Source organism: Bradyrhizobium sp. LjRoot220 (genome assembly GCF_964252915.1).
In the GTDB taxonomy this organism is placed as follows: domain Bacteria; phylum Pseudomonadota; class Alphaproteobacteria; order Rhizobiales; family Xanthobacteraceae; genus Bradyrhizobium.
In genome coordinates, this window is the sequence record NZ_CAXUPS020000004.1 from 110,782 (window position 1) to 168,150 (window position 57,369).

General features: G+C 63.3%; 52 protein-coding genes (2 of these 52 cut by a window edge). 21 read left to right on the forward strand and 31 right to left on the reverse strand.

The window, feature by feature from the left end:
- The 3 genes in view from ACSQ84_RS18905 to ACSQ84_RS18915 are tightly spaced (at most 17 nt apart) and all read right to left on the reverse strand, a layout consistent with a single transcriptional unit that may run on beyond the window.
- Positions 1-839, reverse strand: partial view of an amidohydrolase family protein gene (locus ACSQ84_RS18905; protein WP_436213228.1) — the 5' portion only. 1 nt of this gene lie to the left of the window's left edge; 839 of the gene's 840 nt are visible here — the first part of the coding sequence; it begins with the start codon at positions 837-839; its stop codon straddles the left edge of the window (only 2 of its three bases are visible, at positions 1-2).
- 17 nt (positions 840-856) lie between these two features.
- Positions 857-3,985, reverse strand: coding sequence for an efflux RND transporter permease subunit (locus tag ACSQ84_RS18910; protein ID WP_436213229.1), 3,129 nt, complete (start codon positions 3,983-3,985; stop codon positions 857-859).
- Between the two features lie 3 nt (positions 3,986-3,988).
- Positions 3,989-5,119 carry an efflux RND transporter periplasmic adaptor subunit gene (locus ACSQ84_RS18915; protein ID WP_436213230.1) on the reverse strand — a complete coding sequence of 377 codons (1,131 nt, stop codon included), beginning with the start codon at positions 5,117-5,119 and terminating at the stop codon, positions 3,989-3,991.
- Between the two features lie 156 nt (positions 5,120-5,275).
- On the opposite strand from ACSQ84_RS18915, the gene xth reads away from it, so the two are divergent.
- On the forward strand, positions 5,276-6,067 hold the full coding sequence (xth, locus tag ACSQ84_RS18920) for an exodeoxyribonuclease III (protein ID WP_436213231.1): 792 nt from the start codon (positions 5,276-5,278) through the stop codon (positions 6,065-6,067).
- A gap of 98 nt (positions 6,068-6,165) precedes the next feature.
- On the opposite strand, the gene ACSQ84_RS18925 is transcribed toward xth, so the two are convergent.
- From ACSQ84_RS18925 to ACSQ84_RS18960, 8 genes are all read right to left on the reverse strand, one after another.
- The gene (locus ACSQ84_RS18925; protein WP_436213232.1) at positions 6,166-7,032 is read right to left on the reverse strand and encodes a tetratricopeptide repeat protein; all 867 of its coding nucleotides are present in this window, start codon (positions 7,030-7,032) and stop codon (positions 6,166-6,168) included.
- Complete coding sequence (locus ACSQ84_RS18930; protein ID WP_436213233.1) at positions 7,019-7,744, reverse strand: dihydroxy-acid dehydratase domain-containing protein; 726 nt, start codon at positions 7,742-7,744, stop codon at positions 7,019-7,021. Before ACSQ84_RS18930 ends, ACSQ84_RS18925 begins: the two co-directional genes overlap by 14 nt.
- Positions 7,745-7,963: 219 nt before the next feature.
- A complete protein-coding gene (locus tag ACSQ84_RS18935; protein ID WP_436213234.1) occupies positions 7,964-9,202 on the reverse strand; it encodes a cytochrome P450 in 1,239 nt (412 codons plus the stop codon).
- A 1,100-nt stretch (positions 9,203-10,302) separates the two neighbouring features.
- Positions 10,303-10,488, reverse strand: coding sequence for a hypothetical protein (locus ACSQ84_RS18940; RefSeq protein WP_436213235.1), 186 nt, complete (start codon positions 10,486-10,488; stop codon positions 10,303-10,305).
- Positions 10,489-10,701: 213 nt separating this feature from the next.
- Positions 10,702-10,875: a hypothetical protein gene (locus ACSQ84_RS18945; protein ID WP_436213236.1), complete on the reverse strand. Its 174-nt coding sequence runs from the start codon at positions 10,873-10,875 to the stop codon at positions 10,702-10,704.
- A 282-nt stretch (positions 10,876-11,157) separates the two neighbouring features.
- Positions 11,158-11,352, reverse strand: coding sequence for a hypothetical protein (locus ACSQ84_RS18950; RefSeq protein ID WP_436213237.1), 195 nt, complete (start codon positions 11,350-11,352; stop codon positions 11,158-11,160).
- Positions 11,353-11,418: 66 nt separating this feature from the next.
- Positions 11,419-11,607 (reverse strand): hypothetical protein, encoded by a 189-nt coding sequence (locus ACSQ84_RS18955; RefSeq protein WP_436213238.1) that lies wholly within the window; start codon positions 11,605-11,607, stop codon positions 11,419-11,421.
- A 243-nt stretch (positions 11,608-11,850) separates the two neighbouring features.
- Entirely contained in the window at positions 11,851-11,985 is a 135-nt protein-coding gene (locus ACSQ84_RS18960) for a hypothetical protein (RefSeq protein ID WP_436213239.1), read from the reverse strand.
- Between the two features lie 36 nt (positions 11,986-12,021).
- Here ACSQ84_RS18960 and ACSQ84_RS18965 point away from each other — a divergent pair, with 36 nt between their 5' ends.
- Both ACSQ84_RS18965 and ACSQ84_RS18970 read left to right on the forward strand, forming a co-directional pair.
- Complete coding sequence (locus ACSQ84_RS18965) at positions 12,022-12,264, forward strand: DUF6894 family protein (RefSeq protein WP_436213240.1); 243 nt, start codon at positions 12,022-12,024, stop codon at positions 12,262-12,264.
- A gap of 798 nt (positions 12,265-13,062) precedes the next feature.
- A complete protein-coding gene (locus tag ACSQ84_RS18970) occupies positions 13,063-15,267 on the forward strand; it encodes a lytic transglycosylase domain-containing protein (RefSeq protein WP_436213241.1) in 2,205 nt (734 codons plus the stop codon).
- Between the two features lie 187 nt (positions 15,268-15,454).
- Here the strand turns inward: ACSQ84_RS18970 and ACSQ84_RS18975 are convergent, their stop codons facing one another.
- The 9 genes from ACSQ84_RS18975 to ACSQ84_RS19015 form a co-directional block, all read right to left on the reverse strand.
- The gene (locus tag ACSQ84_RS18975) at positions 15,455-16,426 is read right to left on the reverse strand and encodes a tripartite tricarboxylate transporter substrate binding protein BugD (protein WP_436213242.1); all 972 of its coding nucleotides are present in this window, start codon (positions 16,424-16,426) and stop codon (positions 15,455-15,457) included.
- Between the two features lie 165 nt (positions 16,427-16,591).
- Positions 16,592-17,833, reverse strand: a complete 1,242-nt coding sequence (locus ACSQ84_RS18980; protein ID WP_436213243.1) for a threonine synthase — start codon at positions 17,831-17,833, stop codon at positions 16,592-16,594.
- A gap of 201 nt (positions 17,834-18,034) precedes the next feature.
- Positions 18,035-19,456, reverse strand: a complete 1,422-nt coding sequence (gene lpdA, locus ACSQ84_RS18985; RefSeq protein WP_436213244.1) for a dihydrolipoyl dehydrogenase — start codon at positions 19,454-19,456, stop codon at positions 18,035-18,037.
- A 121-nt stretch (positions 19,457-19,577) separates the two neighbouring features.
- Positions 19,578-20,933 carry a pyruvate dehydrogenase complex dihydrolipoamide acetyltransferase gene (locus tag ACSQ84_RS18990; RefSeq protein ID WP_436213245.1) on the reverse strand — a complete coding sequence of 452 codons (1,356 nt, stop codon included), beginning with the start codon at positions 20,931-20,933 and terminating at the stop codon, positions 19,578-19,580.
- A 2-nt stretch (positions 20,934-20,935) separates the two neighbouring features.
- Positions 20,936-21,241, reverse strand: a complete 306-nt coding sequence (locus ACSQ84_RS18995; RefSeq protein ID WP_436213246.1) for a DUF5076 domain-containing protein — start codon at positions 21,239-21,241, stop codon at positions 20,936-20,938.
- 6 nt (positions 21,242-21,247) lie between these two features.
- Entirely contained in the window at positions 21,248-22,639 is a 1,392-nt protein-coding gene (locus ACSQ84_RS19000; protein ID WP_436213247.1) for a pyruvate dehydrogenase complex E1 component subunit beta, read from the reverse strand.
- 55 nt (positions 22,640-22,694) lie between these two features.
- Positions 22,695-23,753 carry a pyruvate dehydrogenase (acetyl-transferring) E1 component subunit alpha gene (gene pdhA / locus ACSQ84_RS19005; protein WP_436213248.1) on the reverse strand — a complete coding sequence of 353 codons (1,059 nt, stop codon included), beginning with the start codon at positions 23,751-23,753 and terminating at the stop codon, positions 22,695-22,697.
- Positions 23,754-24,084: 331 nt separating this feature from the next.
- Positions 24,085-24,402, reverse strand: a complete 318-nt coding sequence (locus ACSQ84_RS19010) for an FtsB family cell division protein (RefSeq protein ID WP_436213249.1) — start codon at positions 24,400-24,402, stop codon at positions 24,085-24,087.
- Positions 24,403-24,605: 203 nt separating this feature from the next.
- A complete protein-coding gene (locus tag ACSQ84_RS19015; RefSeq protein WP_436213250.1) occupies positions 24,606-25,157 on the reverse strand; it encodes an NADPH-dependent FMN reductase in 552 nt (183 codons plus the stop codon).
- 366 nt (positions 25,158-25,523) lie between these two features.
- Here ACSQ84_RS19015 and ACSQ84_RS19020 point away from each other — a divergent pair, with 366 nt between their 5' ends.
- Positions 25,524-26,624 carry a S1C family serine protease gene (locus tag ACSQ84_RS19020; RefSeq protein WP_436213251.1) on the forward strand — a complete coding sequence of 367 codons (1,101 nt, stop codon included), beginning with the start codon at positions 25,524-25,526 and terminating at the stop codon, positions 26,622-26,624.
- 146 nt (positions 26,625-26,770) lie between these two features.
- Here the strand turns inward: ACSQ84_RS19020 and ACSQ84_RS19025 are convergent, their stop codons facing one another.
- The gene (locus ACSQ84_RS19025; protein WP_436213252.1) at positions 26,771-27,907 is read right to left on the reverse strand and encodes a zinc-binding dehydrogenase; all 1,137 of its coding nucleotides are present in this window, start codon (positions 27,905-27,907) and stop codon (positions 26,771-26,773) included.
- Between the two features lie 326 nt (positions 27,908-28,233).
- On the opposite strand from ACSQ84_RS19025, the gene ACSQ84_RS19030 reads away from it, so the two are divergent.
- Positions 28,234-29,649, forward strand: a complete 1,416-nt coding sequence (locus ACSQ84_RS19030; protein ID WP_436213253.1) for a hypothetical protein — start codon at positions 28,234-28,236, stop codon at positions 29,647-29,649.
- Between the two features lie 194 nt (positions 29,650-29,843).
- Here ACSQ84_RS19030 and eno read toward each other — a convergent pair whose 3' ends face one another.
- Positions 29,844-31,127, reverse strand: a complete 1,284-nt coding sequence (gene eno, locus ACSQ84_RS19035) for a phosphopyruvate hydratase (protein ID WP_436213254.1) — start codon at positions 31,125-31,127, stop codon at positions 29,844-29,846.
- 177 nt (positions 31,128-31,304) lie between these two features.
- On the opposite strand from eno, the gene ACSQ84_RS19040 reads away from it, so the two are divergent.
- The 4 genes from ACSQ84_RS19040 to ACSQ84_RS19055 are packed head-to-tail and all read left to right on the forward strand — an operon-like array spanning position 31,305 to position 34,177.
- Complete coding sequence (locus tag ACSQ84_RS19040; protein WP_436213255.1) at positions 31,305-32,297, forward strand: Vgb family protein; 993 nt, start codon at positions 31,305-31,307, stop codon at positions 32,295-32,297.
- An 11-nt stretch (positions 32,298-32,308) separates the two neighbouring features.
- Positions 32,309-32,668, forward strand: a complete 360-nt coding sequence (locus ACSQ84_RS19045) for a c-type cytochrome (RefSeq protein WP_436213256.1) — start codon at positions 32,309-32,311, stop codon at positions 32,666-32,668.
- A 56-nt stretch (positions 32,669-32,724) separates the two neighbouring features.
- Positions 32,725-33,177 carry a preQ(1) synthase gene (queF, locus tag ACSQ84_RS19050; RefSeq protein WP_436213257.1) on the forward strand — a complete coding sequence of 151 codons (453 nt, stop codon included), beginning with the start codon at positions 32,725-32,727 and terminating at the stop codon, positions 33,175-33,177.
- A gap of 31 nt (positions 33,178-33,208) precedes the next feature.
- Positions 33,209-34,177, forward strand: a complete 969-nt coding sequence (locus ACSQ84_RS19055) for a hypothetical protein (protein WP_436213258.1) — start codon at positions 33,209-33,211, stop codon at positions 34,175-34,177.
- Between the two features lie 11 nt (positions 34,178-34,188).
- On the opposite strand, the gene glsA is transcribed toward ACSQ84_RS19055, so the two are convergent.
- The 7 genes from glsA to secG form a co-directional block, all read right to left on the reverse strand.
- Positions 34,189-36,063, reverse strand: a complete 1,875-nt coding sequence (gene glsA / locus ACSQ84_RS19060; RefSeq protein WP_436213259.1) for a glutaminase A — start codon at positions 36,061-36,063, stop codon at positions 34,189-34,191.
- 146 nt (positions 36,064-36,209) lie between these two features.
- Positions 36,210-37,403: an MFS transporter gene (locus tag ACSQ84_RS19065; protein WP_436213260.1), complete on the reverse strand. Its 1,194-nt coding sequence runs from the start codon at positions 37,401-37,403 to the stop codon at positions 36,210-36,212.
- 13 nt (positions 37,404-37,416) lie between these two features.
- Complete coding sequence (kdsA, locus tag ACSQ84_RS19070) at positions 37,417-38,271, reverse strand: 3-deoxy-8-phosphooctulonate synthase (RefSeq protein ID WP_436213261.1); 855 nt, start codon at positions 38,269-38,271, stop codon at positions 37,417-37,419.
- Between the two features lie 90 nt (positions 38,272-38,361).
- Positions 38,362-38,688 (reverse strand): NIPSNAP family protein, encoded by a 327-nt coding sequence (locus tag ACSQ84_RS19075; RefSeq protein ID WP_212269645.1) that lies wholly within the window; start codon positions 38,686-38,688, stop codon positions 38,362-38,364.
- Between the two features lie 108 nt (positions 38,689-38,796).
- On the reverse strand, positions 38,797-39,111 hold the full coding sequence (locus ACSQ84_RS19080; protein ID WP_436213262.1) for an NIPSNAP family protein: 315 nt from the start codon (positions 39,109-39,111) through the stop codon (positions 38,797-38,799).
- Between the two features lie 65 nt (positions 39,112-39,176).
- Positions 39,177-40,808, reverse strand: coding sequence for a CTP synthase (locus ACSQ84_RS19085; protein WP_436213263.1), 1,632 nt, complete (start codon positions 40,806-40,808; stop codon positions 39,177-39,179).
- Positions 40,809-40,975: 167 nt separating this feature from the next.
- A complete protein-coding gene (gene secG / locus ACSQ84_RS19090; protein WP_436213264.1) occupies positions 40,976-41,362 on the reverse strand; it encodes a preprotein translocase subunit SecG in 387 nt (128 codons plus the stop codon).
- 224 nt (positions 41,363-41,586) lie between these two features.
- Between secG and ACSQ84_RS19095 the strand changes: the two genes are divergently transcribed.
- The 4 genes from ACSQ84_RS19095 (at position 41,587) to ACSQ84_RS19110 (ending at position 44,651) form a co-directional block, all read left to right on the forward strand.
- Entirely contained in the window at positions 41,587-42,153 is a 567-nt protein-coding gene (locus ACSQ84_RS19095) for a helix-turn-helix domain-containing protein (protein WP_436213265.1), read from the forward strand.
- Between the two features lie 5 nt (positions 42,154-42,158).
- Positions 42,159-42,503, forward strand: a complete 345-nt coding sequence (locus ACSQ84_RS19100) for a hypothetical protein (protein ID WP_436213266.1) — start codon at positions 42,159-42,161, stop codon at positions 42,501-42,503.
- Positions 42,504-42,508: 5 nt separating this feature from the next.
- Positions 42,509-43,048 carry an N-acetyltransferase family protein gene (locus ACSQ84_RS19105; RefSeq protein ID WP_436213267.1) on the forward strand — a complete coding sequence of 180 codons (540 nt, stop codon included), beginning with the start codon at positions 42,509-42,511 and terminating at the stop codon, positions 43,046-43,048.
- Between the two features lie 211 nt (positions 43,049-43,259).
- On the forward strand, positions 43,260-44,651 hold the full coding sequence (locus ACSQ84_RS19110; protein WP_436213268.1) for an MFS transporter: 1,392 nt from the start codon (positions 43,260-43,262) through the stop codon (positions 44,649-44,651).
- A 34-nt stretch (positions 44,652-44,685) separates the two neighbouring features.
- Here ACSQ84_RS19110 and tpiA read toward each other — a convergent pair whose 3' ends face one another.
- Positions 44,686-45,438, reverse strand: coding sequence for a triose-phosphate isomerase (gene tpiA, locus ACSQ84_RS19115; RefSeq protein WP_436213269.1), 753 nt, complete (start codon positions 45,436-45,438; stop codon positions 44,686-44,688).
- 323 nt (positions 45,439-45,761) lie between these two features.
- On the opposite strand from tpiA, the gene ACSQ84_RS19120 reads away from it, so the two are divergent.
- Genes ACSQ84_RS19120 through moaC form a run of 4 tightly spaced genes read left to right on the forward strand, consistent with a single transcriptional unit; the run spans position 45,762 to position 50,036 of the window.
- Positions 45,762-47,657: a peptidyl-prolyl cis-trans isomerase gene (locus tag ACSQ84_RS19120; RefSeq protein WP_436213270.1), complete on the forward strand. Its 1,896-nt coding sequence runs from the start codon at positions 45,762-45,764 to the stop codon at positions 47,655-47,657.
- A 21-nt stretch (positions 47,658-47,678) separates the two neighbouring features.
- Complete coding sequence (gene trpD / locus ACSQ84_RS19125; protein ID WP_436213271.1) at positions 47,679-48,692, forward strand: anthranilate phosphoribosyltransferase; 1,014 nt, start codon at positions 47,679-47,681, stop codon at positions 48,690-48,692.
- Positions 48,693-48,710: 18 nt separating this feature from the next.
- Positions 48,711-49,532: an indole-3-glycerol phosphate synthase TrpC gene (gene trpC, locus ACSQ84_RS19130; RefSeq protein WP_436213272.1), complete on the forward strand. Its 822-nt coding sequence runs from the start codon at positions 48,711-48,713 to the stop codon at positions 49,530-49,532.
- Between the two features lie 3 nt (positions 49,533-49,535).
- Complete coding sequence (moaC, locus tag ACSQ84_RS19135) at positions 49,536-50,036, forward strand: cyclic pyranopterin monophosphate synthase MoaC (RefSeq protein ID WP_436213273.1); 501 nt, start codon at positions 49,536-49,538, stop codon at positions 50,034-50,036.
- 61 nt (positions 50,037-50,097) lie between these two features.
- On the opposite strand, the gene ACSQ84_RS19140 is transcribed toward moaC, so the two are convergent.
- On the reverse strand, positions 50,098-50,691 hold the full coding sequence (locus ACSQ84_RS19140; RefSeq protein ID WP_436213649.1) for a CGNR zinc finger domain-containing protein: 594 nt from the start codon (positions 50,689-50,691) through the stop codon (positions 50,098-50,100).
- Between the two features lie 117 nt (positions 50,692-50,808).
- Here ACSQ84_RS19140 and ACSQ84_RS19145 point away from each other — a divergent pair, with 117 nt between their 5' ends.
- The 4 genes from ACSQ84_RS19145 to ACSQ84_RS19160 form a co-directional block, all read left to right on the forward strand.
- Positions 50,809-52,233 (forward strand): amidase, encoded by a 1,425-nt coding sequence (locus ACSQ84_RS19145; RefSeq protein ID WP_436213274.1) that lies wholly within the window; start codon positions 50,809-50,811, stop codon positions 52,231-52,233.
- Entirely contained in the window at positions 52,230-53,474 is a 1,245-nt protein-coding gene (locus ACSQ84_RS19150) for an MFS transporter (protein ID WP_436213275.1), read from the forward strand. The genes ACSQ84_RS19145 and ACSQ84_RS19150 overlap by 4 nt, the downstream gene beginning before the upstream one ends.
- Before the next feature lie 164 nt (positions 53,475-53,638).
- Positions 53,639-56,371: a bifunctional diguanylate cyclase/phosphodiesterase gene (locus ACSQ84_RS19155; protein WP_436213276.1), complete on the forward strand. Its 2,733-nt coding sequence runs from the start codon at positions 53,639-53,641 to the stop codon at positions 56,369-56,371.
- Positions 56,372-56,703: 332 nt separating this feature from the next.
- Positions 56,704-57,369 carry the 5' portion of a hypothetical protein gene (locus tag ACSQ84_RS19160; RefSeq protein ID WP_436213277.1) on the forward strand. It continues 261 nt past the right edge of the window, so 666 of the gene's 927 nt are visible here — the first part of the coding sequence; the start codon lies at positions 56,704-56,706; the stop codon falls past the right edge of the window.

Consider the following 57,369-nt stretch of genomic DNA (forward strand, 5'->3'; position numbering starts at 1 on the left):
CACGGCGCCAGGGCGAACAGCGCCTTCGCATTGCCGTTGGCGATCTGGGCTGCGATCTTTGGTGATAGCTGCGCCAGCCAGGCGCGATAGCCGGCCATGATCTCACCATAGCTGGCCCAGCGCTCCGGCACCCAGGTGTCCGAACCGATCAGGAAGCGATCGGGATAGCGCTCGAACAGCGTTCGCCACTCAGGCGTCAGCTTGCCAGCGCCGTCGGTGATGCCGCTGCGGTACGACAACTCTCCCCAGAGCTTTGGATATTTCGACAGCATCGCCGTGACCCGATCGGTCGAGAGGCCAAAGCCGGTATGTGCCCAGATGATCCGGGCTTTCGGATTATGCCGCATCAGGATCTCGACTGCCTCGTCATCGGCATGGGCGTGCAGATAGAGGTCGTTGGCGACGGCAAAATCGACGGTCTTCTTTACCCACTCGTTTTCCGCCGACTTGCCCGACAGATGGAATTCGCCGATGCCGCGGTAATAGCCGCGCTTGAATTCGTCCTGCACGAGATCGAAGATCACGGGATCGCCGAACCAGCTCTGGATATCGGAGCGGACGCGATAGGGCCGGATGAAGGGCACGACCTGCAGGCCATCGGCCTTCGCATCCACCAGCGCATGCGTTCCGCTGTTCGGGCGGCTGGTCGCGAGGATGCCGGTGACGCGATGCTTTTTGAACAGCGCGAGCACCTCGTCGAGCTGGTAATATGGCTTCGGTTCCCAATTGTAGTGCAGGTGCGCGTCGAAGATTTCGATCGGCTCGGCCGCAACGGCCCTGGTCCCGGCCGTCCACGCAAGTGCGATCAGGATGACGATGCATCGCAAGGCAGTCCGCATGACGCACTCCAGGATCATCATTCAGCCGCGACCACGCGCGGCCGCTCGCCCTCGGCGGTCTCTTCGAGCTGCGGCTCGAGCCGGCGCTTCAGGCGGCGGTCGAGACGGTCGAGATAGATGTAGATCACCGGCGTGATGTACAGCGTCAGCAGTTGCGACAGGCACAGGCCGCCGACCACGGCGACGCCAAGCGGCTGGCGCAGTTCGGCGCCGGCGCCGGCGCCGAGCGCGATCGGCAGCGTGCCGAAGATCGCGGCGAACGTCGTCATCATGATGGGGCGGAAACGCAGCAGCGCGGCTTCCCGGATCGCATGCTCGGCGCTGAGGCCGACGCTGCGCCGCTCCAGTGCGAAGTCGACCATCATGATGGCGTTCTTCTTGACGATGCCGACCAGCATCACGATGCCGATCATCGCGATCACGGACATCTCCATCCCGAACAGCATCAGGGTCAGGATCGCGCCGATGCCGGCCGATGGCAGGCCGGAGATGATGGTGATCGGGTGGATGAAGCTCTCGTAGAGAATGCCGAGGATGACGAACGCCGCGAACACGGCCGCGAGGATCAGCACGCCCTGCCCGCGCAGCGAATCCTGGAACACCTGCGCCGTGCCGGAGAAGCCGGTGGCAATGGTCGCCGGCAGGTTGGAGCTCTGCTCGAGCGTCGTGATCTGGTCGACCGCATAGCCCAGCGAATGGCCGGGCGCGAGGTTGAACGAGATTGTCACCGCCGGTTGCTGCGCCTGATGGTTGATTTGCAGCGGCCCCACCGTCGGAACCAGCTTCGCCACCGCCGACAGCGGAATGGTCTGGTTGTTCTGGGTCTTCATGTAGAGCCTGGACAGATCGGACGGATCGACCCGGAACTGCGGCTGCACTTCCAGGATGATCTGGTAGTCGTTCGACGGCATGTATATGGTGCCGACCTGGCGCGAGCCGTAGGCATTGTAGAGCTGGTTGCGAACCTGGTCGACGGTGACGCCGTAGACGGCGGCCTTCTCGCGGTCGATATCGACCGTCATCTGCGGGTTCTTGATGTAGAGATCGGTGGTGACGTCGAGCAGGCCCGGCACCTTCTCGATCTTGTCGCGCATCTCGGGCGCCAGCCGGTACAGCGAGTCGGTGTCGCCGCTCTGCATCACATACTGGTATTGGCTCTTGGAAATCCGACCGCCGATATTGAGGTTCTGGATCGGCTGGAAGAACGCCTGCATGCCCGGAACCTGGCGTGCGCTGGTCCGGAGCCGCGCGATAATCGCAGTGAGGTTGTCGCGTTCCTTCTTCGGCCTCAGCGCGATGAACAGCCGCCCGTAGTTCGCCGTCGCGTTCGGTCCGCCGGCGCCGACGGTGGAGTTGATGTATTCGATCGCAGGATCCGCTCTCAGCACCGCGACCAGCGCCTGTTGCCGCTCCTTCATCGCATCAAAGGACGTGTCGGTGGCAGCCTCGGTGACGCCAATCAGGAAGCCGGTGTCCTCCTGCGGAAAAAAGCCCTTCGGCACGATCATGTAGAGATAGACGGTGCCTGCGAGCGTTGCCAGCGTCACGGCCAGCATGAAGGCCTTGCGCGCCAGCACCCAATCAAGCGTCCATTCATAGGCACGCAGCCAGGATTCGAACATCGCCTCGAAAACGCGAAGCACGGCATTCGGCTTCTTGTTCGGGTCATGCGCCCGCAGCACGCGCGCGCACAGCATCGGCGTCAGGGTCAGCGAGACGAATCCCGACACGATGATCGCGACCGATACCGTCACCGCGAACTCACGGAACACGCGGCCGACGATGCCGCCCATCAGCAGCACCGGAATGAAGACGGCGATCAGCGAGAACGTGATCGAGATGATCGTGAAGCCGATCTCGCGCGCGCCTTTCAGCGCGGCCTCAAACGGCCGCATCCCGCGCTCGATGTGGCGGACGATATTTTCCAGCATGACGATGGCGTCGTCGACCACGAAGCCGACCGAAAGCGTCAGCGCCAGCAGCGTCATGTTGTTGATCGAATAGTCCAGCGCGTACATCACCGCGCAGGTGCCGAACAGCGAGATCGGAACCGCCAGCGCCGGAATGAAGGTCGCGGACGCCGAGCGCAGGAACAGGAAGATGACGAGGATGACGAGCCCGATCGCGATCAGCAGCGTCTCCTCGACGTCAGCCACCGCCTGACGAATGGATACCGAGCGATCCATCAGCACGTTGATCGACACCGATGGCGGGATCTGCGCCCGCAACACCGGCAATTTGGCCAGAATGCCGTCGACCACCGCCACCGTGTTGGCGTCCGGCTGCTTCTGGATGCCGAGCACGATCGAGCGGTCGTCGTTCAGCCAGCTTGCGATCCGCTCGTTCTCGACGCTGTCATAGATCTTTGCGACTTCATCGAGCTTGACCGGCGAACCGTTGCGCCACGCCACCACGATCTTGCTGTAGTCAGCCGCCTTGTCCATCTGGCCGGAGGCCTGCAGCGCCACGTCCTGTTTCGGTCCGTTAAGCGTGCCGACTGGGGTCGACGAGTTGGCGGCCGACACCGCGGCGCGAATGTCTTCGAGCGACAATCCGCGCGCCGCGGCGGCTTCCGGATCGGCCTGGACGCGAACGGCGAACTTCTGCGCGCCGTAGACGCTAACCTGCGCGACGCCCGGTATCTGGGACAGGGTCTGGCCGATGGTGATTTCGCCATATTCGTTGACCGCCGACAACGGCAGCGTGGACGAACCCAGCACCACGAACAGGATGGCAAAATCGGCCGGGTTCACTTTCCGGAAACTCGGCGGAATTCGCATCTCGATCGGCAACCGGCGTTGCGCGATCGTCAGCGCCGTCTGCACGTCGAGCGCAGCGGAATCGATATTGCGGTTGAGATCGAACTGGATCGTGATCTGGCTGGTGCCCTGCGAGGAATTCGACGACATCGAGGAGATGCCGGCGATGGTCGAGAGCTGGCGCTCGATGACGCCGGCCACCGAGGCGGCCATGGTATCCGCGCTCGCGCCCGGCAAAGTCGCGGTCACGGCGATGGTCGGGAAATCGACCCGCGGCAGCGCCGAGACCGGCAACAGGCGGAAGCCGAAAATGCCGAAGGCGATGATCGACGCCGTGATCAGCGTCGTCATCACCGGCCGGCGGATGCAGAGCTCCGAGAGCGTCATCGGCTACGCCCCCGCCTTCTTTGCCCGCGGCTCGACCCGCGTTCCGTCCGACAGCAGCAATTGTCCGTCGACCACCACGCTCTCGCCGCCGGCGAGCCCTTCCGAAATCACTGAGATGCCCTGCGAGGTGCGATCGACCGTCACCGGTTGGACCTTGGCTACGCCGTCCTTGACGACGAAGACGAAATTGCCGCTCTGGCTGCGCTGCACGGCAACCGTCGGCACCACGATCGCATCTTCGCTGCGGATCGTGAGTTTGGTTGTGACCAGGGTCCCGGGCCACAATGTCTCGTTCTCGTTGTTCATGATGCCGCGCACCGTGACCATGCCGGTGGTGGCGTCGACGGTGTTTTCGACCATCGCGACCCTGCCGGTCTCGGAACGCTGATGCCCCGGGATGGTCGCGGTAACGCCGGAGACCCCTTTTGCCATCGACTCCCGCAGGTCCACCAGCACGCGCTGGGGAACCGCGAACGTCACGTAGACCGGCGCCATCTGGTTGATGACCGCGAGCGGCGCCAGATCGGCCGGGCGCACGAAATTTCCGGCCTTCACATTGGCCACGCTGATCCGGCCCGAAAACGGCGCGCGGATCATGGTGTAGCTTTTCTGGACCTTCAGATTGTCCAGCGACGCCTGGTCGGACTTGATGGTTCCGGCCAGGATATCCGCCGCCGTCTTGGCGTTGTCGAGATTGACCTGCGTGGTCGCGCCCTTGCCGATCAGCTCGCTGTAGCGCCGGACATCGCGCAGCGCACCTTCGAGCTGGGCGCGATCCCTCGCCAGCACCCCCTCGGCCTGTTCGATCTGGGCGTCGATCTGACGCGCATCCAGGGTGAACAGCAAGTCGCCCGCATTGACCTTGGCGCCGTCCTCGAAATGGACGGAGAGGATGGTGGTCTCCACCCGCGACTTCAGCGCGACACTGGAGATCGGCGTGACCGTTCCGTTGGCGTCGACATCGACGGGCACGGACTTGCGCTCCGCCTTCGCCAGTTCGACCGAGACCATGCGCGGGCGCTGCGGCCCCTGTGCGCTGGCGTTGCTGCCCATCCACGACGAGCGGGTTGTGTAGGCGGCGACGGCCGCGATGCCGATAATGCCGGCAAAAAGTATCCAGTTACGCTTTTTCATAATTTTTCAGGTCCGTCGGTCCGCAAAGGGCGGGACAGCTGCTCCCGGACCCTTGACGGCGACTTTTACGCCTTATTTCTAGATAGTTACCACAGGCTAGCTGCACATGGTATGCCACTGCCGTGAAATTGTGTGGTTTCAATCCGGACTTTTGCAATGCGTATCGCGACGTGGAACGTCAATTCGGTCCGGCAGCGGATCGACCATCTCCTGACCTGGCTGAAGGACTGTGCGCCCGATGTCGTCTGCCTGCAGGAAATCAAATGCATCGACGAAGCCTTTCCGCGGCTTGAGATCGAGGCGCTCGGCTACAACGTCGTCACGCATGGCCAGAAGACCTTCAACGGCGTCGCGCTGTTGTCGAAACTGCCGTTTGAGGAAACCAAATCGGGCCTCGCCGGCGACGACGAGGACGCCCATGCCCGGTTTCTCGAAGGCGTGATCCCCCTGAAAACGGGCGTGCTGCGCATCGCCTGCCTCTATCTGCCCAATGGAAATCCTGCGGATTCAGATAAATATCCCTACAAACTCAAATGGATGTCGCGGCTTCTTGAGTACTCCAGGGAGCGACTTAAAGCGGAGGAACCGCTGATCCTGGCGGGCGATTTCAACGTCATCCCGGCAGCGGCGGATGTCTACAATCCCGCCGCCTGGGCCAATGACGCGCTGTTCCGCCCGGCCACCCGCGAATCCTTTCAATCGCTGCTCGGGCTTGGACTGACGGATGCGCTGCGCGCCGTGAACGACGCGCCGGGCCAGTACACTTTCTGGGACTATCAGGCCGGGGCCTGGCAGAAGAACTGGGGCCTGCGGATCGACCATTTGCTGCTGTCGCCGCACGCCAGCGACCGGTTGACCAATATCGGCGTCGATAGCTACGTGCGCGCCTGGGAGAAGCCGTCCGACCATGTCCCGGTCTGGGCCGATCTCGATTTCGAAGCCGCGTGAGAGAATCGGCGCGCCGCCCAAGCGGGCTGGCTACAAGGCAGGCTGGCTACAAGGCAGGCTGGCTACAAGGCAGGCTGGCTACAGGACGGCGGCGGGAATCAGTCCCGGCGGCCCTGCACCCAGTGCTCGAGCATCTGCAGCGCCATGGCGCGGTCGTCGCCGGAGGCTTTCGCCATCGCCCGGCTGTAGCTTTCCTTGATCCAGACCTCTTCCGGCAATGCGCTCTCGCTGGCCAGGGTCAGCCACATCAGCCCCCGCGCGCGTTGCGGCGGCAGCCGGTCGCCATTGAACAGCATCTGGCCGAGCAGCGCCTGCGCCTGATGCTGGCCCTTCTGGGCGGCCAGACCGAGCCAGCGGGCGCCATAGCGGAAATCTTCCCGCGAGGCGTCAGGGGTCTTCAAATAGAGGCGCGCCAGATCGTACTGGGCGTCGGCATTGCCGAAATAGGACGCGGCATAGGAGAACATTTCCCGCGCCCGTTCCCGGTCGACCTTGATCTTCGAATTGGGAATGCCGTTGAGGTAATACCGCCCCAGCGCCACGAACGCGTTGGCGACGATCGCCGCCTGCGGCGCCGACGGCGAGTCCTCGGCATGCTGGTTGGCAATGCGGCTGAAATATTCGAAAGCCCGCAGATCGTCCTGGGCGACACCATCGCCGTTGGCATACATCCGGCCCAGTTTCCACTGCGCCACGGGATGACCACCTTCAGCGGCGTATTGCAGCGAGGTCAGCGACGGCGCGGTGCCTGCGGCAGCGGCGGCCGCGGTTGTCGGCGGAGCGGCCTTTTTCAGGCCCGGGACGCCCAACGCCTGGGCATTCAGCGCCTGGGCGGCGGGCTGGGAGGCCATCGGCAGCGCGGCATCCTTGGGATTTACCGGCGCACCATCAAACGCGAATCCGGGGCCCGCCACCGGCGCGGCCCCTAACAGAAACGCGAAAATGATACGCCTAGATACCCGCATAACACTGTTTCTCGTGCGCACCACCAGGATGGGGAACAGCGCCATCCGTCGCCGGCCCAACCTGTTGGGCATCATTCCACAGCGCACCCAGCGTGTGGTTAGTCGCGCGGGGGTGCCATTTGGTCTCATGTTGGGGGGCGTCGGCGCCGGTCAACTTTACGTTAGGACCGCCGAGGGCGTTCTCTTCGGGACCGAAGCGGTGGGCAGAACCGGATAATTTCAGCTTCGACATGCCCGCGACCTTCACGACCGCACCTTCCGGCGCAACATTACCCTTCGGGCCGACAACACCGTCCGAGGCGGCATTCGGCCTTACGCTCTTGAGGTTTTCGGCGATCGTCCGGCCCTTGGCGGTAATGCAATCTCCGCGCAGGTGGCCATTGTCGAGCAGCGTATTCATCAGAAGCGATATGCCGCTAATTTCGTGTATGTCTTTGGCAACATAACGGCCGCCCGGCTTCAAACCAGCGGCACACGGAGTCTTTTTGAAGATTTTCTTGAAGATTTTCGCAGCGAAGATTTCCGTATCGTCGATCAAATCGAACTGGGCGCTGCACGGGTTGGTGATCACCGGCAGGTGCGGTGCAGCATTGCTCGCGTCGGCGGAGACCTTGGCGACAGCGGAGGCCGTGGCGACAGCGGCATGGGACGCGCACGTGCGCCCCTCCGTCACGTGACGGCTCCTGTCCTTGATGTTGGTCACGGCGTCCATCGCGAACCTGTTTTCCCAGCCGCCTCGACTCGCGAGCACTGTGGCCATCAGCCTATGAAGACATGATTTCATGCAGGGGTGTGGCTAAAAAGCGGCGCCAGCAACAACCGGCTGCTTTGAGGGTTAAATCTTCAGGAACTGTTGCGGTATCGCAACAATCGTGGCACGGAGGCAACGATTGACGGCACAACTCGCACAGGATGTGGAACTAAGTGCGCGCTACCCTTGCACTGCAGCACCCGGGTCGCGTGTTTCCCGCGCCACAACCGGCAGCCGGTCGATCGCGCGCAGCCCGGGCCGTTTTCGCCACTTGATTTCGGATGGATCGACCGCCAGCGCCAGATCGGGCCAGCGCCGCAACAGGGATTTCAGGGCGCACCGGCCTTCGATCCGCGCCAGCTGGTGGCCGAGGCAAAAATGGATCCCGGTGCCGAACGCGATGTGGCGGTTGGGCTTGCGCTGCAGGTCGAGTTGCTCCGGATGCGGATTGGCTTGCGGGTCCATGTTGGCAGCCGCGAGCATCGCCATGATCCTGTCGCCCTTCCTCACACGGACGCCGCCGAGGTCGACATCCCGGCGCACATAGCGCGGTTTGGTGAACTGCACCGGCGTGACGAAGCGCAGAAACTCCTCGACCGCCAGATCAAGCCGGTTCGAATCCTCGGCCAGCCAGTCGCGCAGTTCTCGGTTCTTCAGGAGCTCGAACGCCGATCCGCTGATCAGATGCGTGGTGGTCTCATGTCCGGCAAACAGCAACAGGAACACCATCGACACGATCTCGTCGCGGCTGATCTTCCCGCCGTCCTGTTCGACGCGCACGATCTCGGCGATCAATCCCTGCCCGCCTTGCCGACGAACGGTTTCGAGATGCTGCGCGACGTAGCGCCGCATCGCAAAAATCTTCGGCATCATGCTGAGGAAGCCGAGCGCGCCGGTGAAGCGGGTGAAGCCGCTGGCCCAGGTGGTGAACTTGGCGCGATCGGCCAGCGGCAGCCCGAGCAGTTCGCAAATCACCGACAGCGGCAGCTTGCGCGCGAAACGCTCGACGAGATCGGCTGGACTGCCTTCGGCGAACAATTCATCTGCGAGCCCGTCGCCGATCGCCTGGATGTGCGGCTCCATATCGAGCACGGCACGGCGGCGGAACGCTTCATCGACGATGTCGCGCAGCCTTTTGTGATCGGGCTCGTCCATCGACAGCATGCTGTTGGCGAGCGTGCGCACGATGCCCGGCATCCACCATTGCAGCCCCGCGACGTTGCCGTCGTCGCGGCGGATCGTAAAGGTGTCGGTATCCTTCAACACCTGATCGGCGAGCGCTTGCGTGGTCGTGGCCCAGACCTTGCCGATGATCGGAAACCGCACTTCCACAACCGGACCCATGCGGCGCAGATTATCGATCGCGGCGGCCGGGTTGCGAAAGTAGTCCTGGCTGACGAAGTCTGTCTGCAAACTCATGCGCTGTCCTTCGACGACGTCGGGGAGCCCTATATGCGAGTTCGCGGCTGGAATTCCAGACCCTGCGGGCGACCATCATTGCGAGCCAACGGGTCGGCGCGAAGCGCCGCCCGATGACAGGCTCCGCGAAGCAATCCATAGGGCTGCCGCTCCAAACACAACTGTCATCCCCGCGCAGGCGGGGATCCAGTACGCCGCGGCCTGTCGGTTCTATCACTGCCGCCTCTGGGATACTGGATCACCCGTCGGAGCCTGTCATCGGGCGGCCATTCGGCCGACCCGGTGGCGGGTGACGACAGCTGAATATGTGTTCGCATTCTCGCGGCGCATTGCGCCCGAGCTTTGCCAGAAATCTCCTTGCCCTCGATATAGAGGGCGCAGGGAAGACCGGGTGCGCGCTGCACCCGCGGTCCCGTGTGCAATTGTGCATAAGAATGCGCACACGAGCATACAGGTCCAGCGGAGAACACCCGGCCTTCCCTGCGCAATGGCTTTACGGCTTATAACGAGCTCTCCCCGGAGAACGGCTCTTTTGCCTCCGTTGCGCCCTGAGAAGCAGTTGCCTCCAGGTGCATTGACGCCAGCACCGCGGCGTCAGGACCACACGTCTTCGCCGTACGCTTTTGTCACGATCGTCAACCGCAACATCAGCGTCCACCGCAACCCGTCCAACGTCCGTGACGACGGCCGACGCCCTCTGAGTGGGACGGGATGGCCAATATGTACCCCTGATTTGGCCTTCGATAAAAGCGAAATATTTTTTATTTTGGGGCTTGACATGACTTCCGAAAACCAGAACTGACTTGCCCGTCGGGTGCTGTTTGTCGCACGTTGCCGGGGCCAGCATCCTTCCCTGCGTCAGTTCTATTGTGTCAATTTACAACGTCCACGAGAAGACCCCAATGCGGCTGCAAAACGTAAGGGCGCCGGACGATAACTGCCCCTTCGCAGCGCAGCGTCCCTGAGCTTTCGGCTCCGTCCGTCACCGACCCGAAAAACGGCCTCAGCTCGGGGCTGGCTGAGGCTGAGGCCGCTGTCTCCGGAGAACGTGCCGGGGCAACCCGGCACGGCACATCAACCTCGACGCACCGGAAAGGTTCCTATTCGGGCTTATGGTCGTGGCTGAAGGTCGCGATCTTGCGATCGCGCTGCCACAGCTCGACGTCATGCCCGTCGACCAGGCCCTGGGCGCGCTCGGCGGCGTCTTCTTCGTGTTCGAAGGCGAGATCAACGCGATTGATCACATGCCCGTCGGCGTCGATGATGTAAGCGTAATATCCGTCCATCGTCTGGCTTGCTCCCAACCAACAAATCCGCCGGCGCGAAAGCTGTCACGAGCCGGTGCCGCCACAAGCCGGCGACGGGCAATCACGAGCACAGGGCCTTATCGAAAGTTCAACAAAGGCCACGGCCTTGCTACGCAACAAAACACCGGCCTGTTCATGACAGCATGAATTCCCTAAACGCCAAATGCCCGAAAAACTGCGTTGCGACGTACGCTACCCAGTCAGGATACTACGGTATGTTCTCAGATCCTTCGCCAGTTGCTGGTACTGCGATGCGAGCCTCTCATTTTCCCGGCGGGCTCGCTGATCGGTCGCCAGATCGCCAATCAACGCGCACTCCGATGCGCAACGTTCCAGCAGCTCGATCTCCCGGTTGAGATCCAACATGGCCTTCTCCCATGCCCGGCGGCCGCGCTTCAGCAGCCGGCGTTAAATGTCGCAGAACAATCTGCGAGATCGAAGGCTATAATCGGTCCCGATCAGCGTCTGTCCGGCACACGACTTTCGATTCACAAATTGTGAGGCTCGGTCTCGCCAGAGCAAGGGCTTCGAGAACACGCGCACAGACCGTTGAGGGCCTCTGGTTTCTGAGAGACCGTCCTGCAAGGTTGCGCCGTTGCGCGAATTGGAATTCAGGACGGCGTCGAGTAACTCGTGCGATAGCGCTCGTTAATCGCCTGTCAAATCGTCGCGCTTTAGTTCGACCGCCCTGATCGCCACGTTGGTAAGGCGCATTCGACTCCGCTCTCCGGCGCGCCAGGCCTCCGCGATGGCGTTTGCGGCCAGCGTCTGCGCCTCCCGGAATTTGACGGCCTGGTTCGTACGAATGAGGTAGTCCATCGCGATATTGAGCGCGTCGTCCATCACATTGTCGAATTCGCCAAACCGCCAAGGGTACATGGGGGACCAACCTGAACCAGGATGTCTGCATCATCTTTGAAGGCCGCCACGCGTCGTGCCGGACACCGGGCCGTCGGCCTTCTCCAGCCTCTCGGCGTCGGCGTCGTACTGCTGGGACAAGTCCTTCAGTTTCACGGAGGCCTCGAGGTCGCTGATCGTCAGCGAGAGGCGCTCTGCCCGCCGGGCCTGGTCTCTGAGATGCTCGCTTTGCTTGCTCATCTGAATTTACCCGTAAGTCGGGTAACCGACTTAAGTGTTTTTCGTTCCGGCCGGCAACGACAGTTTCTTTCGGTGGAGGCGTCTTTTGGTGGAAGCGCGACGTTCTGTCAGAGGCGGTTCGATCAGAATCTGGAAGTCGCCCAGAACGAAGGAACCGCTGCGACGATATTCCTCCATGGAACACAACGGTATCCCGTACAGTGTGGTCCAGACGGCCAGCCCCACCGGATGGAAGTGGACCATCTATATGCCCGGCAAGCGGCCGAAGTCCGGGACGGCAATCAATCGCGCGATCGCTATTTGCGTCGCCAAGGCCGCGATCGATAAGGCGATCAAGGTGAAGCTCACTGCCGCTTCAAAGCAGAAGGAACGTTCCATGGCAGTTCCCGTTGCGTCCTCAAACGGAGCACGAGGATGCCACGGTTTTTCATCAACTATCGAAGCGGCGACCTGGTCGCCAAAGACGATGAGGGCCAGGATTACCCGAGCCTGGAACAGGCTCGCTCGGCGGCGCTGCTATCCGCGCGTGAGATATTGGCTGACAATATCCGGTCGGCCACGCCCAACGCCCTGGATGCCGTCATCATCACAAATGAAAGCGGAGCGGAAGTGATGATGATTAGCGCAAAGGACGTTATGCCGAAGTCTTGGAAATAGAAGTCTTGGAAATAGCCGCCTCGAAACTGGCTCGCCAAAGAAACGGCCCCAGCGGGAGGTGCCGTGGCTGGGGCCGCCATTCCGCATCGGACGCAATCAGCGGTAATCATCCGATGGACTAGACAAAGTTCCCCTGGAAGGGTTGGTTCCAATCGGTCTCATCACAGCGACTTCACGGCGGCTTGTCTTGGCTCTAGGAACCCGTCCCGCTCCCCTCCGGTTTATCTGTTCATGGGGCAGCAAGTCTGGTGCTGTCATGTGGACTTCGTTATTGGCACTCTCTGCCGCAGCCGTCGTCCTCCCGGCAATCGTGGTTGTTGGCCTCTTCCGCCTTGCGGCCTTGAAGCGGCCCGACGACCTGAAGGCCCCGCCCCAGGCTGACGAATGGGCTTCTTCTCACGAGCTGCAGACGCCAAAATAGGCCAGCCTGTGAACGAACCAACCGGCCCTGGCGTTTTGCCGGGATGGCCAATTTCTATCTCGCGCTGATTGCATCGGGCGTCGCCCTGTTGCTCGTATCGCTTGGCCTTGCAGGCTTGATGCTGCTGTAAGGACCACTATTATGGCCCGCTCCTGAGCACGCATTTTCGGTGCGCCGTCCACACGCGGTTCCATCGACTTTGGTTCCCCTCGACTTTGATTCCCCTCGACTTTGGTTCCATACACCTCGCAGTTTTCTCGCCCGCTGTTGCGTCTGGGCGACAATTGATTAATCGATCTCATGCTAGCTCTGAGACCGCTCGGACCGCACGCAGGTGCGCGATTTCTTGGTTTGTGACTCGTGGGGAGCACCATGGAATGAACCGTTGCTTGCGTTCGCTGTCCTGTCTTCTTGCCGCAACCGCGCTGGTCCTGTTCGCGCCCGGGGCAACCGCGCGGACCAATCCCAAACAGCCTCCGTCGAAAAAAACGCACGAAGCGAAGAAGCCGCAGGGTGCGAGGAAGGAGGCTCGGCCCCATCGCGACGCTGCAGCCGAAAAGCGTCGGCACACCAGGCATGCCGACGCGAAGAAGAAGTCAAAGCGGGCGCAGGATGCGCCCGTCGCCGAAGAGGCCACACCAAAGCTGACAGGCGATCTTGCACTGGTGAAGGAAGCGATTGGTCTCGCGCGCAAGGCGAAGACCGAGGAAGCGACCGCCGTGCGAGACAGGATCGCGGACCCGGCGGCGCAGAAACTCGTCGAATGGTTCATCCTGCGCCACCCCGAGACCACGGCGAATTTCAACCGCTACGCAGCCTTCATCGCCGCCAACCCGGAATGGCCCAGCGCGGCGCAGCTGCGCCGACGGGCGGAAGCGCGGCTGTGGCAGGAGCGCGGCGATGCCGCCAAGGTTCGCGGCTTCACCGGTGAGGCGCCGGTCAGTGCCAGGGGCAAGTTGGCGCTCGCGCGCGTCAAGCTCGGCGAAGGCGATCGCGACGGTGCGGCTCGGCTGGTGCGCGACGCCTGGCGGTCGGACGAATTGTCTGACCGCGTCGAGGCCGACGTGCTGGAAGCCTTCCGCGATCTCCTCAGCCGCGACGATCACCGCGCGCGGATGGGCAAGCGCATCGGCGCCAAGGACCTCGCGGGCGCAAAGCGGGCTGCAAAACATCTCGGCGACGACGCCCTTGCGATCGTGAAGGCCTGTGCCGCGGTCCGGGGCAAATCGGACAACGCCAAGGACGCGCTCGACGACGTCCCGGCCGAGGCGCGCGCCGATCTCGGCTACACGCTGTGCCGGATCCAGTGGATGCTTGCCGAGAAACGGATCGACGACGCCGCGCGCCTGATGCTGGCGGCTGCGCCGGAGACCATGGCGCTGCAGGACACCGATCAATGGTGGCGCGAGCGGCGCACGCTCGCCCGCAAGCTGCTCGATGAAGGCAAATTCCTGACCGCCTACCAGGTCATCCAGCCCGCGGCCGCGCCCGCCAACGAATATTACCGGTCCGACTACCATTTCATGTGCGGCTGGATCGCCTTGCGCTATCTCGATGAACCCATCAGCGCGCGCGAGCATTTCGCCCGCATCGACGAGGGCCAGACGAACCCAACCGTGCTGTCGCGCGCGCATTACTGGCGCGGGCGCGCCGCCGAAGTCCTTGGCGACAACGCCATGATGCGCGCGAGCTATGAAGCGGCGGCACGCTACCCGACGGCCTATTACGGCCAGCTCGCGCACGCCAAACTCGGCCGCGACGGAATCGAATTGCGTCCGCCCTCGCCGACGCTCGCGGCTGCCGGCGCTTCGACCACGGACGAACGCGTGCGCGCGGCCGACATGCTCTACGAAATCGGCGAACGCGACGTCGTGCTGTATTTCGTCACGGATCTCGGCGAACAAAGCTCCGACGTGGCCCTGCTCGAAGCGCTCGGCGAACTCACCGGCCGCCGCAACCATGCCCGCGCCATGCTGCAGATCGGAAAACCCTCGCTCGGCCGCGGGCTGGCGCTCGACCATTACGCGTTCCCGACCATCGGAATTCCGCCGCACAAGCAGATCGCGCCCGAGATCGAGCACAGCATGATCTATTCGGTGGCGCGTACCGAGAGCGCGTTCGACCAGCGCGACAAGTCGCATGCCAACGCCGTCGGCCTGATGCAGATCACGCCGGAGGCCGGACGCGATACCGCCAAGCGCTTCGGCGTCAAATACGACTGGAACCGGATGGTCTCCGATCCCGTCTACAACACGCAAATGGGCGCCGGTGAACTCAGCGCGCTCCTGAGTGAATACAAGGGCTCGCACATCATGACCTTCGCCGGCTACAACGCCGGCCGCGGCCGGGTCCGCGACTGGATCAAGGCGTATGGCGATCCGCGCGACCCAAAAATCGATCCGGTCGACTGGGTCGAGCGCATCCCGTTCTCCGAGACACGAAACTATGTCCAGCGCGTGACCGAGAATCTGGCGGTCTACCGCGTGCGGTTCGAGGACAGCAACAGCAGCACGGCGGTGGCGGCAAAGACCGGCGAGCGCGTCGTGACGCAGGAGACGAATGCGGCGCCGGTGGCTCCGTGAGCGCGGCTGCGATACCGGCGCAATAAACTCTCGCTGTCGTCCCGTCCTTGAGCCGGGACCCATACCGCGTTGTGCTATCGGCTAAAGCAAGGTGGCCGACACCTGCTACAGTCACAACGGCCGCGGCGTATGGGTCCCCGGATGCGCAATTGCGCATCTGAGCTCAAGGCCGGGACGACCGCGGTGCTCAATCCACCTTCACATTCGCGGCCTTGATCATCGGCCACCACTTTGCAATCTCGGCCTTCTGCCAGGCGCCGAGCGCTTCGGGCGTCTGCTTGTCCTTTGGGGTCATTTGCAAGCCGAGGTTTTCCAGCTGCTTGCGCACCGCAGGATCGTTCAGCGCCTCGACGGCGGCGGCGTTCAGCTTGGTGACGATTTCCCTGGGCGTGCCCTTCGGCACCCACAAGCCCGACCACAGCGTCATGTGAAATCCGCTCAGGCCGGCCTCCTCCGCGGTCGGGATGTCGGAGGCGGATTCCGAGCGCTTGGTATCGGTGACGGCATAGCCGCGGATGTTTCCGGCGCGCACCTGGTTGATGGAATTGGAAAGCTGATCGACGATCATGTCGATCTGTCCGGCGACGAGATCGTTCATCGCCGGGCCGGTGCCGCGATACGGCACATACTGCAGCTTGATGCCGGTGATATTCTCGAAATAGAGCCCGGCGATGTGACTGCCTGATCCGGCGCCGGCAGTGCCGACCGCCGCCGGCTCGGGGCGCGCCTTCAGCCACGCCAGCAATTCTGCCAGCGATTTCGCTGGGACCGCGTTCTTGCTGACGATGATCATCGTGTTGCTCGGCAGCAGCACTACCGGTTCGAGATCGGTCACGAGGTCGTAGCCGAGCTTGTTGTAGATCGCGCCGTTGGCGACGTGGGTGCCGAGATGGCCGAAGCTGATGGTGTAGCCGTCAGGGGCTGATCGTACCGCGCGGCCAACGCCGATCGAACCGGCGGCGCCGGTTACATTCTCGATCTGGACGACCTCGCCCAGCGTCGCCTTCATACGCTCGGCCAGGATTCGCGCCATCACGTCGGAGGGACCGCCGGCCGAGAACGGCACGATGATGGTGATGGGACGGGAGGGAAAATTCTGCGCCGACGCGGCGCTGCCGAACGCCAATACCGCAAGCACCGCCAGCACGATCTTTCGCATCGCATCCTCCCCAAATAGCGCCCACCGTCATTGCGAGGAGCACTTGCGACGAAGCAATCCATCCGTCCGCTATGCCGCGCGATGGATTGCTTCGCGGAGCCTGTCATCGGGCGCGCATTCGCGCGACCCGGTGGCTCGCAATGACGGCCTAGAGATTCGCATTGCCTACAATTTCGCGTAGTCGATCGGCTGATGTCGATCGAGCGTGCGCGTCACCGGCGGCAACGGATATTTAAGCCCTGTCGCGCAATTGAACAGCATCACGCGATCGTTTTTCGTGACCCGGCCGTCGGCCAGGCTCTGCTTGTAGGCAGCATAGGTCGCCGCGCCCTCCGGACACAACAAAAAGCCTTCCTCGCGCGCGACTTCATTGAGCGCAGCAGAAATCTTCTCGTCGTCGACCGCAATGGCGAAGCCCTTGCTCTCGCGCACCGCACGCAGGATCAGAAAATCTCCGACCGCCTGCGGCACGCGGATTCCCGAGGCGATGGTGTGGGCGTCTTCCCAGCGCGTCGCATGCTCGACCCCTGCGTCATAGGCCCGCACCATCGGCGCGCAGCCCGACGCCTGCACCGCCACCATCCGCGGGCGTTTTGAGCCGATGTAGCCGATGGCTTCGAGTTCGGCGAACGCCTTCCACATCCCGATCAGGCCGGTGCCGCCACCGGTCGGGTAGAAGATCACGTCGGGCACGTCCCAGCCGAGCTGTTCGGCGAGCTCGAGCCCCATCGTCTTCTTGCCTTCGATCCGGTACGGCTCCTTCAGGGTCGAGGTGTCGAACCAACCGGCTTTTGCCTTGCCCTCGCCGACGATCTTGCCGCAATCGTCGATCAGACCGTTGACGCGATAGACCGTGGCGCCCTGCAGCTCGATCTCGCTGACGTTCACTTCGGGCGTATCGGCCGGGCAGAAGATCGTGGTCTTGATGCCGCAAGACGTCGCGTAGGCGGCGAGCGCCGCGCCGGCATTGCCGTTGGTCGGCATCGCCATGTGCTTGATGCCGAGCGCCTTGCCCATCGACACCGCCATCACCAGGCCGCGGGCCTTGAACGAACCGGTCGGCAGCCGGCCTTCGTCCTTGACGATGATCTCACCGCCGCCGAGTTTCTTGCCGAGCTTTGGCAGCCGGATCAGCGGCGTCGCAACTTCGCCGAGGCTGACGATATCGCTGACCTTGCGCACGGGGAGAATCTCGCGGTAGCGCCACATGTCGGCGGGCCGCTGCGCCAAGGCGTCCTTCGTCAGCGCCTTCTTGACGCCGGCGAGATCGTAACGCACCAGCAGCGGCTTGTTCGCCTTGGAGAGATTGTGGATTTGGTCGGCGGGATAATGATCGCCTTCCATCGCGCATTCGAGATGGGTCACGAACGTCGGTCGTTCGATGGTCAGGTTGTCGTTGTCTTTCACGGGTGTCTTCTTTCTTGTTCTTTGTGATTCATCCCTGCCAGACCCGTCACCCCCGGACGAACGCACTTGCGTTCGCTCGGGAGGTGGCCGCCTCTTCGGCGGCCCTCGAAGGGCGACGAGCCCCGCCGTTCGATCCGGGCCGTTCATCCTTCGAGGCTCGCCGAAGAGGCGAGCACCTCAGGATGACGGATCCTGGGTTAGCTACATATTCAGCACGCGCCCGTAGGCGTCCAGCACCGCTTCCTTCATCATTTCAGACAGCGTCGGATGCGGGAATACCGTGTGCATCAATTCCTCCTCGGTCGTCTCCAGATTCATCGCCACCACATAGCCCTGGATCAGTTCGGTGACCTCGGCGCCGATCATGTGGGCGCCGAGCAACTTGCCGGTCTTCTTGTCGAAGATCACCTTGACCAGGCCCTGGTCCTCGCCGAGCGCGATCGCCTTGCCGTTGCCGACGAACGGAAAACGCCCGACGCGGACTTCGCGGCCGCCCTCTTTCGCTTTTGCCTCGGTGAGGCCGACGGAGGCGACCTGCGGATGGCAATAGGTGCAGCCGGGAATGAGGTTCTTGTCCATGGCGTGCGGATGCAGGCCCTTGATCGCCTCGATGCAGACCACGCCCTCATGCTCGGCCTTGTGCGCCAGCATCGGCGGACCTGCGACGTCGCCGATGGCGTAGATTCCGGGCACGTTGGTCTTGCCATAGCCGTCAATCACGACAACGCCGCGATCGGTTTTGACGCCGAGCTTTTCCAGCCCGAGGTTTTCGATATTGCCGACGACGCCAACGGCCGAGATCACCCGGTCGACCTCGATCGTCTGCGTCTTGCCCTTGCCGTCGTCGAGCGTCGCGACAACGCTGTCGCTCTTCTTCTCGAGTTTTGTCACTTTGGTGTTGAGGAGAATCTTGATGCCTTGTTTCTCGAACGCCTTCTGGGCGAATTTGGAAATCTCGGCGTCCTCGACCGGCAGCACCTGCGGCAGCACTTCGACCACGGTCACGTCGGCGCCCATGGTGTGGAAGAACGACGCGAACTCGATGCCGATCGCGCCCGAGCCGACCACCAGCAGCGATTTCGGCATCTTGTCGGGCACCATCGCCTCGAAATAGGTCCACACCAGCTTCTTGTCCGGCTCCAGCCCCGGCAGCACGCGCGGTCGCGCGCCGGTCGCCAGGATGATGTGTTTTGCCGTGTAGGCGCCCTCGCCCAGCGTGCCCTTGGGCGCTTCGACCGCGGATTTCTTCACCGTAACCTTGCCCGGCGCGTCGATCGAGGCATCGCCCCAGATCACCTGGACCTTGTTCTTCTTCATCAGGAAGCCGACGCCGTCATTGAGGCGTTTCGAGACGCCGCGCGAGCGCTGCACCACGGCCTTCGGATCGTAGGACACGTTATCGGCGGACAGCCCGTAATCCTTGGCGTGCTGCATGTAATGGTAGATTTCCGCCGAGCGCAGCAGCGCCTTGGTCGGAATGCAGCCCCAGTTCAGGCAGATGCCGCCGAGATAGGATTTTTCGACGATCGCGGTCTTGAAGCCGAGTTGCGCCGCGCGGATCGCGGTAACGTAGCCGCCGGGGCCGGAGCCGATGATGATGACGTCGAAGGAAGTGTCGGCCATGCGCTCATTCTCATCATTCAACCGGACTTAGCTTCCGTCATTGCGAGGAGCCCTTGCGACGAAGCAATCCATGTTTCCGGTGCTGAAATGGATTGCTTCGCTGCGCTCGCAATGACGACGGTCACACCATCATCATGACAGGGTTTTCGATCAGCATCTTGAAGGCGCCGATCAGTTCGGCGCCGAGCGCGCCGTCGACGGCGCGGTGATCGCAGGACAGCGTCACGCTCATGATGTGGGCGGCTTCGATCTTGCCGCCCCGCACCACCGCCCGCTCCTCGCTGGTGCCGACCGCGAGGATGGTCGCGTGCGGCGGATTGATCACGGCGGTAAAATCCTTGATGCCATACATGCCGAGGTTGGACACCGCCGTGGTGCCGCCCTGATATTCGTCGGGCTTGAGTTTTCGCGAGCGGGCGCGCGCGGCAAAGTCCTTCATCTCGGCCGAGATGGTGGAGAGCGATTTGGTTTCCGCCTTGCGGATGATCGGCGTGATCAGGCCGCCCGGCATCGCCACGGCAACGCCGATGTCGGAATGCTTGTGCTTGAGCATGCCGCTTTCGGTCCAGCTCACATTGCAATTCGGAATCCGTTGCAGCGCGATCGCCATCGCCTTGATGACGAAATCATTCACCGAGAGCTTGTAGAGTGGCTTCTTCTCCTTGTCCTTCGGCGCGGCGGCGTTGATCTCCTCGCGCGCGGCGAGCAGCTTGCCGATGTCGCAGTCCATGGTCAGGTAGAAATGCGGCACGGTCTGCACCGACGCCGTCAGGCGTTGGGCAATGGTGCGGCGCATGCCGTCATGCGGCACGACTTCGTAGGAGCCCTCCTCGAACAGGGCCAGGATCTGCTTGTCCGACATCGACGGCGCGATTGAAGGCGCGCCCGCGGGCGCCGCGGCTGGCGCCTTCAAGCCCTTGCCGGATTTGGCATCCGCGACGTCGCGCGCCACGATGCGGCCGTGCGGGCCCGAGCCGTTGATGCGTCCGAGTTCGATGCCGGCTTCTTTTGCCAACCGCCGCGCGAGCGGCGACGAGAACACGCGGGCGTGGCCGTTGGCTTGCGCGGCGGACGCCGCCGCCTGCGGCGCAGCGGCCTGCGTCGGACCGGTCGCCGGGGGTTTTGACGCAGGCGCGGCGGCAGGCGCCGGCGCGGCAGCCGCAGGCGTTGCAGCGGGCGCCGGTGCTGCTTTAGCAGCTGGCGCAGGCGCGGCGCCGGCCGCCTTCACGTCCTCGCCATCGCCGGCCAGGACCGCGATGATGTCATTAACCGGAACGTCCTGCGTGCCTTCAGGCACCAAAATCTTGGCGATCGTGCCCTCGTCGACGGCCTCGACTTCCATCGTCGCCTTGTCGGTCTCGATTTCCGCGATCACGTCGCCGGACTTGACCTTGTCGCCCTCTTTCTTGAGCCACTTGGCAAGGTTGCCCTTTTCCATCGTCGGCGACAGCGCGGGCATCAAAATGTTGATCGGCATTGTCAGTGACCCTGTTGCGACCGAACCGTGGTGCTACCCACGTCGGTCGGCCGATTGATTTCGGCTTCGAACATCTCGACGATACGCGCCAGCGCTTCGTCCTCGGTGTAGCCGCTCTCGCGCGCATAGGCCCTTGCCGCATGACGCGCGATGTCGACCAGCAACAGGCCCCACATGTCCGGCTCCTCGAAGGCGCGCTGGAACGCGATCGAGAGCCCGCCATCGACCACGAACGCGCGCAGCACCTCGATGGCGTCGTCGCGGGCGACGACGTCAGGCGGCAGTGGCTGTTCCTTGGGACCGGCCATGAAAGCTTACCGGTATGAGACGGCTTTGGCGGCCTGCACCACCTCGGCCACCGTGGGCAATGCGAGCTTTTCCAAATTCGCCGCATAGGGCATCGGCACATCCTTGCCCGACACCCGCGCCACCGGCGCATCGAGGTAGTCGAAGGCCTGCTCCATGATGCGGGCGGCGATCTCGGCGCCGACGCCGCTCTGCTGCCAGCCCTCCTCCACCGTGACCGCGCGGCCGGTCTTCTTGACGGATGCAATGATGGTTTCGGTGTCCATCGGGCGCAGCGTGCGCAAGTCGATCACCTCGGCCTCGATGCCTTCCTTTGCCAACTCATCGGCGGCTTTCAGTGCGTAGCTCATGCCGTTCGACCACGAGATCAGCGTGACGTGGCCGCCGGAGCGGACGATGCGCGCCTTGCCGATCGGGATCACGTAGTCGTCGAGTTTTGGGACCTCGCCGGTGTGGCCGTACAGCATCTCGTTTTCGAGGAAGATCACCGGGTTGGGATCGCGGATCGCGGCCTTGAGAAGTCCCTTGTAATCCGCGGCCGAGAACGGCGCGACCACTTTCAGGCCCGGAATCTGCGAGTACCAGGCCGAGTAATCCTGGCTATGCTGGGCGGCGACGCGCGAAGCCGCGCCATTCGGGCCACGGAACACGATCGAGCAGCCCATCTGGCCGCCGGACATGTACAGCGTCTTGGCCGCCGAGTTGATGATCTGGTCGATCGCCTGCATCGCGAAATTGAAGGTCATGAACTCGACGATCGGCTTCAGGCCGGACATCGCAGCACCAACGCCGACGCCGGCAAAGCCATGCTCGGTGATCGGCGTATCGATCACGCGCCGCGCGCCGAACTCCTGCAGCAGGCCCTGTGTCACCTTGTAGGCGCCCTGATACTCGGCGACTTCTTCGCCCATGACGAACACGTCGGGGTCGCGCCGCATCTCTTCGGCCATGGCGTCGCGCAGCGCTTCGCGGATGGTCTGGGTGATCATCTCGGTACCGGCAGGCACTTCCGGATCGGGCTCGGTAACGGCGGTTGGGGCCGACGTCGCGGACTTTGCCTGGGGCGCCTCCGCTTTGGCTTCGGCAGGCGGCGCGGGCTCCGCGGCCTTTTCCTGCTTCGCGGGCGCTGCCGCCTTGCCGAGATCGGCGGCGCTTTCGCCGTCGGAAAGGATGGTCGCGATCGGCGTGTTGACCGCAACGTCGTTGGTGCCTTCCGGAATCAATATCTTGCCGAGCGTGCCCTCATCGGTCGCTTCGACTTCCATCGTCGCCTTGTCGGTTTCGATCTCGGCGATGACATCGCCCGACTTGATCGTCTCGCCTTCCTTCTTCAGCCATTTCGCGAGGTTGCCCTTCTCCATCGTCGGCGAAAGCGCAGGCATCAGCACTTGAATGGGCATATCAGCTCCCGAAATCACTCTTTAATTTGTTCTGCGCTACGTCGTGGAACGCGTATCAACGATAGATATCGGTCCAGAGCTCAGCCGCATCCGGCTCGGGATCGTGCTGGGCAAAGTCCGCCGACTCATTGACGATCTCGCGCACCTCGGCGTCGATGGCCTTCAATTCCTGCTCGCTGACCTTGGCCGCCAGCAAGCGATTGCGCACCTGCTCGATCGGATCCTGGTCGTGGCGGACCTTGTCGACCTCTTCGCGGGTCCGGTACTTCGCCGGGTCCGACATCGAGTGGCCGCGGTAGCGGTAGGTCTGCATTTCCAGAATGAACGGACCTTTGCCGGCGCGGCAATGTGCCACCGCCTTGTCGCCGGCGGCCTTCACCGCACGCACGTCCATGCCGTCGACCTGCTCGCCCGGGATGTTGAAGGAAATGCCGCGCTTGGAGAAATCGGTCTGGGAGGAAGAACGCGTCACCGAGGTGCCCATGGCATAGCGGTTGTTCTCGATGATGTAGATCACCGGCAGCTTCCACAGCTGCGCCATGTTGAAGCTCTCGTAGACCTGGCCCTGGTTGGAGGCGCCGTCGCCGAAGTAGGCCAGGCTGACGAAATCATTGCCGCGGTAGCGGTTGGCAAATGCCAGCCCGGTGCCGAGCGAAACCTGGGCGCCGACGATGCCGTGGCCGCCGTAGAAATTCTGCTCCTTGCTGAACATGTGCATGGAGCCGCCCTTGCCCTTGGAATAGCCGCCCTGGCGTCCGGTCAATTCGGCCATCACGCCCTTGGCTTCCATCCCGCAGGCCAGCATATGCCCGTGGTCACGGTATCCGGTTATGACCTGATCGCCCTGTTTCAGGGCCATCTGCATCCCGACCACGATGGCTTCCTGCCCGATATACAGATGGCAGAAACCGCCGATCGCGCCCATGCCGTAGAGCTGGCCGGCCTTTTCCTCGAAGCGGCGGATCAGCAGCATATCCCGAAGGGCTGCCAGTTCCTGCGCCTTGGTGAACTCCGGCGGGGTGCCGAAGCCCGTTACGCTTGCTCTTTCCTGCCCATTTTCCTGCCCTGATTCCTTTGCGACGCTTTTCTCAACGGTCTTTTTGGGTGCGGCCATGGCAATTCCGGATGGGAGAGAAGATCAGCCCTCTCTAACCCAACTCAAACCGGCGTGGAAGGATTGCGTGGGCTGGAGAAAATATTGCTATGCCGCAGTGCACCGCGGCGCGACATTTTCGTAACCGATATCGCGAGATTTTGAAATTTGCGGAGTCTATCCGTCATCCCCGCGCAACGGCTCGGCCATTATCGCTGGAGGCGCGACCGCAGCGAGCCTCGAAGGATGCCTGTGCTCGGCGCAATTGCGCCGCCGAGCGCACCTACGGGTGAACGCAATTGCGTTCATCCCGGGGACGATGGCGGCGTTCGTACGGCAAACAGCTCGAAACTCAGTTCGGCTTGATGACCTTGATCAGGTCGCGGGGATTGGCGTAGTCGAGCTGGAAGCGCGCGCGCTCGTCCAGCATGTCTGGATCGACCCGGTCGGAGCGGAGCAACGACACGCGCTGCTCGCCCTGGGCCCGTTCCCGCTTCAGCCGCGCCAATTCGGACGTCAGCGCGATGATCTCCTGATCGAGTTCCTGCCGCGCGTTCAAGCCATACTTGCCGGTATAGGCGTTGACGCCGAAATAGCCGACCATCAGCGCTGCCATCGTGTAGAGGGCGAGCCCGGTCAGGATCGATTTCAGTCGGGTGCGGGAGACCATGTCGCCAAGATGCGACGGTCAGGTTAATGGAATCCTAAGATGGCGGACGCAGGGCACAGTGGCGCCCCCGTCATTGCGAGCCACCGGGTCGCGCGAATGCGCGCGCCCGATGACAGGCTCCGCGAGGCAATCCATGGCGCGGCATAACGGATAGATGGATTGCTTCGTCGCTTTCGCTCCTCGCAATGACGGTGAGAAACAGCCTACCGGTTCTGCTGTTCGATAAAGGCCGCAAACGCATCGATGTATTGCTGCAGCGTCTTTTGCAGCGTTTCCTTGGTGAGCGCGCCCTTGTCGTCGAACGCGTCGCCGACGCCGTTCAGGTAGATCTCGGGCTGGCCCAGAATCGGACCGGTGATGCCCGGCATGATGTTCTGCAGATGCTTGGCCGCGCTGACGCCGCCGAGCGCGCCCGGGGAATTGCTGACAATGCCGATCGGCTTGCCGAGGAACGAGCTCTTGCCATAGGGGCGCGAGCCGACGTCGATGGCGTTCTTCAGCACGCCCGGGATCGAGCGGTTATATTCCGGCGTCACGAACAGCACGCCGTTCGACTTCTGCAGCTTGTCGCGGAACGCCAGCCAGTCGGCCGGAGGGGCGGCTTCCAGATCCTGGTTGAAGAAGGAAATCCCCTCCAGCGTCGTAACGTCGAGCTTCAGCGAGGCCGGCGCCAGTTTGGCCAGGGCATTGGCGATCTTGAGAGAAAAGCTCTCTTTGCGGAGCGAACCGACGATGGTGACGATAGTGTGAGCCATTGGAATTCCCTGTTGAAGCAAAAGCGCCTGCCCTCACTTACGCCAGATGGGCAGATGGATGCAAGTGCATGAAATAGGCGATTTTGGAAACGCAGCGATTGCATAGGGGCCTGTCGCCAAGAGCAAAATCAGGCCGCCACCTCCGCGCTGGAAATCCAAAAACCGATTGGCCAGAAGGCGTTCGTCATTAGAACTAAATGCAATGGTTGAGACTCAAGAAAATTTGCTTGAACAACGGCTGAGGAACATCCACCGGGCAGCACATCTCGTGGATCGACAAACCGGCGCGGAGGAACCAACAGGGCCGACGCGCCTTTAGTGAATCGAAACTCAGCGGGCTGGCCTCGTCGGCTTCGGAGTGAACCCATGAGCATGCGTTTTTTCCAGGTGGCTATCGTCGTCCTGATCGTGCTGCTCGCCGCTCTGGTCGGGCAGCCCTACCTCGACCGGCTGCTATTTTCGGCTACGACCCCGCGGCCGGTCGCGGCAAGAAGCGACCTGGCGGAATCCGAGCGCGCGACCATCAGCCTGTTCGAACGGGTATCGCCCTCGGTGGTTCAAGTCGTCGGCGCCGCACCCGGCGCCCGTTCAATGGAGATCGAGAACGAAGGCGGGCGCGAGCAAAGCGGCACCGGCTTCGTCTGGGATGGCGCCGGTCATGTGGTGACGAACAATCACGTGGTTGCCGGCACCAGGGATGTCGCGATCCGCTTTGCTAGCGGCGAAGTCGTCGGCGCCACGATCGTGGGTACGGCGCCGAATTACGATCTTGCGGTCGTCAGGCTGCGGAGCACCCGCAACCTGCCCAGTCCGATCGCGGTCGGCAGTTCGGCGGACTTGAAGGTGGGCCAGACCGCCTTCGCCATCGGCAACCCGTTCGGCCTTGACCAGTCGCTGACCACGGGCGTGATCAGCGCATTGAAGCGGCGGCTGCCGACCAGCGCCGGGCGGGAAATCGGCAACATGATCCAGACCGACGCCGCGGTTAATCCCGGCAATTCCGGCGGCCCGCTGCTGGATTCCGCGGGACGCCTGATCGGCGTCACCACAGCCATCATTTCTCCGTCCGGTTCTAACGCCGGCATCGGATTCGCCATTCCGGTGGATACCGTGAACCGGGTCGTGCCCGAACTGATCCAGAAGGGGCGCGTTCCAACTCCGGGCATCGGAATCGTTGCCGCCAACGAGGCCGTCGCAACCCGGCTCGGCATTGAAGGCGTGGTGGTGGTGCGCGCAATGCCGGGTTCGCCCGCCGCAACCGCCGGATTGCGGGGCATCGATCAAGTCGCCGGTGAACTGGGCGACATCATCACCAGCGCCAACGGAAAGCCTACCAGGCGGCTGTCCGATTTGATCGAACAGCTCGAGGCCGTGGGCGTCGGGCGGGAAATCGAACTTTCGGTCAAGCGCGCCGATCGGTCGACGACCGTTCGGGTCAAACTGGAGGACGTCGGCCGTTCGGGCTGACGCCAATGAGCCGCCCACAGGCGGCCCGCCCCTGCGATTTTCCTTCATCGCAGCGCATCGCTTCGGGCGAGCCGAACGCAACAGACGATTCACGCCGAATGTAGCTTCGGCGTGATACGTCGAATCTAGCCTCCCTGCCCGCGCCGTCAGTCCTTGTTCGGGTTGATCAGGAATTTCTCGCCGGTGGAGCGCTTGTTGTAGACATCGATGTTGGAAAGATCGAGCGCCTCCTGCAGCGAGACCACTTTGGTGTAGTGGCTGGCAAAGGTGGTCTTGAGCTCGGAGGCGACGCGCTGGCGCAACTTGCCGATTTCGGCAGGGCCGATCTTTTGCAGGAAGGGCGTGAGCAGCCAGCCGCCGACGCCCCAGCTGAGGCCAAAGGAACGGCTCAATTCGGTCGGGCGGGTGTCGAGACCGCCATAGATGTACACCTGCTTGTACACGTTGGAGCCGTAGCGGCTGTATTCCTTGGCGGTCTTGTTGGCCGCGGCCTCCATGCAGGTCAGGATTTGGCCGGCCAACTTGCCGCCGCCGATGGCATCGAACGCGATGGTGGCGCCGGTCTCCACCAGCGCGCTGGTGAGATCGTCCATGAAACTGTCCGCGGTGGAATCGACGACGTATTTGGCGCCGATCTTGTGCAGGATGTCGGCTTGCTCCTTGCTGCGCACGATGTTGACGAGCGCGATGCCGTCCTTGATGCAGACCTTGTTGAGCATCTGGCCGAGGTTCGATGCGGCGGCCGTATGCACCAGCGCCTTGTGATTTTCCCGCCGCATGGTTTCGGTCATGCCGAGCGCGGTGAGCGGATTGACGAACCAGGAGGCGCCGTCGGCCGCCGTGGTGCCGGCCGGCAGCTCCATCACGTCCCTCACCTTCATGGTGCGGTATTGGCTATACATCGCGCCGCCGATCATCGAGACCGTCTTGCCCATCAGCGCCTTGGCGGCATCCGATGATCCGCTCCGGATCACGGTGCCGGCGCCCTCGTTGCCGACGGGGAGCGATTGGTCGAGCCGCCCCGCCGCCATCCGCATCACGGCCTCCGGCATTTTCGCGGTCACGACAGGTTGGTCCTTGGTGCCCGAGACCTTGGCTGTCGACATGTCGGCGGGGCCGATCAGGAGCGCGAGGTCGGACGGATTGATCGGCGTGGCCTCGACGCGCACCACGACTTCATCCTCGGCCGGTTCTGGTGTCGGGACGTTGGCCAGCGAGAGTTCGAGTTCGCCGCTCTTCTTGAGCAGTGAACGCAGTTGCAGCCCGGTCTTGCCGTCACTCATAGGTACTTCTCCCTGCCGGCGGTTCGTGCAACCAGCTGCCGATCCGCGCTTTGCTCGACCTGAACCATTGGCGATATGCTCGCCATCGGCAATGATGTCCAGCCGCCTCAACGGTCTCAGTCAAGGCCCGACTCCCGGCGATCCGCGTCGAGCTGCCCGTCCAACCCGGCTCCAGCGGTGCGTTGCACGCGGGCAACGGTTCCCAAAATCGTTCAAAAATCTGTACTTTTCGCCTTTTCCCGTCCACATTTGGCGCCGAAACATCGAAGGCGTCGGATACTTGGCTGTGCAACCTGGCTCGATCGGGGCCTCTGGAGGCAGGGATCTTGAACCCGCGGCGATCAGCAACGCTGGCAATTGCGTTTTATCCGGCCGCCATTATCGCGGGCTGGGCTTTCGTCAGCCTCACCTGCACGGCCTCGCCCCGGATCGAGAAATCGGCCGTGGTGCATGCCGTGGATCGCCTCGCGCCGTCGCTGACCGCCAGCATCGACGTGGCGGCCAGGCCGCAAACTAGTCCGCCGCAACCACAAGCGAATGTGCCGCAAGCACAAACCAGCGCGCAGCAAGCAACTGCACTGAACCAAGCAACTGCACTGAACTATGTCGCGCCCGATACGCCCGAAGTGGCGGCCGCGGCCGAACTGGTGACGAAGTTCGTGACCGATATCAAGCCCGCTACCGATATGCAGCCCGCTACCGATACGCGGCCCGGCGCCGAACCGGCAGCGGCCGAGCCGGAACCAAAGCCGGTCGTCGTCGCCGCGCTGGGTGATCCGGCGCAAATCCTGCCATCGGAAACGCCGTCCGTGCAGGCGGCCGCGGCAGGCACGGCTGATCCGCAACCTCAAGACACGCGGCCTCAAGCCGCCCTGCCGCAAGACGCGTTGCCTCACGACATGCTGCCTCAAGACATTGTGCCTCAAGTCACCCTGCCTCGGGACATCCGGATCGCTCCAAGCCGCATCGAGATTGTCGGCGAGTGCCTGGTGGCAGAGCCCTGCATCGACCAATATTTGTTTGCGCTCTATCAGCGGACGCCCAAGGAAGACACCATCAAGGAGATCGAGAAGCGGCAGGTCATGGTCAAGCGCAAAGGCAAAATGGTGACGGTCACCAGAAGCTTTACCAAGCTCGTCGAGAACGATTTCACCTGGAAGGATCCGAAGGCGGCGGAACGCACCGGCATGTCGATGAGCGATTATGTGATCGGCGGCATGGACAAGAGCTTCAAATTCAAACTGTTTTATATGCTGCAGGCGGCGGAGAACGCCGGACTGCAGCCGGGCATCACCAGCGCCTTCCGCGACGACTACCGCCAATCGATCGCAAGCGGCCTCAAAGCGGCAGCCAACCGGTCGTATCACGGCGGCAGTCTGCGCGGCGGCTACGGCCGCGGGTTGGCTGCCGATATCGTGAGCGTCAACGGCGTCAACCGCGCGCAGCGATGGGCGTCGACCGAAGTGCTCTGGAAATGGGTCGATGCCAATGGAAAGCAGTTCGGAATCGGCCGGCCCTATCTCGCCTTCGATCCACCGCATGTCGGCCCGATCGACGGCCCGGAATATGCTTCCCGCCGCGGCGGGACGAGGACCGCCAGCACCGAGGCGAAGAAGCGCCAAAAGCAGATCGCGCAGGCCAAGCCCAAGACGACGAAGCCCAGCACAGCGAAGCCCCAGGTTGCCGCGAGATCGCCGAGCGGCAAACCCAAACCATCCGGCCGGCTTGCGGCAGCGCGGTAGCGCGTGATGAATTACAGTTGATTCGGCGCACACGTCATCCTGAGGTGCGAGCCCAGCGGTGCACTTGCACCGCTGGGTGAGCCTCGAAGGATGGGACACGGGCCGTACTCATCCTTCGAGGCGCGCAAGAGCGCGCACCTCAGGATGACGGAGAAAGTACGAGTTCAGCCGTTCCGCCCATCAACGCGCTGGTCTTACGCTAGCGCCTTCAGTGCCGCCCGCCCCGCATATTTCGCCTGCGCGCCCAATTGCTGTTCGATACGGAGCAGCTGGTTGTACTTGGCGGTGCGGTCGGAGCGCGCCAATGATCCGGTTTTGATCTGGCCGCAATTGGTGGCGACCGCGAGATCGGCGATAGTGGAATCCTCGGTCTCGCCCGAGCGGTGCGACATCACCGAGGTGTAGCCATATTTGTGCGCCAGTTCGACCGCGGACAGCGTCTCGGTCAGCGTGCCGATCTGGTTGACCTTGATCAGGATCGAGTTGGCGCGGCCGTTCTTGATGCCGTCGGCAAGCCGCGTGACGTTGGTGACGAATAGATCGTCGCCGACCAGCTGGCACTTCTTGCCGACGAGATCGGTCAGTTCCTTCCAGCCGTCCATGTCGTCTTCCGACATGCCGTCCTCGATCGTGACGATCGGATAGCGCGCGACGAGATCGGCGAGATACTTTGCCTGCTCGGAGCGCGAGCGGGTCTTGTTCTCGCCGCCATAGACATAATTGCCGTCCTTGAAGAACTCGGTCGCGGCGCAATCGAGGCCCAGCATCACGTCGCTGCCGGCGCTGTAGCCGGCCTTGCCGATCGCGCTGACGACGAATTCAAGCGCTGCGTCCGCCGACGGGAGGTTCGGCGCAAAACCGCCCTCGTCGCCGACATTGGTGTTGTGGCCGGCCTTCTTCAGTTCGCCCTTCAGCGTGTGGAAGATTTCCGCGCCGCAACGCAGCGCCTCGGCAAAACTCGCTGCCCCGACCGGCAGGATCATGAATTCCTGGAAGTCGATCGGGTTGTCGGCATGCACGCCGCCATTGATGATGTTCATCATCGGCACCGGCAAGGTGCGCGCCGAGGTGCCGCCGACATAGCGATAGAGCGGCATGTCGAAGGATTCCGCGGCCGCCTTGGCGCAGGCCAGCGAAACGCCGAGGATGGCGTTGGCCCCTAACCGGTTCTTGTTAGGCGTACCGTCGAGATCGATCATGATCTGGTCGATCTGGACTTGTTCCTCGACCGCACGGTCGGCGAGCGCTTCGAAGATTTCGCCGTTGATGGCCTCGACCGCCTTCTGCACGCCCTTGCCGAGATAGCGCTTCTTGTCGCCGTCCCGCAGTTCCACTGCCTCATGGGCGCCGGTGGACGCGCCCGAGGGTACCGCGGCGCGGCCGATCGAGCCGTCTTCCAGCACCACATCGACTTCAACGGTGGGATTGCCACGGCTATCGAGGATTTCGCGGCCGATGATGTCAACGATGGCGGTCATGTCGTGCACTTTCCTGCATGGTTCCGGGCTGGATTTGGGCGCGTCTTACACGGCGCGCAAGCAAATGTGAACGCTTAGTCTCGCGGCTTCGACTGACGGGCCAATGTGGTAAGACTATGCTGATCCAGCGTTGATCTTCGCGTCCAAACCTTCTCGTTCAAGAACCGGGGTAACGCAATGAATCGCCGCCAGTTTCTCAAGACTTCCGCTGCCGGAATTTTAGCCACGCCCGCCATTGCGCGGCTTGCCGGCGCCGAGGAAAGCCCGTTCCGGGTCAAATATTATCCGGTCGCGGCAGGCATGGGCTCGCGCGACGTCACGCCGGCGCCCGACGGCACAATGTGGTTCTGCGGCCAACGCAACGGCACGCTGGGCCGGCTCGATCCGCGCGACGGCTCGTATAAACTGATCGATCTCGGCAAGGGCGCGGCCCCGCACGGCGTCATCGTCGGCCCCGACGGCGCGCCCTGGGTGACCGAGGGCGGACAGAACGCGATCGCCCGCGTCGACCCTCAAGACCACAAGGTGACGCTGTTCCGCCTGCCCGAAAAGGAAGGCTACGCCAACCTCAACACCGCGGTGTTCGACAAAAACGGCATCTATTGGTTCACCGGCCAGTCCGGCATCTATGGCCGGCTGGACCCGAAATCGGGCGACATGACCGTGTTCAAGTCGCCGCGCGGCCGCGGCACCTACGGCATGACGATCACGCCGAAGGGCGACATCTGGTACGCGTCGCTCGCCGGCAATCACATCGCCAGAATCGATCTCGCAACCGGCAACGCAGCGATCGTCGACCCGCCGACGCCCAATCAGGGCGCGCGCCGGGTATGGTCGGATTCAAAGGGGCGGATCTGGGTCAGCGAATGGAACAGCGGCAACGTGTCGATGCACGATCCGTCCGACGGCTCCTGGAAGGCCTGGAAGCTGCCCGGAGACAACCCGCGCGCCTATGCAGTCTACGTCGACGACAAGGACAAGGTCTGGGTCACGGACTTTTCGGCCAATGCGATCGTGCGGTTCGATCCCGTGACCGGGAAATTCAATTCATTCCCGAGCGACAAGGCCGGCGCGAATGTGCGGCAGCTCGACGGGAAACCTGGAGAGACCTGGGGCGGCGAGTCCGGCAACAACCGCCTGGTCATGATTCAGACGGTCGCGCCTGCGTGAAATGGTTCGCGTTGCTGTCGCTGCTGCCGATGCTGGCTTCTGCTCCCGCTTCGGCTGAGGAAGACGGTGCACGGCTGTTCGCGCCCTGCCGCGCCTGCCACAGCCTCGATCCCACTGAGCGCGGCCTGCCCGGCCCCAACCTTGCCGGCGTCGTTGGACGTGTGGTCGCGGGAGACGCGGCCTTTGACTACTCGCCAGTGCTGCGTAAGGCGCGCGACGATGGTTTGCGCTGGGACGTGCTGCGTCTGGAAAGCTTCCTCGCCGATCCCGCCGAGATGTTTCCGGGCCTGTGGATGTCGATGCGCGGCATCGAGGATGCGGCTGAGCGAAAGGCGCTGGCGCGGTTTCTTGCAAACCCTTCGTCGCGCTGACGGTTGACGGCCAAGCCCGTTGCGTCCATGTCAGCGGTCGCAACAGGACGATCAATATGGCCAAAAAATCATTGCAGCTCGGCCGCGCCGTGGAATGGCCCGACAGTCCCGAAAAGGCGACGCTGGACCGAGTGCCCAATCCGCAAAACGACACCGATTATCTGGTGCGGTTCACGGCGCCCGAATTCACCTCGCTTTGTCCGGTGACGGGACAGCCGGATTTCGCCCATCTGATGATCGATTACGTGCCGGGCCAGTGGCTGCTGGAATCCAAATCACTAAAACTCTATGTCGCGAGTTTTCGCAATCACGGCGCCTTCCACGAGGATTGCACGGTCTCGATCGGCAAGCGGATCGCGGCAGAGATCAAGCCGAAATGGCTGCGCATCGGCGGCTACTGGTATCCACGCGGCGGCATCCCGATCGACGTGTTCTGGCAGACCGGCAGGCTGCCCAAGGGCGTATGGGTGCCCGACCAGGGCGTCGCGCCCTATCGCGGCCGGGGTTGAACCGAACGGCCGGTAACCCCGACCACCGCACATGCAAAAAGCCCTCGCCGCCCTCATCCGACTTGCCGCCGTGCCGTGCGTCGTCCTGCTGCTTTCGAATGCCTTGGCGGCACAGCCCTCGCCCGAGGACCGCTACATCGCGGCCCGCGACGCCGCGATCGCGAAAATCACCAAAATGTACGACGACAAGAAAGCCGACGAGGCCTTCAAGGCTGCGGAATCGATGCGCGCTGAACTTCTGGCGAAGCTCGCGCCGATCGTCGCCGAACCGGATCGCAAGGGATTTGGGCCGGCCAGACTCAATCTCGATGCCTTATCCGAGGGCGACATGGGCTTTGGCCTGCTCGACGGCGTGCGCTTCGACGCTCTTGTCGGCGAAAACGGCGCGACGGCGGGCGCCAACGGTGCCGACGGCCAATATGTCCAACCCAAATCCCACATCATCGTGACGACGCAGCCGCTGTTCGAGCGCTGGCTGCGCGCGCACAGGGATTGGTGGGGCAAGAAGCAAAAAAACGTACCGCAACAGATCGGCGCCGCGCTCAGGAATGAGAGCTTTTACACCCAGGCGATCTCGACCGATGCTGCGGTCGTGAACTTCAACGAATTGCCGATCGCAAAACCGGCCTCCGCCAGCTTCGCCTTTGCGATGCTGGGCGGGCGAACCCAGGATGCCGTTCCGGAGGCCGCGGACGAGGTATTCGTTGCAGCGCTGGCCGACGGCAAGCTTTATGTCGCCTATGGATCGATCAAGCCCAAGGTGCAAGTCCCGGCCTGCCTTGCGATCAAGGCCGATTACGACAAGAAGGCCGACAACGCCGCCGAGGATCTGCAGTCCAACCGTATCGGCCGGAAAGCCTTCGACAAGCTCGGCGATATCAGACAACAGGGCGAGGACGCCTACAAGAAATGCTTCACGGAGCGCGCGCCGCAGCAGCCATCGTTTGCGGAAGCAACCAGGCAGGCGCAGGCCTTGCTGGCGGAAGCGATGGGCAAATAACACCGTCCGGATCAGTACGCGCTGAGCAGATCGACCTTGGCGTTGGCGAGGATCAGCCGCCGTGCCAGCAGCGCCGACAGATTGCGCATGATCTTCATCGCGATCTGCGGGTGGAGCTGGCGGTAGTCGGCGAACGCATCGAGCGGCAGTTCGAGGCATTTGACCGGCGTGTCGGCCCAGACGTCGGCGCTGCGCTTGTTCTCGATGATCGCCATCTCGCCGAACTCCATGCCGGGTCCGAGCGAAGCCAGCCGCACGCCACTTGGCAGTTTCACGCTCACCATCCCGCTTTGCAGAAAGAACAGCGAGTTGGCGGGCTCGCCGACGCTGATGATGCGCTGACCGGCTTCATAGCGCCGCGTGGTCGACAATTCCGCAAGTGCGGCGATTTCATCGGCGGCAAGATCCGCCAGCAGCGCCTGCTCGCCGAGATGGATGGTCTCCTTTTGCGTGGTGAAGCCGCCGTAGCGGTAGATGATCTGGTCCTCGGCCCATTCGATCGCATCGTCGAGCAGCGCGAAGCGCCGCAGCCGTTGCGGCTCCGCGGCCCGTGCGCAAACCGCCGTCCACACCATCGACGTCGCCTCCAGACCCGTCATGATCGAGGTGACACCGGCATTGCCGAGGATGGTGAGATTCTCGCCCAGCAATTGCGCTCCCGCCGCGGTCAGGTCGGGCACGCGGCGAAAATCGAGGATCAATAACGGCGCGTTCGGCGGCTCGCCGGAAAGCCGCCGGGTCACGTAGTCGATCGCCGCGAAGTTCAGGGCGCCGACCAGTTCGATGACGCGGATGTCACTGTGACGTTCGTCGAGGATCTGCTGCTCCTGCGGCTGGCGGCTGCGGCGCGACGAGATGCCGTAAATGTCGTAGTCGGCGATGATGCAGGTGCGGACGTCGGCGCTGCGGTTGAGCATATGCAGGTCGAAGCGCGACGACAGCGCCTCGCAGACTTTCAGCCCGCGCACGCTGTTGCCGTGGCTGTCGAGGCACGGCGAAAACGTGCCGAGCCCGATCTGCGACGGAAGCGCGGCGACGATGCCGCCGCCGACGCCGCTCTTGGCCGGAATCCCGACGCGATAGATCCATTCGCCGGCATAGTCATACATGCCGGAACTCGTCATGACCGACAACGTGCGGGCGACGATGTTCGGCGTAATCACCTGAATGCCGGTCACGGGATTGACGCCGCGATTGGCCAGCGTTCCGGCCATGACGGCGAGATCGCGCGCGGTGACCAGGATGGCGCATTGCCGAAAATAGGTATCCAGGACCGCGTCGACGTCGTCCTGCAGCACCAGATAATTGCGCAGCAGCCAGGCGATCGCGCGGTTACGGTTGCCGGTCAATGCCTCCGAGGCGTGAACGGCATCGTCGACGTCAAGATCGCGGCCGGCAAACAGGCTGAGTTTTTCCCTGATACATTCGAACGCCGAGCCGCCTGCTGCCTGATGGATCAGTCCCGAGCAGGCGATCGCTCCGGCATTGACCATCGGATTGAACGGACGGTTGTCGTTGGTGAGCCTGATCGAATTGAAGGCCTCGCCGCTGGGCTCGACGCCGATCGCCGCGGAGACGCGCTCCTCCCCGACCAGATCGAGCGCCAGCGCAAACACGAACGCCTTGGAGACGGACTGGATGGTGAACGGCACGGCGCTGTCGCCGACCTCGTAGACGTGGCCATCGATGGTGACGAGGGCGACACCGAAATGCGCCGGATCGGCGCGCTTCAACTCCGGAATGTAATCGGCAACCGTGCCGGAATCGTCCGATTTGAATTCCTCGTAACAGCTGGTCAGGAAGCGCTGTAGCGGAGGCTGGGTGGCGTAACCGGTATTTCTGGTCGCGATTTTGGCCAGAGTCGGGCGAGAAACCTGAGCGTCCACGATGTCACCGTAAATACCAGAAATTCAAGCAATCCTTGTGCCATTGCGGTTACGGCTTGGGCCTTCGTGCCTGCCCACACGCATCAGGCGTGCGTCATGCTAATGCGAGGCGCCATTTCCTGCCAATTCGCAGGCGAACCAGACCCTTAGCTCGGCCGCGCATCCGCCGGCCGGGTCTGCCGCAGCAACCTCGCGCAGACAAATCCGAGCGCGATCATCACCGCCGCTGCGCTGAGCAAGGTCGGGACCTTGCCGGCATGCTGGATGCCGAAACCATAGGCGATCGGGCCGATGGTCTGGCCCATGAAGAAAAAGAACGCATGCAGCGACAATGCGGTCGCGCGCGCTTCCACCGACAACTCGCTGGCGAACACCTGTAAGCTGCCGTGGATCATGTAAAAACCCCAGCCCATGAAAATCAGGCTGAGCGTTTGCAGCTTCCACTCCGGTCCCATTGCGACGGCGATGAGTTGCACGCCGACCATGGCCGCGCCCGTCATCATCATGCCGTTGACGCCAATCCGCGGCAGGAAGCGCGACACCGTCATGGTGTAGAACAGGCCGCCGACCGCAAATCCCGCGATCACGATGCCTGCGATCGACAGCGAGGTTTCGCCGAGATCGAACAGGAACGCGGCGATGAAGGGAAACAGCCCGAGCACGCAGCAGCCTTCGATGAACACCGCAGAGTAGCAGATCCGCGCATTTGGATTCGCGAAAATCGTGCGATAGCCTTGCTTGAGCGCTGCCAGGCTGGTCCGCGGCGGACGCGTCAACGCCGCACCGCGAAAGGCGACGGCGACCACGACCGAGGCCACCACGACAATCAGGCCCAGAACGGCGAGCACGCCGCGCCAACCGAGAAAGTCTCCGATCAGGCCGGACACCGAAGCCCCGAGCAGATTGCCGGTCATGGCGCCGGCCAGCGTGCGCCCCATCGCGATCTGCCGTTTCTCCGGCCCGACGAGATCGCTGGTCAACCCCAGCGCGATCGGGAACACGCCGCCCGAGCCGATACCGGCCAGAATGCGGCTTGCAAACAGCAGCGGAAACGACGTCGCCACGGCGCCGAGAATGTTGGCGATGCCCAATAGCATCAGGCACACGATCATCAGGCGCGCCTTGCCGAAAATATCGGCGATCGCACCGAGCACGGGCTGGATGATGGCAAAGGCGAAGGCGAACACCGCGGCGAAACCGGCGGCCGTGGCGATGCTGATGGAAAATTCCTCGGCGACGTGCGGCAACACCGGATCGAGTGCGCGGGCGGACAGGCTTGCCGAAAAGGTCGCGAGCGTAATGATGTTGAGCGCCGGCGGCAGGCGGCTGGGTGCGGTCACCGTGATATCGGCCTCACTGGCGCGCTCCGCGCTTGGACAGCGCGTCGAACTCCATCAGATTCTGCACCAGCGCCTCGAACTCGCGCAGCGGCACCATGTTGGGTCCATCCGACGGCGCATGATCGGGATCGGGGTGGGTTTCGATGAAGACGCCGGCGACGCCAACCGCGACCGCGGCGCGTGCCAGCACCGGCACGAACTCGCGTTCGCCGCCCGATGACGCTCCCTTGCCTCCCGGCTGCTGCACCGAATGGGTGGCATCGAAAATCACTGGCGCGCCCGTCGTGCGCGCCAGGATCGGCAGCGCGCGCATGTCCGACACTAAGGTGTTGTAGCCAAACGACGCGCCGCGTTCGGTGACCAGCACGTTCGGATTGCCGCCCGACGTGACCTTGCCGACGACGTTGGCCATGTCCCAGGGTGCCAGAAACTGCCCCTTCTTGACGTTGACGATTTTGCCGGTCGCCGCCGCCGCGGCCAGGAGATCGGTCTGCCGGCACAGGAACGCCGGGATCTGCAGCACGTCGACCGCCTGCGCCACCTCGGCGCATTGCGAGGCCTCGTGCACATCGGTGAGTACGGGCAGCCCAAGCGCCGAACGTATCTCGGCGAAGATCGGCAACGCCTGCGCAAGCCCGATGCCGCGCGCGGCCGAGCCGCTGGTGCGGTTGGCCTTGTCGAACGAGGTCTTGTAGACGAGCCCGATTTTGAGGCGGCCCGCGATCTCTTTCAGCGCGGACGCCACCTCGAGCGCGTGGCTGCGGCTTTCGAGCTGGCATGGTCCGGCGATGATCGAAATCGGCAGGTTATTGCCGAATTTGACCGAACCGGCCGTCACAATGGAAGCTGCAGACAGATTCGAGCTCAAGGGATGTTCCTTTTCCAGCGCGGACCATGCCGGTCCGCGCTATCAGGATCAACCCGTTTTAAGCCGGGAATATCAGGGTTGCACGGCCGATCACTTCACCGACGAAAATGCCGTCGGCACCAGCAACTGGCTGACGATGTTGTCGATGATCTGGCCGTCCTCTTCGCTCTTGGCGCGGCCGGCGATCCAATCGGGATCGGACTGAAATGCCGTCCATTTCTTTTCACGGTCGGCGAGTGAATCCCAGGCGACGAAATAGGTCAGTTCCTGGTTGGAGGTCCCGATCAGCGTGGTGAAGAAGCCGGCCTGCTTGATGCCGTGCTTGTCCCATAATTTCAGTGTCAGCGTATCGAAGCGCTTCATCAGCGCCGGCAGACGGCCCGGCAGACAGCGGTAGACACGCATTTCCATGATCATCGGCTTCACTCCCCTGATTATTGCTCTTGCAGGTAACGGAAGCGGTTTGTCGCAACAATTGGCGCATTCGTCAAAGGCGGCCGACGCAAGCCAGCCAAGCCGGCCCTTCTAGGCAGCTTCCGGAAGCAGCGGCCGGTAAAACGACCGTTCGTAGCGGTTGAAGCAGCGCGTCTTTTTTGCGAACGCCATCGCCTTCGCAACTTCAGGATCGGTCGCGGCGTCCTTGCGGTACTGCTCGTAGGCGGCAAGGCTCGGAAAGCTGAACAACGCGAGGGCGACGTCGCTGGCTCCCTCCGACGGCAGGAAGTAGCCGTGATGAATGCCGCCGAACCGCGGCAGCAACTCAAGCCACATCGTGCAGTAGGTTTCGAAGTCGGCGAGCTTTTCCGGATCGACCTCGTAACGCAGATGGCAAGTAATCATCCGGCGGTGCTCCGGCGCAAAAAATTGAAGAAGACGGTGGACCGGCGCAATGCATCGGTGTGCGATTACACCAATCGCGATTGCACCACCGCGGCCTGAATGAACGACGCGAACAAAGGATGCGGTTCGAACGGGCGCGATTTCAGTTCGGGATGGAATTGCACGCCGATGAACCAGGGATGGTCCTCATATTCGACGATCTCAGGCAGCACGCCGTCGGGCGACAGGCCTGAGAAGCGCAGGCCGTGCTGTTCGAGGCGGTCCTTATAGGCGGTGTTGACCTCGTAGCGATGGCGATGCCGTTCCGAAATCTCGGTGGCGCCGCCGTAGACTGCCGACACCCGGCTGCCGCGATTGAGCGCCGCCGGATAGGCCCCCAGCCGCATGGTGCCGCCGAGATCGCCGGATTTCGTGCGCTTCTCGAGCTCGTTGCCGCGTAGCCATTCCGTCATCAGGCCGACCAGCGGCTCCCTGGTCGGACCGAACTCGGTCGAATTGGCGTCCTCGATGCCGACGAGATTGCGCGCGGCTTCGATGACGGCCATCTGCATGCCGAAGCAGATACCGAAATACGGCACGTGGCGGACACGGGCGAACTGCGCCGCGCGGATCTTGCCTTCGGCGCCGCGCTGGCCGAAGCCGCCGGGCACCAGGATGCCGTTGACGTGTTCGAGGAACGGCGCCGGGTCCTCATGCTCGAACACTTCGCTCTCGATCCAGTCGAGGTTGACCTTCACCTTGTTGGCGATGCCGCCATGCGACAGCGCCTCGATCAGCGATTTGTACGCATCCTTCATGCCGGTATATTTGCCGACGATGGCGATGGTGACTGCGCCTTCGGGATTGCGCACCCGCTCGTTGATGTCGTTCCAGCTTTGCAGCGCAGGCGGGGTTTTTGGCGCGATACCGAATGAGGCGAGCACCTCGTCGTCGAGGCCGGCCTCATGGTAGGCCTGCGGCACCGCGTAGATGTTGTCGACGTCCCTCGCCTCGATCACCGCGCTTTCGCGCACGTTGCAGAACAGGCCGAGCTTACGCCGCTCTTCCTTCGGGATTTCGCGGTCGGTACGGCACAGCAGGATATCCGGCTGGATGCCGATCGAACGCAGCTCCTTCACCGAATGCTGGGTCGGTTTGGTCTTCAACTCGCCGGCGCTCGGGATGAACGGCAGCAGCGTCAGGTGGATATAAACCGCGTGCTCGCGCGGCAATTCGTTCTTGAGCTGACGGATGGCTTCAAAGAACGGCAGGCCCTCGATATCGCCGACGGTGCCGCCGATCTCCACCAGCACGAAATCGTATTCGTCATTGCCCGAGAGGACGAATTCCTTGATCGCGTTGGTGACGTGCGGCACCACCTGAATGGTCGCACCGAGATAGTCGCCGCGGCGTTCCCTGGTGATGATGTCCTGATAGATGCGCCCGGTGGTGATGTTGTCGGCCTTGGTTGCCGGCCGCCCGGTGAAGCGCTCGTAATGGCCGAGATCGAGATCGGTCTCGGCGCCGTCGTCGGTCACGAACACTTCGCCGTGCTGATACGGCGACATCGTTCCGGGATCGAGGTTGAGATAGGGATCGAGTTTGCGGAGCCGGACCTTGTACCCGCGTGCCTGCAACAGCGCACCGAGTGCCGCTGAAGCCAGACCCTTGCCGAGCGAGGAAACCACGCCGCCGGTGATGAATATGTACCGCGCCATGGGACTCAACCTTTAAGGCCACTGCTCCGATTCGCCAAAACGAATCGCATACCAAGCCGAACATTTTGCCTGGCTGGGGGTGACGTGAAAATTTAAAGCGAAATCAGATCATTGATGGGAAGTTCTGATGCAGGACGGTAGTCGCCGTCCTGCATAGCCCCCCTGCTTTATTGCGAACGCGGTGCTTGCGGGCCCGATGGCGCCGGCTGGTTCTGCTGTTCATCGACCTTCTTCAGCGTATCCAGAACGCCGCCGCTGGTCGGCGGTGCGACCGGTGCCGCCCCTCCGGGGGTCTGCGTCGCCGGCACCGTTCCGAGAATCGAGTTCGGCTTGCGATCGACGCCGGCGGACCAGGCCAGATACAGGCTGGTGACAAAGAAGCCAGCCGCCAGAATCGCGGTCATCCGCGTCAACAGGTTGGAAGTTCCGCGGCTCGACATGAAGCCGGCGCCGCCGCCCATGCCAAGGCCGCCGCCCTCGGATTTCTGCAGCAATACCGCGCCGATCAGCACGGCGACGATCATGAGGTGAACGACAATAACGACGGCCTGCATTTCTAACCTTCCGTCACAAGCCAAGAGCGCCGGGCTTCGGCTGCACTGTTTGAGCTTGCGGGTTTTCCTGAAGTTGCGCGGTGTTACACGATCAGACGGGGCATTGTCACCCCCAACCGCTGCGCCGGAGATAATTGCCGCAGGCTTTCCAACAAGCTGCGGGGCACCATGAAGTTGCACATTCCAGCTTGCGAACACGGCCGGATTTCCCGTATAGTAGACAAATGGATACTATTGTGGACGATCTGAGCAATCGGCTCGCGCTTCGCCTGCGTCTCGAGCGCGACAGCCGCGGCTGGTCGCTGGCCGATCTCGCCGTACGAGCGGGGGTCTCAAAGGCGACCATCAGCAAGATCGAGCGCGCCGAGGTCAGCCCGACTGCGGTGGTGCTGGTGCGGCTGGCGAGCGCCTTCGACCTGACGCTTGCCGGCCTGATGCTGCGTGCCGAAGGCCAGGGCGAGCGCCTTTCGCGTGCCAGCGAACAGCCGGTCTGGCGCGATCCCGAAACCGGCTATCTGCGCACACAAGTGTTCAACCGCCCCGATCATCCAATTGAAATCATTCGCGTCGAGTTGCCGGCGCGGCAGCAAGTGACGCTGCCGGCCTCGTCCTACGCCCATATCCGTCAGGTGGTCTGGGTGCAGACCGGCGCGCTTGTCATCATCGAGGCCGGCGAACGGCATCTGCTCGGCACCGGCGATTGCCTCGGATTCGGCCCGCCCGCGGAAACCACCTTTGCCAACGAGAGCGCGGCACCCTGCAGCTATGTCGTGGCGCTGGCCCGGAGCTAGCAACGATGTCGGAGATCGCCCATAAAAGCTTCGCGATCGAACAGGCGGCCCCCGCCAACAATGCTGCTGCCGGCCACAATGGCGGCCCGACGCTCGACGAGGCGCACAGGCCGGAATGGGGTGATGGGGGAATCGGAAATTACTTCTACTGGAAGGCCGCGCACCGCAGGGCCTGGCACAATCCCTCGCCCGGCATCGTCGCCTTTCGCATTCAAAAGGCCGAACGGCTCGGGCTCACTTACGAAGAATACACGTTGGAAATTCTCGAACGCGGCCGACACCTCCAGATCGAGGATGTCGAACGGATTGCCGAGATCAAGCAGGCCCGTGCGGCCAAAAACCGAGGCTGAACGACATGCCTGATATCGAAATCAAACCCTTGAGCCCGTCGCCCGATATCCGCGCCATGCTCAGCGAGATCCTGATCGAGGCCGTGGCCCATGGCGGTTCGGTCAGCTTCATGCATCCGCTGCATCAGGAGGTCGCAAATGCATTCTGGGAGAAATCGCTGACTGCTGCGGCGCGCGGAGAACGGATTGTGCTGGGCGCGTTCGACGGCGACCAGTTGGTCGGAACGGTAACGCTGGTGCTGGATCTTGCCCCCAACCAGCCGCACCGTGCGGAGATCGTGAAGATGATGACGCGGGTCAGCCATCGCGGCCGAGGCGTAGCGAAGACGCTGTTGCAGGCGGCCGAGCGCACAGCCGTCGAGCACGGACGCTGGCTGCTGGTGCTCGACACCGCCTCCGATGAAGGCGCTGCCGGATTATACGAGCGCGTCGGCTATGAGCTGTCCGGGATCATTCCGGACTACGCGTACAAGCCCCACGGCGGCATGACAGGCACGATGTTCTACTGGAAGCGCTTGCCAGTGCAGGACAAGGCACCCGCTTAGCCTGCCCGGGGCGGGGCGGCGCAGCTTGTCGCTGCACCATGATTGCAAGCCAGCCCTCAGTCGGCTGACCAAAGGGCAGCGGCGTATCACTGCTGACACCACGCTGTCAGCAGGACTGACTTAAGGACCCGTCAGCCTCCTCCCTATCAATCGCGCGTTGCCGGGTCTTCGACTTGGACCTGCCTTCCCATCACGGATATCGGCGGTCGGTATGCACGAACGTCCATCTCGTTTAGCGGAAGGGCAAATCGTCCCAATCACGTTTGCGCTTGGCCTGAGCACATTTCTGGTGCTGTTTGACGTGACCGCAGTCGTGGTCGCCATGCCCGGCATTGCGAAGGACCTCGGCTTCGCCGTCGCCGGGGCCGCTTGGGTCATCGACGCGTATAGTCTTGCCTTCACGGGCGCTCTGCTTGCTTCCGGCGCGCTTGCGGACCGCTTCGGCCGCCGCTGCTCGATGTTATCTGGCAATGCGGTGTTTCTCGTTGCTTCAATCGGATGCGGTATGGCGGCGGATAGCCCGATGCTGTTGGCCTCGAGGGTCGTACAGGGCGTCGGGGCCGCATTCCTGGTCACGGGCGCTGTCGCGCTCGTCGCCGGTGCATTTCCGGATCTTGGTCAGCGGGCACGGGCGTTCGGGATCATCGGGGTGATTTCCGGGGTTGCCATGGCTTTGGGCCCGACCCTGGGCGGCTTGCTCGCCTCGTGGTTCGGCTGGCGTTGGATCTTTTACGCCAACATCCCCTTTTGCCTTGCGCTGGCCCTCGTCGTGCCGCGACTCGTTGCCGAGACGAAAAATCCGGACGGGGCACCGCTCGACCCGGTGGGTGTCGCGTTGCTCACGATATCGCTTGGCCTGGCGATCGATGCACTGCTCAGGCGAGACAGTTCATTGGCGATTCGAGCCGGCTGTCTCGCCGGCAGCGCAATGGCGGCACTCTTGTTCATTTTGCAGCAGTGGCACAGTTCGCGTCCGGTGCTCGATCCCCGCGTCTTCGCAACATCAGCCATGGCCGGGGTCGGCGCGTTGCTCATGGCCATCCAGTTTGGCTATTGGGCCGTGCTTGTCTACTTGCCGCTATTCCTGAGCGCCGGGCTCCTCATCAGCATGGAAGTGGCAGGTATCGCACTACTTGCGGCGACGCTACCGATGCTGTTGGTGCCACTGATCGGCGGTCGCTTCGTTACCCGATGGGGATGGCGGCGTTTCTTTGTCGTTGCGTTTGGCGCTATCGCCGCCGGAGACGCATTGCTTGTGTTGGCTGCCGTCTCCGCGAGCCCGGCAATGCGCCTTGCAGCAACCCTTGCCGGAATGCTGATAATCGGCGTTGGCGCCGCGCTGGCAAATCCGCAAATGTCGAGCGTGGTCCTGGCGCTCGCGCCGTCCACACAGACCGGCATGGCCTCGGCCGTAACAATGATCGTGCGTCAAGCCGGCTTTGCCATCAGCATTGCGGCGTTGGGTGCGACCCTCACGAGGACCGACGTCGCAATAGCATTCGCGGCGCCATTCGCTCTGGCGGCATTTTCCGCATTGGTCGCCATTGTCGCCGCGGTCATTTTGCTTCCGGCGAGGTCCGCTCAGAAAAGCGTGGCAGGTTGAGCGTTCCAGGTTCCGCCGAGAAACGTGCGGCGGCCTAACACCCCGCCGCAATCGCCAAAAAGTCCGCCGCCTTCAGGCTGGCGCCACCGACCAGCGCGCCGTTGACATTGGCGACCGCCATCAACTCGGCGGCATTCGACGGCTTGACCGAACCGCCATAGAGAATCCGGATCCTGCCGCCCTCGGCCTTAAATCGGTCGGTGAGAACACCCCGGATAAACCCATGAACTTGCTCGACATCTTTTGCTGTCGGGGTCAGCCCGGTGCCGATCGCCCAGACCGGCTCATAGGCCACGACCAGATTGGCCGATGTCGCGCCATCCGGCAGGGAGCCCTTGAGCTGGCCGCCGCAGATGTCCAACGTCTGCCCGGCATCGCGCTGGCCCTGCGTTTCGCCGATGCAAACGATGGCGGTGAGCCCGGCCCGCCAGGCGGCTTCCGCCTTCTGCCGGACCACGGCGTCGGTTTCGCCATGGTCGGCGCGGCGCTCGGAATGGCCGACAATGATGGCGCTGGCACCGGCGTCGGCCAGCATTTCGGCCGAGAGATCGCCGGTATGTGCCCCGGAGGCCTTCGGGTGGCAATCCTGGGCGCCGACGGCAAGTTTTGAGCCCTTCGCCTTGTCGGCAAAGCCCGCGACCAGCGTCGCAGGCGGGCAGACCAGGAGGTCGGCCTTGGCGGCCACCGCCGCGGCACCTTCGCGCATCGCTTCAAATTCGGCCAGGGAGGACTTGAGGCCGTTCATTTTCCAGTTGCCGGCGATTAAGTGCCGAATGGCGTCAGGCATGTCGTTTTCTCTCGAATTTGGGGTTCTCATCCGCTAGCAGAGGCGCGCCGCCACTTCCAGACACCGGTTCAAGCGATCTCTGAGCCGGTAACTGTTCCAAATTGGCAAGCAACCGAGGTTACGGGCGCCGAACCGAGGTTACGGGCGCCGAACCGAGGTTACGGGCGCCGAACCGAGGTTACGGGCGCCGAACCGAGGTTGCGAGGGGGCGACTGCCACTTTATGATGCGATATCAACTCGGATCGACGCCTCGTTGCGGTATTCCAATCGGAAACCGCCGTGGCTATGACCCGGTTCCCCTCCTACAAAACAAGTTGGACCCATGCTTCGAGGAATACGCAAAGCCTCATCAAACTGGCTCGGCAAGGCCATCATGAGCGTCGTGATGGGAGTGCTTATCCTCAGCTTTGCCGTCTGGGGCATCGCCGACATTTTCAAGGGCTTCGGGCAATCCACGGTGGCCAGGATCGGCAAGACCGAGATCTCGACCGAACAATTCCGCCAGATCTACACCGACAAACTCCAGCAGTTCGGCCGCCAGATCGGCCGGCACCTGAGCATGGAGCAGGCCCGCGCATTCGGGCTTGATCGTCAGGTGCTGCAGCAGACCATCGCGGAAGCCGCCCTCGACGAGGAGGCGCGGCGCATGGGACTTGCCCAGTCGGATGCCGAGGCCATGCGGATCATCTACAACGACCCCGCCTTCAAGGGATTGGGCGGCAATTTCGATCCGGCGCGCTTCCAGGCCACGATCCGTCAGTACGGCTACACCGAGCAGCGCTACCTCGCCGAACGGCGGCGCCTTGGGTTGCGGCGCCAGATCGCGGACACTGTGACGGCCGGGCTCGAGCCGCCAAAGCTCATGATCGATGCCCTGACCCGGTTTCAGAACGAGCAGCGCTCGGTCGACTACATCAAGCTCGACGCCGCGCAGGCCGGCACCATCGAGACGCCCTCGCCCGAGACGCTCGCCGCCTATTTCGACGACCACAAGACCCAGTTCCGCGCGCCCGAATATCGCAAACTGTCCTTCATCGTGATCAATCCCGAGGAAATCGGCAAATGGTCCGAGGTCTCCGACGAGGATGCGAAGAAGCTATTCGAGCAGAACCGCAACCGGATCGGTACGCCCGAGAAGCGCGAAGTGCAGCAGATGGTGTTTTCAAACGCCGAGGAAGCGCTCACCGCGCGCAGCCGCATCACATCCGGAATGTCGTTCGAGGACGTCGCCAAGGAACACAACGCTAATCTTGTCGACCTCGGCATGACCGCAAAATCCGCCATCTTCGATCCGGCCATCGCCGACGCGGCGTTCGCGCTGCCCTCCGGCGAGGTGAGCCAGCCGATCCAGGGCCGGTTCGGCGCGGCGCTGGTCAAGATCGGCAAGATCGAACCGGGTACGACGCCTTCCTATGAAAGCGTCGCGGCGCAGATAAAAAAGGAAATCGCGACCGAGCGGGCGCGCAGCAAGGTCGCCGAGCTCCACAACAAGATGGAGGACGAGCGTGGCGGCGGCGCCAGCGTGATCGAGGCCGCCCAGAAGCTCGGACTGACCGCGGTTACCATCGAGGCCGTCGACCGCTCGGGCCGCGGCCCTGACGGTCGGCCGGTCGGCAATATTCCGCGCGGTCTCGACGTGGTCTCCCAGGCCTTCGCCAGCAGCGTCGGCGTCGACAACGACCCGATCCAGTTTGCCGGCGGCTATGTCTGGTACGACGTGCTCGGCGTCACGCCGTCGCGTGAACGCAATCTCGACGAGGTCCGCGCGCAGGTCGAAACCAAGTGGCGCGACGACCAGATCTCGAGCAAATTGCGGACCAAGGCGACCGAAATGGTCGGCAAGCTGGAACGTGGCGGCACCTTGGCCGAAGAAGCCGCGTCGAACGGCTTGAAGGTCGAAACCGCAACGGGTTTCCGGCGCGACGCCTCGCCGTCAGGCGTGCCCGAAAGCCTCATCACCGCGGCGTTTCGCACCGCCAAGGACGGCGTTGGACAAACCCCCGGCGCCGGCGGCAGCGAGTGGATCGTGTACCGCGTCACCGATGTCAGCATGCCCTCGGTCGAGGTCGCCTCCGACGAACTCAAGAAGATGAAGGAGACGCTGCTGCGCGGCCTCACCGACGAACAAGTCGCGCAGTATGTGACGAAGATCGAGTCCGAGATCGGCACGAAAATCAACCAGGCGGCCTTCGCACAGGTGACGGGCGCGAACAACTGACCCAATCCTGAAAGCAACGCGATGGACGACCTCAAATCTATCATCGGAAAAGTCGCCACCGGTGCGACCCTGTCGCGTGAGGAGGCCGCCTCCGCTTTCGACAGCATGATGTCCGGCGAGGCGACGCCCTCGCAGATGGGCGGATTGCTGATGGCGCTGCGGGTGCGCGGCGAGACGGTCGACGAGATCACCGGCGCGGTGGCGGCGATGCGCGGCAAGATGCTGCGGGTCAAGGCGCCGGCGGAAGCCGTGGACGTGGTCGGCACCGGGGGCGACGGCTCCGGTTCGGTCAACGTGTCGACCTGCGCTTCCTTCATTGTCGCGGGCGCCGGCGTGCCCGTCGCCAAACACGGCAATCGCGCGCTGTCGTCGCGCTCGGGCGCCGCCGACGTCCTGGCCTCGCTCGGCGTCAAGATTGACCTTTCGCCCGACCAGGTCGGCCGCTGCGTGCAGGAAGCCGGCATCGGTTTCATGTTCGCACCCGCGCATCATCCCGCCATGAAGAACGTCGGCCCGACCCGGGTCGAACTCGCCACGCGCACGATCTTCAACCTGCTCGGCCCGCTCTCCAACCCGGCTGGCGTCAAGCGGCAAATGGTCGGCGTATTCTCGCGGCACTGGGTGCAGCCGCTGGCGCAAGTGCTGAAGAACCTCGGCTCTGAATCTGTCTGGGTGGTGCACGGCTCCGACGGTCTCGACGAAATTACCCTCACCGGCCCGAGTTTTGTTGCGAGCCTCGAGAACGGCACTATCCGCACCTTCGAGGTGACGCCGGAAGAGGCCGGCCTCGCCCGCGTCGGCGGCGAAGCGTTGAAGGGCGGCGATGCCGACGCCAACGCGCTCGGGCTGCAAGGCGTGCTCAACGGCAAGCCGAGCGCCTTCCGCGACGTGGCGCTGCTGAACGCCGCGGCGGCGCTGATCGTGGCCGGCCGCGCCAGGGATTTGAAAGAAGGCGTTGCGCTCGGCACCAAATCGCTCGATGGCGGGGCCGCCGCTGCAAAACTCAAGCATTTGATCGCGGTTTCCAACGGCTGACCGCGGGAGCGCCTGACCATGTCCGACATCCTGAGCAAGATCGAGACGTACAAGCGCGAGGAGATCGCCGCCGCCAAGCGTACGCATCCGCTGGCAAGCCTTGAAGCGCTGGCGAGATCGGCCCCACCGCCGCGCGGCTTTTTGCGCGCGATCCGTGAGAAATTGGCGCGCGGCGATTATGCGCTGATCGCGGAGGTGAAGAAGGCCTCGCCCTCCAAGGGCCTGATCCGTGCCGACTTCGATCCGCCGGCGCTGGCAAAGGCTTATGAGGCCGGCGGCGCGGCATGTCTGTCGATCCTGACTGACACGCCGTCGTTCAAGGGTCATCTTGATTTCATGGTTGCGGCGCGTGCGGCGACCAATCTGCCGGTGCTGCGCAAGGATTTCCTGTTCGATACCTATCAGGTGGTCGAGGCCCGCGCCCATGGCGCCGACTGCATCCTGATTATCATGGCCGCGCTCGACGACGGCACGGCGCGCGACCTCGAGGACGCCGCCATCGCGCATGGCATGGACGTGCTGGTCGAAATCCACGACCGCACCGAGCTCGATCGCGCGCTAAAGCTTCGCTCGCCGATGATCGGCGTCAATAACCGCAACCTTCGTACTTTCGAGACCACACTGGCCACCAGCGAAACGCTCGCGCCATTGATCCCGAAAGATCGCCTGATGGTCGGCGAGAGCGGCATCTTTACGCCAGCGGATCTCGCGCGCCTCGAACGCGTCGGCATGTCGACCTTCCTGGTCGGCGAAAGCCTGATGCGCCAGGCAGACGTGGCGGCGGCGACGCGCGCACTGCTGGCCCGTCCCGACGCGTCCCGCGCCACCGGGACCCGCTAGGCGATGGCGCGGAAGGCTACCAAAGGCGGCGCCCTCACCCACATCGATGCGTCAGGCGAAGCCCGGATGGTCGATGTATCAGCCAAACCAGCGACGGAGCGTACCGCCGTCGCCGAGGGCCGTGTGGTCATGAGCATGGCGACGCTCGAATTGATCGTCTCCGGCAACGCCAAGAAAGGCGACGTGCTCGGCACCGCCCGCGTTGCCGGCATCATGGCCGCCAAGCGCACCTCGGATTTGATCCCACTGTGCCATCCGCTGGCGCTATCGAAGGTCACGCTCGACATTATGCCCGACAAGAAATTGCCCGGCTGCATCGTTCGCGCCACCGTGAAGGTCACCGGGCCGACAGGCGTCGAGATGGAAGCGCTGACGGCGGTATCGGTGGCGTGCCTGACGATCTACGACATGATCAAAGCAGTCGAACGCGGCGTGCGGATCGAAGGCATGCATCTGGTCGAGAAAAAGGGCGGCAAGTCCGGACATTACCGCGCCGGGGACTGATCGCAGCTGATCAGGAAAAAACGTTCCGCGGATCTTGGCAGAGTCCTGTGGGCACAATGATTTATCCGGCGTTGCGTTGCCGCTCGCGATAGCTGCGTGTCTTCATCCGGTTGCCGCACAGCGATGACATGCACCAGCGACGTGTCGACGGTTTCGAGCGATCGAAAAACACCCGGCGGCATTCGTCCGACGCGCACATTTTCAGCCGATCGAGCGTTCCGTCTCTGGAACCGTCATAGAATTCTGCGACAATTGGTGACAGTCCTGCGAGCGCATCTTCGCGCGCCGCCCGCAGCACCATGCCGCCGTCATCCCTCGCCGCCACGAGCAATGGAAACAGCTTGAGCGTTCGGTTCAGGGCGCGAATTGCATCCTTGTTGCCGTGCCGCTCAAGCGGATCGCACTGCAGATAGTCGCGAATCAAAGTCCGCAGTTCGATCGCGGTTGCAAACATCGCCGGCGTGATCTTCGCGCTGATGGACGACAATCCGCGATGCGACATCCACGCCGCGAGATCCCGCGCATTGGTCAGCGCATCGGCTTGCGGATGCGGCACGCCGTGATGCGTGAAATGCCTGACGTCGAGCGTATTGGCGAAATCATAGAGATTGGCCAGCTCGTCCGGAACTCCGAATTTTTTCGATTCCCGCGACATCGACACCAGTAAATCAGATTTACCGGTTGACAGCAAGAGACACCGGTATAATCATTATACAGGCGTTGATCGGCCACATGATCCCAAATCCGTGTCGATGACGGAAGGAAATAGAGAATGGATACCGCAACCGTGGATTTGCATTACCTTGAGCTCACGGAGATTGCGGCGTGCATCAGAAGCCGCCAAATTTCCTCGCCGGAAGTGACGCGCGTGCTGCTCGATCGCATCGCTGCTTTGGACGGCAAGCTCGGCAGCTATGTCCAGGTGATGGCCGATGCCGCGATGGCCCAGGCTGAAATTGCGCACGCCGAAATTGTTGCCGGCCGGTATCGCGGGCCGCTGCATGGTGTTCCGATTGCGCTCAAAGACCTGTTCTGGACCAAGGATGTTCCGACGGCCGCCGGCACCTCCATCCATCGCGAATTCCGGCCGGACGAAGATGCAAGCGTGCTGCGCCGCCTGAATGAAGCTGGCGCAGTGGTGCTGGGCAAGCTGCAGCTCACGGAAGGTGCCTATTCCGATCATCACCCGTCTGTGATGCCGCCAAAGAATCCGTGGAATGCCGACTATTGGCCGGGCATTTCGTCAAGCGGCTCCGCGGTCGCGACGGCAGCGGGACTTTGTTACGGCTCGCTCGCTTCCGATACCGGCGGTTCGATCCGATGGCCATGTGCCGCCAACGGCCTGACCGGATTGAAGCCAAGCTGGGGACGCGTCAGCCGCCACGGCGTGTTCGAACTGGCCGCGACATTGGACCATGTTGGGACCATTGCCCGGAGCGCGGCGGATGCCGGCGCGATGCTTGGCGTTATCGCCGGACGCGACCACGCCGATCCGACGGCAGCCCTCGATCCCGTGCCCGACTATCTGGCCGCAGCGGAGCAGGACGTGCGCGGCCTGCGGATCGGCTTTGACGCGACATGGAGCAGCGACGGCGTTGACGTTACGACCCAGCGGGTACTGTGGGAGGCGATCGAGGTCATGCGCGCACAGGGCGCTGAGATCGTCGACCTGCAGTTTCCCGACGTGAAGCAAACCGTGGCCGATTGGGTTCCGAATTGTGCGGTGGAAGCAGCGCTCGCGCACGAAGCAACCTATCCTGCCCGCAAACATGAATACGGTCCCGTTCTCGCCTCCGTCATCGAGACGGGTCGCGGGCTATCTGGTGTGGACTACCAGAAAATCCTGCGGCGGCGACTGGAATTGCGTGGCCGGATCGCGTCGCTGTTCGAGACCATCGATGTGCTCCTCACTCCGGTCCATCCGTTCCCGCCCTTGACGCTCGCCATGATTCAGACGCTCGGCGAGCAGCCAGGACTGATTGCCAGATTGCAGGAATACACCTGCCCCTTCAACATGAGCGGCCATCCTACCATCACGCTGCCCGGCGGCGTTTCCACGACCGGATTGCCGATCGCGTTTCAGCTTGTGGCCGGCAATCTGGACGAAGCGACGCTGATACGCGCTGGCGCAGCATTCCAGAGGGTCACTTCCTGGCATCGACGCCATCCTTCTCCGAACTCGTGGTGGCAACATTGAGTATCCAGTCCGCGTTGCCCAACTCCCGCGTTTTCTACGGCTGGTTCGTCGTGGCCGCCGCTTTCGCCGTAACCTTTGTCGGCTTTGGCTGCGCCTATACGTTCAGCGCGTTCCTGGAATCCCTGCAGCGCGATTTCGGCGCCTCGCGCGGCTCGGTATCGCTGGTGTTCTCGCTCGCAGGCTTTCTCTATTTTGCGCTTGGCATCGTCAGCGGCCCCCTCGCCGACCGCTACGGCTCGCGCCGCCTGGCGCTGGCTGGCATGCTGCTGATCGGCCTCGGGCTTGCCGCGGCAGCTGCCGCACGCAATCTTGTCGAGGTCTACGCCGCTTACGGCCTCGGTGTCGGACTCGGCGTCGGCTGCGCCTATGTACCCGTGGTTGGCGCGGTGCAACGCTGGTTCGTGCGGCGGCGCGGCTTTGCCTCCGGCCTTGCCGTAAGTGGGATCGGCGTCGGCACACTCGTGATGCCGCCACTGGCGACATTGCTGATCGAGGCGCTGGGATGGCGGAGCGCTTATCTTGCGCTCGGCGCCATTGCCGTGGTGCTCGGCGGCGGGATGGCATTGCTGCTGGAGAACGATCCGCGCGCGCGGGGTCTCAACCCCGATGGCGACCCGGTGTTGCCGGGCACCATCCCGGCACAGGCGGAGGGCGCCTCGGTCAGCGAGGCGATCCGCTCGCCGCGCTTCGTTGCGCTTTATGCCGCCTGCCTGATTTGCTCGTTCGGCCTGTTCGTGCCGTTCGTGCATCTCGTCCCCTATGCCGGGGATCACGGCGTTGCGCCCTCCTCTGCCGTGATGCTGCTCGGCGTCATCGGTATCGGCTCTACCGCCGGCCGCTTCTTCCTCGGCGGGCTTGCCGACCGGATCGGCCGCCCGTCCGCCCTGCTGCTGCTCTTCATCGGCATGGCGATTGCGCTGGCGATCTGGCTGGTCTCGACGAGTTTCTGGCAGCTCGCCGGCTTCGCCTTCGTCTACGGCATGATCTACGGCGCCTGGGTCGCGGTGCTTCCGGCCGTGGTGATGGATTATTTCGGCGGCCGAAATGTCAGTGGCATCATCGGCGTCCTCTATACCAGCGTCGCGTTCGGCACCCTGATCGGTCCCAGCACCGCCGGCTTCGCATTCGATCTCACGGGCGCTTATACGCTGCCGATGCTGGCGGGGGTCGCCGCCAACATCATCGCGGCTGCCATCGTCGCAATTGCGATCCGACGGGCGCCGGTAACCTCACGGAATTAGGCCCTGCCGAGGTTGTCATCGGCACCATCCGCTACCCCGGATAACGTTTCGTTAACCAGACTTGCTAACCTCAATTCCATCTCGGCGCGGTACCAAATTCATGATGCGCCGGGAGTATGAGCAATCTGCTTCCGGGATTTACGTCCTGGCAGCGATTTCGTCCAATGGCTTTGATCGGCACCGTCTCGTCCAAGGTCACGCCTCTCTTTCGCGGCGGCCCGATCCGCTGGCTGATCCTCGGCGGCGTGCTGCTGATTGCGACGATCGCAATCGGCGCAACAATCATGGCCGGCAATTTTCGCGAACGCGCGCTGCGCAACAGCGAGCGCGAGCTGGAAAACACCGTGCTGCTGCTGGCCCGGCATTTCGATCAACAGCTGGAAGATTTCGAGGTGGTGCAAAAGGACCTCATCGCCTTCATGCGGTCCAACGGGATCACTACGCTGGAGAACTACAAGCGTCGGATGTCCTCCGAGGAAATCCATCTGATGCTCAAGTCCAAGATGGACGCGTTGTCCTATGTCGGTAGCGTCAACGTCCTGGATGCCGACGGCAAGCTGATCAATTCGTCGGCCGCCTGGCCCGTGCCGCCCGTCGACGTGGCGGACCGGGCTTACTTCAGGACGTTCAAGTCCGGCCCGGATTCGCCGGCGATGCTGATCGAGCCGGTGCATAGCCGCATCACCGGCGTGTGGACCACGGTGATCGTGCGCAAGATCACCGGACCGAACGGCGAATTCCTCGGCGTTATCGGCCGGGGCATCGAACCGGCCAGTTTCGAGAAGTTCCTCGCCTCGGTGGCGCTCGGACCGGGCGCGGCGATCGCGATGCACCACCGCGACGGCACGCTGCTGGCCCGCCATCCCCATGCGCCGGAGATGGTCGGGAAGAATTTCAAGACCGGCCCAGCCAGTCAGCAAAAGGTCTTCGAACTGGCCCATACCACCTCGCGCCTGACCAGTCCGATCGACGGCGAGGACCGCGTGATCTCCTCGCGCGCCCTGAGCAAGTTTCCACTCGTGATCGTTGCGGCGACGACGACATCCGCGGCGCTTGCCGACTGGCGCGAGCAGATCAACCTCCTGATCGCGGTGACGGGGCTGTCCGTGCTGGCGATCGCCGTCCTGCTGTTCCTGGTCGTGCGCAAGCTCTCGCAGCAGCACCGCGCGGCGCGGCAGCGGCTGACACTGGAAAAACAGCGGCTCGACACCGCCGTCAACAACATGACCCAAGGCTTGCTGCTGTTCGATTCCTCGCAGCGCCTCGTCATCTGCAACCAGCGCTATCTCGATATGTACGGCCTGTCGGCCGAGATCATAAAGCCGGGCTGCAGTTTCCGCGACGTGATCGCGCATCGAAAGCAAACCGGATCGTTCACCGGCGACATCGACGAGTATGTTGCGCGGGTGCTGCGCGACATCGGGCAGCGCAACGCAATGGTCATCACGACGCCCGACGGACGTTCGGTCCAGATCGTCAACGAGCCGCTGGCGGATGGTGGCTGGGTGGCGACCCATGAAGACGTCACCGAACGGCGCCGCGCCGAAGAACGCATCACCCACCTCGCCCATTACGACGCGCTGACCGACCTGCCGAACCGCACCCTGTTCCACGAACAACTTAAGCAGGAATTGCCTCACGTCGCGGCCGGCCGGCAGCTTGCGGTGCTCTATATCGACATCGACGAATTCAAGAGCGTCAACGACTCGTTCGGACACATGATCGGCGACGAGTTGCTCAAATCCGTCGCGGTCAGCCTCCGTGCGTGCGTGCGCGAGACCGATTTCGTCGCCCGGCTCGGCGGCGACGAATTCGCCATCGTTCAGACCGGCGTGAAGGGCGCCGATGAGGTCACCAGACTCGTCCACCGCGTTTATGATGCGATCCGCGCACCGTACGAATGCCTCGGCCATCAGGTGATCACCGACGCCTCGATCGGCATCGCGCTGGCGCCGCGGGACGGTTCCGACGTCGAACAGATCCTGAAGAACGCGGATCTGGCGATGTACGCCGCCAAGGCCGCCGGCCGCCGCACCCATCGTTTCTTCCAGCCGGAAATGCACGCCGAGGTCCGCGCCCGCCGCATGCTGGAACTCGACCTGCGACAGGCCATCGTCGATGGCGGCTTCGAGGTTTATTACCAGCCCTGTGTGAGCCTGCAGGACGGCAGGATCACCGGCTGCGAAGCGCTGCTGCGCTGGCGGCATCCGGAGCGCGGCATGATCTCGCCGGCCGATTTCGTGCCGGTCGCCGAAGAGACCGGCCTGATCAACCAGCTCGGCGAGTGGGTGCTGACCACCGCGTGCGCCGAGGCCGCGACCTGGCCGGACGATATCCGTCTTGCGGTCAACGTTTCGCCGGTGCAGTTCAAGAGCGGCACGCTGGCGTTCAAGGTCATCGCGGCGCTCGCGGCCTCGGGCCTGGCCGCGAGCCGGCTGGAACTTGAAATCACGGAAGCGGTGCTGATCCGCGACGACGATGCCGCGCTTGCCGTGCTGCATCAGCTTCGCGCCATCGGGGTCAGGATAGCGCTCGACGATTTCGGCACCGGCTATTCCTCGCTGAGCTATCTGCAGCGCTTCCCGTTCGACAAGATCAAGATCGACCGCGCCTTCGTCACCGACATCGGCGAGCCGGACGGATCGGCCAGCATCGTCGAGGCGGTGGTGAACATCGCCGCCGCGCGCCGCATGACGACCACGGCCGAAGGCGTCGAGACCGAGCAGCAGCGCGACTTGCTGCGCGCGCTCGGCTGTTCGGAGATGCAGGGCTATCTGTTCAGCGCGCCGAAGCCGGCGGCCGACGTCAGGACGCTGCTGTCCACCCACCGCCAAAGCCCGATGACCGAACGCTCAGGTCGCTCGCGAAAGCGCAAGTCCGTCTCGCGCATCGGCTGACATTCGTCGCGATTCCCCTCTTCATCCTTCAGCGCTTCCTGGCTGGTTCCATACTCACAGGAACTTGCTGAACTCGCCTGCCGCGTTCCAGGCACCGTCAGCAAATCGACCTCGCATGGGGAACGGCTGCTCGTCACCATCGTTTTTATTTGGAGCAGACCGGCGGCTCGATCGCCGGCTTTCTCTCACCCTCGCCAATACTGTTTGCGAGGGTCAGGGTATGCGGCTCGAGCAGGCGGCGTGCAGAGAAAGCGCCGGGCTCGATGATCGTCGAGCGAGATGAGCCGCGCGCCAGAACCAGCAAGGAAAGGATTTTGGAGGAGGTACAGGCCATGGAAACCAGGATCGTGAAGCGCAAACTGCTATTGGGTACCGCAGCGCTGTTGGCGGGCGTTGCTGTCGCGAACGCACAGGGAATGCGCGAGGGCGCAGGTCCCGGCGGCATGAGCGGCGGCGGTGAACCTGGAATGTCCTCGGGCGCATCCGGCGGCCGCTCCTCGGGAGCCCAGACGTCTCCGGGCTCGTCGGGGGCTTCGCGTGGCGAAGCGATGCGAAGCGAGACGCGCGGACAGGGCGGCATGAGAGAAGGTGGGCGGGCCGAAAGGCCGAGCGGCCCGCAGATCGACCGAGGCGAGGCCCGCGGCAAGGAAATGCAGCGCCCGCAGACGACGACAGGACAGGCCGGGCGCGAAGGCCGCCGCGGCGAGGAGCAGACCGAGCGGCAAATCGATCGCAGCAACAAGGCCGACCGTGGCCAGGCCCAGCAGGGCCGCAAGGACCAGACCGTCGGACAGGGGCGCGACAGCGGGCAAGCACGCAAGCCTGAAGCCAGCAAGCCGGAGGCCAGCAAGCCTGGAGTTGCGCGGCAGGACGGCGCACAGACGCGTCAGCAGGATCAGTCCAAGTCCGCAACGCAAGGCCAGAGCAAGTCCGGCGCTGATGCCCGGCAGCAGACCGGCAACCAGCCGCAGACGGGTCAGGCGCAACAGCAGCAACCC

Coding starts and splice junctions, on each gene's coding strand:
- ACSQ84_RS18910 (WP_436213229.1), bottom strand. CDS start 3,985: ATGACGCTCTCGGAGCTCTGCATCCGCCGGCCGGTGATGACGACGCTG.
- ACSQ84_RS18915 (WP_436213230.1), bottom strand. CDS start 5,119: ATGAAAAAGCGTAACTGGATACTTTTTGCCGGCATTATCGGCATCGCG.
- xth (WP_436213231.1), top strand. CDS start 5,276: ATGCGTATCGCGACGTGGAACGTCAATTCGGTCCGGCAGCGGATCGAC.
- ACSQ84_RS18925 (WP_436213232.1), bottom strand. CDS start 7,032: ATGCGGGTATCTAGGCGTATCATTTTCGCGTTTCTGTTAGGGGCCGCG.
- ACSQ84_RS18930 (WP_436213233.1), bottom strand. CDS start 7,744: ATGGACGCCGTGACCAACATCAAGGACAGGAGCCGTCACGTGACGGAG.
- ACSQ84_RS18935 (WP_436213234.1), bottom strand. CDS start 9,202: ATGAGTTTGCAGACAGACTTCGTCAGCCAGGACTACTTTCGCAACCCG.
- ACSQ84_RS18940 (WP_436213235.1), bottom strand. CDS start 10,488: ATGGACGGATATTACGCTTACATCATCGACGCCGACGGGCATGTGATC.
- ACSQ84_RS18945 (WP_436213236.1), bottom strand. CDS start 10,875: ATGTTGGATCTCAACCGGGAGATCGAGCTGCTGGAACGTTGCGCATCG.
- ACSQ84_RS18950 (WP_436213237.1), bottom strand. CDS start 11,352: ATGGACGACGCGCTCAATATCGCGATGGACTACCTCATTCGTACGAAC.
- ACSQ84_RS18955 (WP_436213238.1), bottom strand. CDS start 11,607: ATGAGCAAGCAAAGCGAGCATCTCAGAGACCAGGCCCGGCGGGCAGAG.
- ACSQ84_RS18960 (WP_436213239.1), bottom strand. CDS start 11,985: ATGGAACGTTCCTTCTGCTTTGAAGCGGCAGTGAGCTTCACCTTGATC.
- ACSQ84_RS18965 (WP_436213240.1), top strand. CDS start 12,022: ATGCCACGGTTTTTCATCAACTATCGAAGCGGCGACCTGGTCGCCAAA.
- ACSQ84_RS18970 (WP_436213241.1), top strand. CDS start 13,063: ATGAACCGTTGCTTGCGTTCGCTGTCCTGTCTTCTTGCCGCAACCGCG.
- ACSQ84_RS18975 (WP_436213242.1), bottom strand. CDS start 16,426: ATGCGAAAGATCGTGCTGGCGGTGCTTGCGGTATTGGCGTTCGGCAGC.
- lpdA (WP_436213244.1), bottom strand. CDS start 19,456: ATGGCCGACACTTCCTTCGACGTCATCATCATCGGCTCCGGCCCCGGC.
- ACSQ84_RS18990 (WP_436213245.1), bottom strand. CDS start 20,933: ATGCCGATCAACATTTTGATGCCCGCGCTGTCGCCGACGATGGAAAAG.
- ACSQ84_RS18995 (WP_436213246.1), bottom strand. CDS start 21,241: ATGGCCGGTCCCAAGGAACAGCCACTGCCGCCTGACGTCGTCGCCCGC.
- ACSQ84_RS19000 (WP_436213247.1), bottom strand. CDS start 22,639: ATGCCCATTCAAGTGCTGATGCCTGCGCTTTCGCCGACGATGGAGAAG.
- pdhA (WP_436213248.1), bottom strand. CDS start 23,753: ATGGCCGCACCCAAAAAGACCGTTGAGAAAAGCGTCGCAAAGGAATCA.
- ACSQ84_RS19010 (WP_436213249.1), bottom strand. CDS start 24,402: ATGGTCTCCCGCACCCGACTGAAATCGATCCTGACCGGGCTCGCCCTC.
- ACSQ84_RS19015 (WP_436213250.1), bottom strand. CDS start 25,157: ATGGCTCACACTATCGTCACCATCGTCGGTTCGCTCCGCAAAGAGAGC.
- ACSQ84_RS19020 (WP_436213251.1), top strand. CDS start 25,524: ATGAGCATGCGTTTTTTCCAGGTGGCTATCGTCGTCCTGATCGTGCTG.
- ACSQ84_RS19025 (WP_436213252.1), bottom strand. CDS start 27,907: ATGAGTGACGGCAAGACCGGGCTGCAACTGCGTTCACTGCTCAAGAAG.
- eno (WP_436213254.1), bottom strand. CDS start 31,127: ATGACCGCCATCGTTGACATCATCGGCCGCGAAATCCTCGATAGCCGT.
- ACSQ84_RS19040 (WP_436213255.1), top strand. CDS start 31,305: ATGAATCGCCGCCAGTTTCTCAAGACTTCCGCTGCCGGAATTTTAGCC.
- queF (WP_436213257.1), top strand. CDS start 32,725: ATGGCCAAAAAATCATTGCAGCTCGGCCGCGCCGTGGAATGGCCCGAC.
- ACSQ84_RS19055 (WP_436213258.1), top strand. CDS start 33,209: ATGCAAAAAGCCCTCGCCGCCCTCATCCGACTTGCCGCCGTGCCGTGC.
- ACSQ84_RS19075 (WP_212269645.1), bottom strand. CDS start 38,688: ATGATCATGGAAATGCGTGTCTACCGCTGTCTGCCGGGCCGTCTGCCG.
- ACSQ84_RS19080 (WP_436213262.1), bottom strand. CDS start 39,111: ATGATTACTTGCCATCTGCGTTACGAGGTCGATCCGGAAAAGCTCGCC.
- ACSQ84_RS19085 (WP_436213263.1), bottom strand. CDS start 40,808: ATGGCGCGGTACATATTCATCACCGGCGGCGTGGTTTCCTCGCTCGGC.
- secG (WP_436213264.1), bottom strand. CDS start 41,362: ATGCAGGCCGTCGTTATTGTCGTTCACCTCATGATCGTCGCCGTGCTG.
- ACSQ84_RS19095 (WP_436213265.1), top strand. CDS start 41,587: ATGGATACTATTGTGGACGATCTGAGCAATCGGCTCGCGCTTCGCCTG.
- ACSQ84_RS19100 (WP_436213266.1), top strand. CDS start 42,159: ATGTCGGAGATCGCCCATAAAAGCTTCGCGATCGAACAGGCGGCCCCC.
- ACSQ84_RS19105 (WP_436213267.1), top strand. CDS start 42,509: ATGCCTGATATCGAAATCAAACCCTTGAGCCCGTCGCCCGATATCCGC.
- ACSQ84_RS19110 (WP_436213268.1), top strand. CDS start 43,260: ATGCACGAACGTCCATCTCGTTTAGCGGAAGGGCAAATCGTCCCAATC.
- tpiA (WP_436213269.1), bottom strand. CDS start 45,438: ATGCCTGACGCCATTCGGCACTTAATCGCCGGCAACTGGAAAATGAAC.
- ACSQ84_RS19120 (WP_436213270.1), top strand. CDS start 45,762: ATGCTTCGAGGAATACGCAAAGCCTCATCAAACTGGCTCGGCAAGGCC.
- trpD (WP_436213271.1), top strand. CDS start 47,679: ATGGACGACCTCAAATCTATCATCGGAAAAGTCGCCACCGGTGCGACC.
- trpC (WP_436213272.1), top strand. CDS start 48,711: ATGTCCGACATCCTGAGCAAGATCGAGACGTACAAGCGCGAGGAGATC.
- moaC (WP_436213273.1), top strand. CDS start 49,536: ATGGCGCGGAAGGCTACCAAAGGCGGCGCCCTCACCCACATCGATGCG.
- ACSQ84_RS19140 (WP_436213649.1), bottom strand. CDS start 50,691: ATGTCGCGGGAATCGAAAAAATTCGGAGTTCCGGACGAGCTGGCCAAT.
- ACSQ84_RS19145 (WP_436213274.1), top strand. CDS start 50,809: ATGGATACCGCAACCGTGGATTTGCATTACCTTGAGCTCACGGAGATT.
- ACSQ84_RS19155 (WP_436213276.1), top strand. CDS start 53,639: ATGGCTTTGATCGGCACCGTCTCGTCCAAGGTCACGCCTCTCTTTCGC.